Source organism: Pseudomonas cavernicola (genome assembly GCF_003596405.1).
Classification (GTDB): Bacteria; Pseudomonadota; Gammaproteobacteria; order Pseudomonadales; family Pseudomonadaceae; genus Aquipseudomonas; species Aquipseudomonas cavernicola.
In genome coordinates, this window is sequence record NZ_QYUR01000006.1 from 855,763 (window position 1) to 912,967 (window position 57,205).

General features: G+C 61.0%; 54 protein-coding genes and 3 pseudogenes (2 of these 57 running past the window's edge). 30 read left to right on the plus strand and 27 right to left on the minus strand.

The features are described 5' to 3' along the window. Positions 1-13: the 3' portion of an NAD(P)/FAD-dependent oxidoreductase gene (locus tag D3879_RS20135; protein WP_119956011.1), read on the plus strand. It extends 1,112 nt beyond the left edge of the window; 13 of the gene's 1,125 nt are visible here — the last part of the coding sequence; its start codon lies off the left edge, out of view; it ends in the stop codon at positions 11-13. 84 nt (positions 14-97) lie between these two features. Next, the gene (locus D3879_RS20140; protein ID WP_119956012.1) at positions 98-733 is read left to right on the plus strand and encodes a helix-turn-helix transcriptional regulator; all 636 of its coding nucleotides are present in this window, start codon (positions 98-100) and stop codon (positions 731-733) included. A gap of 108 nt (positions 734-841) precedes the next feature. Here the strand turns inward: D3879_RS20140 and D3879_RS20145 are convergent, their stop codons facing one another. From D3879_RS20145 to D3879_RS20175, 6 genes and pseudogenes are all read right to left on the minus strand, one after another. Next, positions 842-1,618: an ABC transporter substrate-binding protein gene (locus D3879_RS20145; protein ID WP_119956013.1), complete on the minus strand. Its 777-nt coding sequence runs from the start codon at positions 1,616-1,618 to the stop codon at positions 842-844. Positions 1,619-2,035: 417 nt separating this feature from the next. Beyond that, a complete protein-coding gene (gene moaE, locus D3879_RS20150) occupies positions 2,036-2,491 on the minus strand; it encodes a molybdopterin synthase catalytic subunit MoaE (RefSeq protein WP_119956014.1) in 456 nt (151 codons plus the stop codon). Position 2,492: 1 nt separating this feature from the next. Next, on the minus strand, positions 2,493-2,741 hold the full coding sequence (gene moaD / locus D3879_RS20155) for a molybdopterin converting factor subunit 1 (protein ID WP_119956367.1): 249 nt from the start codon (positions 2,739-2,741) through the stop codon (positions 2,493-2,495). Beyond that, on the minus strand, positions 2,741-3,229 hold the full coding sequence (gene moaC, locus D3879_RS20160) for a cyclic pyranopterin monophosphate synthase MoaC (RefSeq protein WP_119956015.1): 489 nt from the start codon (positions 3,227-3,229) through the stop codon (positions 2,741-2,743). The genes moaD and moaC overlap by 1 nt, the downstream gene beginning before the upstream one ends. Positions 3,230-3,409: 180 nt before the next feature. Beyond that, on the minus strand, positions 3,410-4,801 hold the full coding sequence (locus tag D3879_RS20165) for a PhoH family protein (protein ID WP_119956016.1): 1,392 nt from the start codon (positions 4,799-4,801) through the stop codon (positions 3,410-3,412). Positions 4,802-5,074: 273 nt separating this feature from the next. Continuing rightward, positions 5,075-5,452, minus strand: a pseudogene (locus D3879_RS20175) (cation diffusion facilitator family transporter); the annotation flags it as partial. 222 nt (positions 5,453-5,674) lie between these two features. On the opposite strand from D3879_RS20175, the gene yaaA reads away from it, so the two are divergent. The 5 genes from yaaA (at position 5,675) to D3879_RS20200 (ending at position 12,666) form a co-directional block, all read left to right on the plus strand. Then, complete coding sequence (gene yaaA, locus D3879_RS20180; protein ID WP_119956017.1) at positions 5,675-6,454, plus strand: peroxide stress protein YaaA; 780 nt, start codon at positions 5,675-5,677, stop codon at positions 6,452-6,454. 778 nt (positions 6,455-7,232) lie between these two features. Next, positions 7,233-8,543: a GDP-mannose 6-dehydrogenase gene (algD, locus tag D3879_RS20185; RefSeq protein WP_119956018.1), complete on the plus strand. Its 1,311-nt coding sequence runs from the start codon at positions 7,233-7,235 to the stop codon at positions 8,541-8,543. 162 nt (positions 8,544-8,705) lie between these two features. Next, complete coding sequence (gene alg8 / locus D3879_RS20190; protein WP_119956019.1) at positions 8,706-10,187, plus strand: mannuronan synthase; 1,482 nt, start codon at positions 8,706-8,708, stop codon at positions 10,185-10,187. A gap of 45 nt (positions 10,188-10,232) precedes the next feature. Continuing rightward, positions 10,233-11,402: an alginate biosynthesis protein Alg44 gene (locus D3879_RS20195; protein WP_119956020.1), complete on the plus strand. Its 1,170-nt coding sequence runs from the start codon at positions 10,233-10,235 to the stop codon at positions 11,400-11,402. A 13-nt stretch (positions 11,403-11,415) separates the two neighbouring features. Beyond that, positions 11,416-12,666 (plus strand): alginate biosynthesis protein AlgK, encoded by a 1,251-nt coding sequence (locus D3879_RS20200; protein ID WP_338014899.1) that lies wholly within the window; start codon positions 11,416-11,418, stop codon positions 12,664-12,666. Between the two features lie 14 nt (positions 12,667-12,680). Here D3879_RS20200 and D3879_RS27545 read toward each other — a convergent pair whose 3' ends face one another. Further along, the gene (locus D3879_RS27545; RefSeq protein WP_274381397.1) at positions 12,681-12,809 is read right to left on the minus strand and encodes a hypothetical protein; all 129 of its coding nucleotides are present in this window, start codon (positions 12,807-12,809) and stop codon (positions 12,681-12,683) included. Between the two features lie 9 nt (positions 12,810-12,818). Here D3879_RS27545 and D3879_RS20205 point away from each other — a divergent pair. The 11 genes and pseudogenes from D3879_RS20205 to D3879_RS20260 all read left to right on the plus strand — a co-directional run bounded on the left by D3879_RS20205 (position 12,819) and on the right by D3879_RS20260 (position 25,960). Beyond that, positions 12,819-14,303: pseudogene (locus D3879_RS20205) on the plus strand (alginate export family protein). A 42-nt stretch (positions 14,304-14,345) separates the two neighbouring features. After that, positions 14,346-15,956: a mannuronan 5-epimerase AlgG gene (gene algG / locus D3879_RS20210; protein ID WP_119956021.1), complete on the plus strand. Its 1,611-nt coding sequence runs from the start codon at positions 14,346-14,348 to the stop codon at positions 15,954-15,956. Positions 15,957-15,970: 14 nt separating this feature from the next. Beyond that, positions 15,971-17,410 (plus strand): alginate O-acetyltransferase, encoded by a 1,440-nt coding sequence (locus tag D3879_RS20215; protein ID WP_119956022.1) that lies wholly within the window; start codon positions 15,971-15,973, stop codon positions 17,408-17,410. A gap of 14 nt (positions 17,411-17,424) precedes the next feature. After that, a complete protein-coding gene (locus tag D3879_RS20220) occupies positions 17,425-18,540 on the plus strand; it encodes a mannuronate-specific alginate lyase (protein ID WP_119956023.1) in 1,116 nt (371 codons plus the stop codon). A gap of 383 nt (positions 18,541-18,923) precedes the next feature. Further along, entirely contained in the window at positions 18,924-20,462 is a 1,539-nt protein-coding gene (locus D3879_RS20230) for an MBOAT family O-acyltransferase (protein ID WP_119956025.1), read from the plus strand. A gap of 12 nt (positions 20,463-20,474) precedes the next feature. Beyond that, complete coding sequence (locus tag D3879_RS20235; protein WP_119956026.1) at positions 20,475-21,653, plus strand: alginate O-acetyltransferase; 1,179 nt, start codon at positions 20,475-20,477, stop codon at positions 21,651-21,653. Positions 21,654-21,674: 21 nt separating this feature from the next. After that, the gene (locus D3879_RS20240) at positions 21,675-22,337 is read left to right on the plus strand and encodes an alginate O-acetyltransferase AlgF (protein WP_119956027.1); all 663 of its coding nucleotides are present in this window, start codon (positions 21,675-21,677) and stop codon (positions 22,335-22,337) included. 134 nt (positions 22,338-22,471) lie between these two features. Then, entirely contained in the window at positions 22,472-23,917 is a 1,446-nt protein-coding gene (locus tag D3879_RS20245) for a mannose-1-phosphate guanylyltransferase/mannose-6-phosphate isomerase (RefSeq protein WP_119956028.1), read from the plus strand. 161 nt (positions 23,918-24,078) lie between these two features. Continuing rightward, positions 24,079-24,543, plus strand: a complete 465-nt coding sequence (locus tag D3879_RS20250; protein ID WP_119956029.1) for a multidrug transporter — start codon at positions 24,079-24,081, stop codon at positions 24,541-24,543. A 145-nt stretch (positions 24,544-24,688) separates the two neighbouring features. After that, positions 24,689-25,519: an SDR family oxidoreductase gene (locus D3879_RS20255; RefSeq protein ID WP_119956030.1), complete on the plus strand. Its 831-nt coding sequence runs from the start codon at positions 24,689-24,691 to the stop codon at positions 25,517-25,519. A 60-nt stretch (positions 25,520-25,579) separates the two neighbouring features. Continuing rightward, positions 25,580-25,960: a thiol-disulfide oxidoreductase DCC family protein gene (locus tag D3879_RS20260; protein WP_119956031.1), complete on the plus strand. Its 381-nt coding sequence runs from the start codon at positions 25,580-25,582 to the stop codon at positions 25,958-25,960. A 29-nt stretch (positions 25,961-25,989) separates the two neighbouring features. Here the strand turns inward: D3879_RS20260 and D3879_RS20265 are convergent, their stop codons facing one another. Then, a complete protein-coding gene (locus D3879_RS20265) occupies positions 25,990-26,886 on the minus strand; it encodes a DMT family transporter (RefSeq protein ID WP_119956032.1) in 897 nt (298 codons plus the stop codon). Positions 26,887-27,033: 147 nt separating this feature from the next. On the opposite strand from D3879_RS20265, the gene D3879_RS20270 reads away from it, so the two are divergent. Then, positions 27,034-27,909 carry a helix-turn-helix domain-containing protein gene (locus D3879_RS20270; protein WP_119956368.1) on the plus strand — a complete coding sequence of 292 codons (876 nt, stop codon included), beginning with the start codon at positions 27,034-27,036 and terminating at the stop codon, positions 27,907-27,909. A 163-nt stretch (positions 27,910-28,072) separates the two neighbouring features. On the opposite strand, the gene D3879_RS20275 is transcribed toward D3879_RS20270, so the two are convergent. The 5 genes from D3879_RS20275 to D3879_RS20295 all read right to left on the minus strand — a co-directional run bounded on the left by D3879_RS20275 (position 28,073) and on the right by D3879_RS20295 (position 31,908). After that, a complete protein-coding gene (locus D3879_RS20275; protein WP_119956033.1) occupies positions 28,073-28,582 on the minus strand; it encodes a DUF3016 domain-containing protein in 510 nt (169 codons plus the stop codon). A 131-nt stretch (positions 28,583-28,713) separates the two neighbouring features. Beyond that, a complete protein-coding gene (locus D3879_RS20280) occupies positions 28,714-29,211 on the minus strand; it encodes a phosphate-starvation-inducible protein PsiE (protein WP_119956034.1) in 498 nt (165 codons plus the stop codon). Between the two features lie 217 nt (positions 29,212-29,428). After that, the gene (locus D3879_RS20285) at positions 29,429-29,896 is read right to left on the minus strand and encodes an aminoacyl-tRNA deacylase (RefSeq protein ID WP_119956035.1); all 468 of its coding nucleotides are present in this window, start codon (positions 29,894-29,896) and stop codon (positions 29,429-29,431) included. Positions 29,897-30,142: 246 nt separating this feature from the next. Continuing rightward, complete coding sequence (locus D3879_RS20290) at positions 30,143-30,772, minus strand: response regulator (RefSeq protein ID WP_119956036.1); 630 nt, start codon at positions 30,770-30,772, stop codon at positions 30,143-30,145. Further along, complete coding sequence (locus D3879_RS20295) at positions 30,769-31,908, minus strand: sensor histidine kinase (RefSeq protein ID WP_158592103.1); 1,140 nt, start codon at positions 31,906-31,908, stop codon at positions 30,769-30,771. Before D3879_RS20295 ends, D3879_RS20290 begins: the two co-directional genes overlap by 4 nt. 132 nt (positions 31,909-32,040) lie before the next feature. Here D3879_RS20295 and D3879_RS20300 point away from each other — a divergent pair, with 132 nt between their 5' ends. Together D3879_RS20300 and D3879_RS20305 are read left to right on the plus strand one after the other, a co-directional pair. Continuing rightward, positions 32,041-32,814: a hypothetical protein gene (locus D3879_RS20300; protein ID WP_119956038.1), complete on the plus strand. Its 774-nt coding sequence runs from the start codon at positions 32,041-32,043 to the stop codon at positions 32,812-32,814. Positions 32,815-32,935: 121 nt separating this feature from the next. Beyond that, positions 32,936-33,205 carry a YebG family protein gene (locus D3879_RS20305; RefSeq protein WP_119956039.1) on the plus strand — a complete coding sequence of 90 codons (270 nt, stop codon included), beginning with the start codon at positions 32,936-32,938 and terminating at the stop codon, positions 33,203-33,205. A gap of 242 nt (positions 33,206-33,447) precedes the next feature. Here the strand turns inward: D3879_RS20305 and D3879_RS20310 are convergent, their stop codons facing one another. The 4 genes and pseudogenes from D3879_RS20310 to D3879_RS20325 form a co-directional block, all read right to left on the minus strand. Beyond that, positions 33,448-34,557 carry a dihydrolipoamide acetyltransferase family protein gene (locus tag D3879_RS20310; protein ID WP_119956040.1) on the minus strand — a complete coding sequence of 370 codons (1,110 nt, stop codon included), beginning with the start codon at positions 34,555-34,557 and terminating at the stop codon, positions 33,448-33,450. Between the two features lie 101 nt (positions 34,558-34,658). Beyond that, positions 34,659-35,660, minus strand: coding sequence for an alpha-ketoacid dehydrogenase subunit beta (locus D3879_RS20315; protein ID WP_119956041.1), 1,002 nt, complete (start codon positions 35,658-35,660; stop codon positions 34,659-34,661). 160 nt (positions 35,661-35,820) lie between these two features. Continuing rightward, positions 35,821-36,894, minus strand: a pseudogene (pdhA, locus tag D3879_RS20320) (pyruvate dehydrogenase (acetyl-transferring) E1 component subunit alpha); the annotation flags it as partial. A gap of 120 nt (positions 36,895-37,014) precedes the next feature. Beyond that, positions 37,015-38,037, minus strand: coding sequence for a Leu/Phe/Val dehydrogenase (locus D3879_RS20325; protein WP_119956043.1), 1,023 nt, complete (start codon positions 38,035-38,037; stop codon positions 37,015-37,017). 354 nt (positions 38,038-38,391) lie between these two features. On the opposite strand from D3879_RS20325, the gene D3879_RS20330 reads away from it, so the two are divergent. Continuing rightward, positions 38,392-39,195, plus strand: a complete 804-nt coding sequence (locus D3879_RS20330; protein ID WP_119956044.1) for a SirB1 family protein — start codon at positions 38,392-38,394, stop codon at positions 39,193-39,195. A 5-nt stretch (positions 39,196-39,200) separates the two neighbouring features. Here D3879_RS20330 and D3879_RS20335 read toward each other — a convergent pair whose 3' ends face one another. From D3879_RS20335 to D3879_RS20375, 9 genes are all read right to left on the minus strand, one after another. Further along, the gene (locus D3879_RS20335; RefSeq protein ID WP_119956045.1) at positions 39,201-41,828 is read right to left on the minus strand and encodes a LuxR C-terminal-related transcriptional regulator; all 2,628 of its coding nucleotides are present in this window, start codon (positions 41,826-41,828) and stop codon (positions 39,201-39,203) included. Positions 41,829-42,652: 824 nt separating this feature from the next. Next, positions 42,653-44,020, minus strand: coding sequence for a DUF1329 domain-containing protein (locus D3879_RS20340; protein ID WP_119956046.1), 1,368 nt, complete (start codon positions 44,018-44,020; stop codon positions 42,653-42,655). A gap of 37 nt (positions 44,021-44,057) precedes the next feature. Beyond that, positions 44,058-45,881, minus strand: a complete 1,824-nt coding sequence (locus D3879_RS20345) for a DUF1302 domain-containing protein (RefSeq protein WP_119956047.1) — start codon at positions 45,879-45,881, stop codon at positions 44,058-44,060. Between the two features lie 604 nt (positions 45,882-46,485). Then, positions 46,486-47,253, minus strand: coding sequence for a crotonase/enoyl-CoA hydratase family protein (locus tag D3879_RS20350; protein WP_119956048.1), 768 nt, complete (start codon positions 47,251-47,253; stop codon positions 46,486-46,488). A gap of 199 nt (positions 47,254-47,452) precedes the next feature. Next, a complete protein-coding gene (locus tag D3879_RS20355; RefSeq protein ID WP_119956049.1) occupies positions 47,453-48,364 on the minus strand; it encodes an SDR family oxidoreductase in 912 nt (303 codons plus the stop codon). Between the two features lie 173 nt (positions 48,365-48,537). Then, positions 48,538-49,416 carry an alpha/beta fold hydrolase gene (locus D3879_RS20360; RefSeq protein ID WP_119956050.1) on the minus strand — a complete coding sequence of 293 codons (879 nt, stop codon included), beginning with the start codon at positions 49,414-49,416 and terminating at the stop codon, positions 48,538-48,540. Further along, a complete protein-coding gene (locus D3879_RS20365; protein ID WP_420800945.1) occupies positions 49,413-50,177 on the minus strand; it encodes a class II aldolase/adducin family protein in 765 nt (254 codons plus the stop codon). Before D3879_RS20365 ends, D3879_RS20360 begins: the two co-directional genes overlap by 4 nt. Before the next feature lie 157 nt (positions 50,178-50,334). Beyond that, positions 50,335-50,802, minus strand: coding sequence for a cupin domain-containing protein (locus tag D3879_RS20370; RefSeq protein ID WP_119956052.1), 468 nt, complete (start codon positions 50,800-50,802; stop codon positions 50,335-50,337). Continuing rightward, positions 50,802-51,254, minus strand: coding sequence for a flavodoxin (locus D3879_RS20375; RefSeq protein ID WP_119956053.1), 453 nt, complete (start codon positions 51,252-51,254; stop codon positions 50,802-50,804). Before D3879_RS20375 ends, D3879_RS20370 begins: the two co-directional genes overlap by 1 nt. 357 nt (positions 51,255-51,611) lie before the next feature. Here D3879_RS20375 and D3879_RS20380 point away from each other — a divergent pair, with 357 nt between their 5' ends. The 8 genes from D3879_RS20380 (at position 51,612) to D3879_RS20415 (ending at position 56,229) form a co-directional block, all read left to right on the plus strand. After that, a complete protein-coding gene (locus D3879_RS20380; protein ID WP_119956054.1) occupies positions 51,612-52,220 on the plus strand; it encodes a PilZ domain-containing protein in 609 nt (202 codons plus the stop codon). 134 nt (positions 52,221-52,354) lie between these two features. Further along, a complete protein-coding gene (locus tag D3879_RS20385; protein ID WP_119956055.1) occupies positions 52,355-52,924 on the plus strand; it encodes an antibiotic biosynthesis monooxygenase in 570 nt (189 codons plus the stop codon). Between the two features lie 116 nt (positions 52,925-53,040). Beyond that, the gene (gene folM, locus D3879_RS20390; protein WP_119956056.1) at positions 53,041-53,748 is read left to right on the plus strand and encodes a dihydromonapterin reductase; all 708 of its coding nucleotides are present in this window, start codon (positions 53,041-53,043) and stop codon (positions 53,746-53,748) included. A gap of 22 nt (positions 53,749-53,770) precedes the next feature. Further along, positions 53,771-54,331 (plus strand): GTP cyclohydrolase I FolE, encoded by a 561-nt coding sequence (folE, locus tag D3879_RS20395; RefSeq protein ID WP_119956057.1) that lies wholly within the window; start codon positions 53,771-53,773, stop codon positions 54,329-54,331. A 2-nt stretch (positions 54,332-54,333) separates the two neighbouring features. Next, entirely contained in the window at positions 54,334-54,705 is a 372-nt protein-coding gene (gene folX / locus D3879_RS20400) for a dihydroneopterin triphosphate 2'-epimerase (RefSeq protein WP_119956058.1), read from the plus strand. Positions 54,706-54,816: 111 nt separating this feature from the next. Further along, positions 54,817-55,110 carry a DUF1244 domain-containing protein gene (locus tag D3879_RS20405; protein ID WP_119956059.1) on the plus strand — a complete coding sequence of 98 codons (294 nt, stop codon included), beginning with the start codon at positions 54,817-54,819 and terminating at the stop codon, positions 55,108-55,110. After that, the gene (locus tag D3879_RS20410; protein WP_119956060.1) at positions 55,107-55,448 is read left to right on the plus strand and encodes a HopJ type III effector protein; all 342 of its coding nucleotides are present in this window, start codon (positions 55,107-55,109) and stop codon (positions 55,446-55,448) included. The genes D3879_RS20405 and D3879_RS20410 overlap by 4 nt, the downstream gene beginning before the upstream one ends. Before the next feature lie 193 nt (positions 55,449-55,641). Further along, positions 55,642-56,229 (plus strand): putative glycolipid-binding domain-containing protein, encoded by a 588-nt coding sequence (locus D3879_RS20415; RefSeq protein ID WP_119956061.1) that lies wholly within the window; start codon positions 55,642-55,644, stop codon positions 56,227-56,229. A gap of 254 nt (positions 56,230-56,483) precedes the next feature. Here the strand turns inward: D3879_RS20415 and trxB are convergent, their stop codons facing one another. Next, positions 56,484-57,205, minus strand: the 3' portion of a protein-coding gene (gene trxB / locus D3879_RS20420) for a thioredoxin-disulfide reductase (RefSeq protein WP_119956062.1). It continues 226 nt past the right edge of the window; 722 of the gene's 948 nt are visible here — the last part of the coding sequence; its start codon lies off the right edge, out of view — the gene reads right to left on this strand; it ends in the stop codon at positions 56,484-56,486.

Genomic DNA, 57,205 nt, shown 5'->3' on the forward strand with positions numbered 1-57,205 from the left:
GCGCTTGAAATGACGCGCACAGCGCTTTGCGGCACACTCACAGCTTCCTCCGCACCTTATGCGCGTCCGCCACAGTAACCTGGAGCCCTAACCCCGCATGAAGCCAGTGCACCGCCAAGACCCCGCCCTGGATAACTTCAGGGCGATTGCCGACGCCATCGCCACCTTGTTCTACCCGCATGCCGAGGTGGTGCTGCACGACTTGCGCAGCCAACGGGTGGACTACATCGCCAACAATATCTCCAAGCGCGAAATCGGCGACGACGCAGCGCTGGAGGATTTGCTCAGCAAAGAGGTCAGCGAGCGCAATATCGGCCCCTACGAGAAGCTCAACTGGGACGGCCAGAAGATTCGCTCGGTCAGCAGTGTGCTGCGCGATGCCCAAGGCGCTCCGTTGGCAGTGCTCTGCATCAACCTCAATATCTCCCTGTTCGAGAGCGCCAAGGCCGCGCTGGATCTGTTCCTCTCAGCCAACAAGCTGATCCCGCAGCCGGACGCCCTGTTCCGTGACGACTGGCAGGAGCGGATCAATACCTTCCTGCACAACTGGCTACGCCAGCGCCAACTCGGCCTGAACCTGCTCACCCGCGAGCACAAGCGCGAACTGGTCGAAGCCCTGTACGGCGAAGGGGCATTCCGTGGCAAGAGTGCCGCCAACTACGTGGCGAATGTCCTGAATATGGGCCGTGCCACGGTCTACAAGCATTTGAAAGAGATCAAAGGCGAAGGTTGAACGAAGCGCTGTCGGCGCCAATCGCAAGACCTAAGGAGTCGCAAGGCGACTCCTTGTTGGGCATCGCTGCGCTCAGCGCCAACCTACCTGGCGGTACATTCCAGGGGCTTATTTGCCGTAAATATCGAAGTCGAAGTACTTGCTCTGGATCGCCTGATATTTACCATTGGCGCGGATCGCCTTGATCGCGTCATTCAGCTTGTTCAGCAGCGCGGTATCGCCTTTTCGCACAGCGATACCGGCACCCTCGCCGAAATAATGCGGATCGGTGAAATCCGGGCCGACGAAGGCGAAGCCCTTGCCACTGTCGGTCTTCAGGAATCCCTCATTCAACGGGATGGCATCCGCCAACACACCGTCAAGACGCCCGGACAACAGATCCAGATAGATCTCGTTCTGCGTGCTGTAGCGCACCACCACTACGCCCTTGGGCTGCAGTACTTCGGTCGCGAAACGGTCGGTGGTGGTCGAACGTTGCACTGCGATGCGCTTGCCCTTGAGGCTCTGGAAGTCGGCATCGACTTCAGTGCCGGCCTTCATTGCCAGGCGCGCCGGGCTGTAGTAGTACTTGTTGGTGAAATCCACCGACTTGCGGCGCTCATCGGTGATGGTCATCGACGACAGAATCGCATCGACCTTGCGCACCTTGAGGGACGGAATCAAACCATCGAATTCCTGCTCGACCCACTGACACTTGACCTGCATCTGCTCACACAGCGCATTGCCAATATCAGGATCAAAGCCCGCGATCTCCCCCGCCGGCGTCTTATAGGCGAACGGTGGATAGGCCGCCTCGATGCCCAACCGCAAGGGTTTATCGGCAGCGAACAGGCTGCAAGCCATCAGGCTGAGGGCGATGCCGCCCAGTAGTGCGATTTTTCTCATGTTTGCGACTCCCGCTGTACGTAGACGTATAGGACTACTCGCTGCAGGCACGGGCCTAGCAGTTAAGTTCGGTTTGGGTATTAAGTTGCAAGGCAGAAGAAAGGGCACCAGCAGTGGGCAGGCGCTCAAACAGATTGGCTGATGACTGATAGTGAGGGCTCATGGGGCGCCACCATATTGTACTTGTAAGTCCATACTGGACTTATTAGTACATATCGTCAACAGTCCAAAGCCTTCCCGCAATCCGCCGCGGGACCGTGAGCAATAGCGCTAGACATTGAGGCGTGGTCAAGCGAGGTAGCGCCAGGACTGGCGCCGCTTGCCGTCACGCAGGAGCGGCGCTGCAAGGCGCCGAATTAAACATCGACAGAGCCAGCGGACAGCCGCCCTAGGAGGCCGCCGGATAAGGCTGCCGCCCTAATCTTTCTGCCAACGCTCAGCAGCTTGCTGATCGCTGCACCGCCCCTCGACCCAGCGCGGGCCATCGGCGGTGTCTTCCTTCTTCCAGAACGGTGCGCGGGTTTTCAGGTAGTCCATGATAAAGGCGCAGGCGTCGAATGCCGCCTGGCGGTGAGCGCTGGCGGTGCCGACAAAGACAATCGGCTCGCCCGGCTCCAGCCGGCCGATGCGGTGCAGCACTTCAATCTTCAGCAACGGCCAACGCTGCTCGGCTTCACTGGCGATCTTGGCCAAGGCTTTTTCGGTCATGCCGGGGAAGTGTTCGAGGAACATCCCGGCCACCTCGCGCCCCTCGTTAAAGTCGCGCACATAACCGACAAAACTGACCACCGCGCCGACACCGACATGCGCCGCGTGCAGCGCATTCAGCTCAGTCCCGGGGTCGAAGGCGCTTTCCTGTACGCGAATACCCATGCTAACCACCCGTGACCGTGGGGAAAAACGCCACCTCATCGCCATCCGCCAGAGGCTCATCGAGGCTGCACAGTTCCTGATTGCGCGCGCACATCAGGTTTTGCTCGGCCAACACCTCCCACACGCCACCGCGGGCCAGCAGGTGCTGACGCAGGGCGTCGAGGGTAGCGAACGTCTTGTCACCGCTCAGTTGCTCGGCGTCGATACCCAACGTCTCACGATAGCGGGCGAAATATTGCACGCGAATCATCATTCGTCCCCGGCCTTAGGCTCTTCCACCTTGAAAGCGCCACTCTTGCCGCCGAGCTTTTCCAGCAGGCGCACGCTTTCGATGACCATGCCGCGATCCACCGCTTTACACATGTCGTAAATAGTCAGTGCCGCGACGCTGGCCGCGGTCAGCGCCTCCATCTCTACCCCGGTCTGCCCGGCCAGCTTGCAACGAGCAAGGATTCGCACCGCATCCGTGCCCTCTGCCGCCAGTTCGACTTTGACGCTGGTCAGCATCAACGGGTGGCAGAGCGGAATCAGATCCGAGGTTTTCTTCGCGGCTTGAATGCCGGCGATGCGCGCCACGGCAAACACATCGCCTTTGGGATGACCACCGTCCTGGATCAATTGCAGGGTTTCCGGGCGCATGCGCACCAGGGCTTCGGCGACGGCTTCACGGGACGTAACCGCTTTTTCGGTAACGTCGACCATATTGGCGCGGCCTTGGGAGTCGAGATGAGTTAACACTGCCTTACTCCTGATGAGGAGTGGCAATTGTAAACCCGCGAGTCAGATTCCGGCACGCCTGAATAGCAACCTATCAGGGGCAATCAAAATCTTCAGACTTACTTCCATCATTCCCGCGCAGGCGCGAACCCAATAAAAAGCCGAGCGGTACGCGACCGCTCGGCTGCTGGTGGAACTGACTTACATATTGGCTTCGGCGTACTCCGCCAGCACCGAGCGTGGCACCCCTTGCAGAGTGATGTGCACCCCATGGGGGAAATCTTTGAAGCGTTCGGTGAGGTAGGTCAGGCCCGAGCTGGGCGCAGACAGATATGGCGTATCGATCTGCGCCAGGTTACCCAGACAAACCACCTTCGAGCCGGTTCCTGCGCGGGTGATGATGGTTTTCATCTGGTGTGGGGTGAGGTTCTGGCACTCGTCGATCAGGATCAAGCTCTGCTGGAAGCTACGACCGCGAATGTAGTTCAGCGATTTGAACTGCAACGGCACCTTGCTGAGGATGTAATCGACGCTGCCATGGGTGCTCTCATCATCCATGTGCAGGGCTTCCAGGTTATCGGTGATGGCGCCGAGCCAGGGCTCCATCTTCTCTGCCTCGGTGCCCGGCAGAAAGCCGATCTCCTGATCCAGACCCTGCACACTGCGGGTGGCGATGATCCGTCGGTAGCGTTTGCTGACCATGGTCTGCTCGATCGCCGCGGCCAGCGCCAGAATGGTTTTGCCCGAACCGGCAGCGCCAGACAGGTTGACCAGATGGATGTCCGGATCGAGCAAAGCAAACAGCGCCAGGCTCTGGTACACATCCCGCGGACGCAAGCCCCAGGCCTCCTGATGCAGCAACGGCTCCTGATGCAGATCGAGAATCAGCAGCTCGTCGGCCTTGATGCCCTTGATCCAACCGACAAAGCCCTGCTCATCGACGATGAACTCGTTGATATGCACCGCCGGCAGGTTGTCGGTGAGCTGCACGCGGTGCCAGGTGCGACCATGATCCTGACGGGTTTCCACCTTACTCACGCGGTCCCAGAACGAGCCACTGAGGGTGTGATAGCCGCGCGGCAGCAGTGAGATATCGTCGACCAGTTGGTCGGTGTGATAGTCCTCGGACTCGATACCGCAGGCGCGCGCCTTCAGACGCATGTTGATGTCCTTGGTCACCAGCACCACGGACAAACCGGGCTTACGCGATTTCAGATCCACCAGTTGATTGATGATTTTGTTGTCGTTGAGGTCTTCCGGGAGCCAGGTGATGGGCTCGGCCCGGCGGCTCATGAGGATCGACAAAAAGCCACACGAGCCACTCTTCTCGCGCTGAATGGGGACCCCATACTCCACTTGTTCCGGCGTGGCTTCACCGAGAATTTTATCAATCAGGCGAATAGCCTGACGGCACTCGGCGGCGACTCCCTGTTTGCCAGTTTTCAGCTTATCCAGTTCCTCCAATACGGTCATCGGGATGGCAACGTGGTGTTCCTGAAAGTTGAGCAACGCGTTGGGATCGTGGATCAGGACGTTCGTATCGAGGGCATAGAGGATTGGAGCGGTAGGGCTGGAGCGTCCGTTGTCATCCATACTCGGTCACCTTCTTATAGGAGCCAAGCGACGGAATGCCGGAACGGCGCTCCGCCGCGGAGAGGCCGCCGGCTTCTCGGGCCGCAGCGCGAGAAGATGCAAACAAGGTATGGGCCGATGGCCGCCACCTGTGTTGCAGGGTTCGACGGTCTGTCTTTTAAATACTCCAAAAAACGTGACAGCAAAAAGTAAATTTTGCGTTTTCAGGGTTTATTTTTCGGCACGACAAAAAGCGCTTGGCGCCACCCTAGTAGCTCGTTAAAGTCGGAAGTCCTATCGCCTCACAGTAGGCGCTTGTGCGCGGCAACGATTCACCTCCACGACGTCAACCTGCACCAGCTCGGTAAAGCCCGCCAGACGTGCCTCGTAGCGATCTGCCGAGGCATCGCCATGGGTCACCAGACTCAAGATACCGGCGTATTGCACCTGACCGACTCGCCACAGGTGCAGATCGGCTACTTCAGTGTCCACTTCCCGCACCAAGGCGCTGCGCACACGCTCGACTAGCGGGCTGTCCATTTCGCGATCGAGCAGCACCTTACCGGTTTCGAGCAGCAGGCCTTTGGCCCAGACACCGATGATCAGCGCCCCGACCAGCCCCATCGACGGGTCCAGCCAGCTCCAGCCAAACAGCTTGCCGCCGAGCAGCGCGAATGATTGCAAGCGCTCATCGGGTTCCTTAATAAATGAGTGACCAGGGCAAACTACAACCATGTCGCCGCCCCACGGCCAACCCGCAAGCGTAGGCTGGGTAGAGCCGTTTTTGGCGAAACCCAGCCTACGAACTACAACCCCAGGTCAACCCATAGGCGTTATAGCTAGAGCCTGAGCAGCGCACCGCCTAGAATCACCGCAGCCTTTAGGAGACGATTCATGCTGATGGTGATATCCCCCGCCAAAACCCTCGACTACACCAGCCCACCGACCACTGCCCGCTACACCCAACCCGAGTACCTCGATCACGCCCAGGAACTGGTCAGCCAACTACGCGAACTCAGCCCGGCACAGATTGGCGAGCTGATGCACCTCTCGGACAAGCTCTCCGGGCTGAATGCCGCCCGTTACGGCAGCTGGACGCCGCTGTTCACTCCCGAGAACGCCAAGCAGGCGCTGCTGGCCTTCAAGGGCGATGTGTATACCGGCATGCACGCGGAAGACTTCGTCGAGGCCGATTTCGACTTCGCTCAGGAGCACCTGCGCATGCTCTCGGGCCTGTACGGCGTATTGCGGCCGCTGGATCTGATGCAGCCCTATCGCCTGGAAATGGGCACCAAACTGGCCAACCGCCGTGGCAAGGATCTCTACGCGTTCTGGGGCGAACGCATCAGCGGCTGGCTGAATGAAGCCTTGGCTGCTCAAGGCGACGATATCCTGCTCAACCTGGCCTCCAACGAATACTTCAGCGCGGTGAAACGCCAAGCGCTCAACGCGCGGATCATCAATACCGAGTTCAAGGATCTGAAAAACGGCCAGTACAAGATCATCAGCTTCTACGCCAAGAAAGCCCGCGGCATGATGGCGCGCTACGTGATCAAGGAGCGCCTGAGCAACCCAGAAGGGTTGAAGGACTTCAATTATCAGGGCTATCGCTTCTCGGCAGAAAACTCCAAGCAAGACAGCCTGGTCTTCCTGCGCGACACGCCAGAAGACTGATCCTCTCAAGCACTCGCCGTCCTGGCGGGTGCTGTCCATTTCACCCGACTAATCAGTCACATCCCCTGCGGTTGCAGCCAGTTTTACCTATGAAATCAAGGTGGACTTCGTGCACCGGAAAAAATTCATCTCGCCGCAAAACTTCCGACATATTTCCGCAGACACACCTGGAACTTTTAAAAGCGCCATCAATATGAAATTACTTTTAAAGCCTGAAGTTATCGACGGCAGAGATTTTTATCTCTGATGGCACTTTAGCCAACTTCAAGTAATGGCAAAAAGTCATCCATCCTCGAAACTCAGCAAACACTGAGCCCTCCGCTAGAAGTGCCATCAATATGCGACCACTGAAATCAACCACTGAACTCTAGTGCCGTAGGAAAAGTCTGACGAACGGTAGGAACTATCATTTGAAAACACTGCTCATAACCCCGTAGCGAACTTCACAAGCCTGGCACCTTAGTGCAAAAGACACTTTTATAGGTGATCGCTAATTCCATCTGGAATTAATCAAAAAGCCATTTTTTATTAAGGAGATAACACCGACCAAGTAGACCTCCAGCAGCCTAATCAAGGCTCTGCGCCCGGTACTGGAGCACAGCGCCACATTTCAGGGCAACCCTTTAAACAACATGCCCAACTTCAGCGCCACCACTATGGCGCGCGGAACTTATTGTGCCTGCGTTCGGCTAATTACTCATTACGTCGAGCGTCTGAAAGGAGGTGATCAGTATGACCACCATATTTAGCGGCGTGATAAATGAACAAGGTGAATACAATGCGTATAAGCATTTTTGGTTTAGGCTACGTCGGTGCAGTATGTGCCGGTTGCCTGTCTGCACGGGGTCACGAAGTGGTTGGGGTGGACATTTCCGCCGCCAAGATCGACCTGATCAACAAGGGTAAATCGCCCATTGTCGAACCTGGTCTTGAACAACTCCTGGAACAAGGTATCAAGTCGGGGCGCCTGCGCGGCACTACCGATTTTGCCGCCGCTATTCGGGATACGGATTTGTCGATGCTGTGCGTCGGCACCCCGAGTAAGAAGAATGGCGATCTGGAACTCAATTACATCGAATCGGTCTGCCGCGAGATCGGTCTTGTCCTGCGCGACAAAACCACCCGGCACACTGTCGTGGTCCGCAGCACGGTGCTGCCAGGCACGGTAAAAAACATCGTTATCCCGATCCTCGAAGATTGCTCTGGCAAGAAAGCCGGGGTCGATTTCGGCGTGGCGGTCAACCCGGAATTCCTCCGTGAAAGCACCGCGATCAAGGACTACGACCAGCCGCCGATGACGGTGATTGGTGAGCTGGACAAACAGTCCGGCGATACCCTGGAAGAAATTTATCGCGAACTCGACGCGCCGATCATCCGCAAGGACATCGAAGTCGCCGAGATGATCAAGTACACCTGCAACGTCTGGCATGCGGCCAAAGTGACCTTCGCCAACGAGATCGGCAACATCGCCAAGGCAGTCGGTGTGGATGGTCGCGAGGTGATGGACGTGGTCTGCCAGGACAAGACCCTGAACCTGTCGCAGTACTACATGCGCCCTGGTTTTGCGTTCGGCGGTTCCTGCCTGCCCAAGGACGTGCGCGCCCTCACCTACCGCGCCAGCCAGTTGGATGTCGAGCATCCGATGCTCGGCTCGATCATGCGCAGCAACGTGGCGCAGGTGCAGAACGCTTTCGACATCATCGCCAGCCATGACAAACGCAAAGTCGCCCTGCTCGGCCTGAGCTTCAAAGCCGGCACCGACGACCTGCGCGAAAGTCCCCTGGTTGAACTGGCGGAGATGCTGATCGGCAAGGGTTTCGACCTGAGCATTTACGACAGTAACGTCGAATATGCGCGGGTTTATGGGGCTAACAAAGACTACATAGAGTCGAAGATCCCCCATGTTTCATCCCTGTTGAATAGCGACTTCGACCAAGTCGTCAATGGCTCCGACATCATCGTATTGGGTAACCGAGACGAGAAGTTCAGAGCCCTGGCGCAGCACGCACCAGACGGCAAGAAAGTCGTCGACTTGGTGGGCTTCATGCCTCACGCCACCCGTGGCGGCACTGAGGGCATTTGCTGGTAGCCATTTGTTTTGCTGGCGTTCGGGCACGCGCCGCAACGGGCCAATTGAACGCCAGTAGAACCTTACCCCTGCCATAACCACTGCGGCCACTTTGCCGGGTGCGTGCGACCAAAATCGCGCGCATCCGCCGAAGGCGTGCCCGAAATAGAGATGGATGTAGAGATGGATAGGCTCAAGCAGGGTTTCGCTGACGCCGCCGGCTGGCTGTTTTACCTCAGTTTGCTAATGGGGATTGCCCTGGCGTTGCCCAGAACAGTCTTCGACCCGGAGTCGAAGGACTTCCTATTGCTGATCGGTGCGGTCGGCATTTGGCGCTATTCGATGGGCGCCATGCACTTCCTGCGCGGCATGTTGTTTCTCTACGTGGTGTTCCCGCACTACCGACGCAAGGCAAAAAAGCTCGGCAAGGACGCCGACCCCTCGCACGTGTTTTTGATGGTGACCAGCTTTCGCATCGACGCTCTGACCACCGCCATGGTTTACCAGTCGGTGATCCGCGAAGCCATCGAATGCGGCTACCCGACCACCGTGGTCTGCTCGATCGTCGAGCTGTCCGATGAGTTCCTGGTCAAGAGCCTGTGGGAGAAATACAACCCGCCGGCACACGTGGCCCTGGACTTCGTGCGGATTGCCGGCACCGGCAAGCGCGATGGCCTCGCCCATGGCTTCCGCGCCATCTCCCGGCACCTGCCGGACCAGGATGCGGTAGTTGCGGTGATCGACGGCGACAGCGTGCTGGAACCCGGCGTGGTCAAGGCCACGGTGCCCTACTTCAAGCTGTTCCCGAACGTCGGTGGGTTGACCACCAACGAGTTCTGCGAGGTGCGCGGCGGCTACATCATGAGCGAGTGGCACAAGCTGCGCTTCGCTCAGCGCCACCTCAACATGTGCTCGATGGGCCTGTCGAAACGCGTGCTGACCCTGACCGGGCGGATGTCGGTGTTTCGCGCACCGGTGATCACCAATCCGGAATTCATCGCCGACGTCGAAAGCGACTCGCTGGATCACTGGCGTCTGGGCCGCTTCAAGTTCCTCACCGGTGATGACAAGTCCAGCTGGTACAGCCTGATGCGCCTGGGCTACGACACCTTTTACGTGCCGGACGCGGCGATCAACACGGTCGAGCACCCGCCGGAAAAGAGCTTCCTCAAGGCCAGCCGCAAACTGATGTTCCGCTGGTACGGCAACAACCTTCGGCAGAACTCCCGGGCCATGAAGCTGGGAACCAAACGTCTGGGGCTGTTCACCAGCCTGGTGCTGTTCGACCAACGCGTGTCGATGTGGACCTGCCTGCTCGGCCTGGCCGTGGCGATCATCGCCAGCATCAAGTACAGCATCGCCTTCCTGCTGATCTATCTGCTGTGGATCGGCACCACGCGGCTGATCCTGACGCTTTTGTTGTCCGTCAGCGGGCACCACATCGGCCCGGCTTATCCGCTGATTCTTTATTACAACCAGATCGTCGGCGCGCTGGTGAAGATCTACGTGTTCTTCCGCCTCGACCAACAATCCTGGACCCGTCAGCCCACCAAGCTAAACCGCGATCTCGCCAGCTTTCAGCGCTGGTTCAACACCTGGTCGTCCCGAACCATGACCTTCTCTGCCGCCAGCGTGTTTATTGCCGCGCTGTTGCTAGTGGTCTGACCGGACATGAATGGAATTAGTGAGCATTTGAGTAGGAATATCACCATGAATACAGCCGTCAACGTCAATGTGGTGCATGAGTCGGAAGCCCAGCGCCAGCACGCCCGGGTCAAGCTCCCGGCGAAGGTCCGCTTCTTCGGGAAAAGCCGCGAAGTGGTCGAACAAGCCCTGCTGGATCTTTCCGCCGGCGGCTTTGCCTACAGCGCCAGCAAGATCCCGGTGCAGGTCGGTGATTACCACAAAGGCAAATTGCTGTTTGTGATCGACAACCTAAGCCTGGCCATCGACGTGGAATTCCAGGTGCGTTCGGTCGACTTCGACAGCGGCCGCGTCGGTTGCCAGTTCCACAATATGCAACCGCGCGAGATCGCCACCCTACGCCACCTGATCACCGCACACCTGAGTGGCGAATTGGTCAGCGTCGGCGAACTGCTGACCACCCTGCAGCGGGAGAACTTCACCAAAGCGCGCAAAGAAAAAGCCGGCGCGTCCGGCATGAGCGCCATCGGCCGCCTGCGCGCAGTGAGCTTCAGCCTGGGGCTGTTCCTGGTCGGGTTGGCCGCCTTCGGCTTTATCTTCAAGTCGGTCTACGGCCTGTACTTCGTCACTCATGCACAGTCCGGCCTGGTTCGCGTGCCCGGCATGCAGGTCACCATGCCCCGTGAAGGTACGGTACAGAGCCTGGTCGGTACCAATAGCCAGGTTGCCAAAGGCGCGCCGATCGCAACCTTCAGCGCCTCCATGCTGGAGATGCTCAAAGGTCACCTGGGCGAAGAGCAGCTCAACCCGGCCAACGTCGAAACCCTGTTTGGCAAGCAGATGAAAGGCACCCTGACCAGCCCCTGCGACTGCACCGTGGCGCGCCAACTGGTGGCCGACGGGCAGTACGCCAGCAAGGGCGAGGTGATCTTCCAATTGGTGCCGCAAGGCAGCCAGGCCAGCATCGAAGCGCGCTTCCCCTACAACAAGTTCAATGAAGTCAAACCCGGAGCCCGCGTCAGCTTCCTGGTTGCCGGTGAAGCCGAGTCCCGGCGCGGCAAGATCGTCAGCAGCAGCTTGAACGATAGCGACAACCTGTCCTCGGACATCCGCGTGCAGATCCAGCCGGATGAGCCGCTGGACAGCGCCCTCGCCGGCCACCCGGTGGAAGTCAGCAGTGATCGCGGCCCCTCGCTCGATTGGCTGATCGACAAAGCCCTGGCGGCTGGACTCTAAGGGAGGCATGCCCGTGGCTAACACTCAACCGCAACTACTGCTGCTCGTCGCGGCGCTGAGCCTGGCGGGCTGCGCCGGCCTGCCAGATCAGCGCTTGGCCAATGAAGCGCTGAAGAACGGTGATGCCGCGACCGCCGAGCAGAACTACCGGCAGCTCGCCGAACTGGGTTACGCCGATGCCCAAGTCGGCCTGGCCGATATCCAGCTCGAGAGCGGTGACCCCGAACTGCTGCGCCAAGCCGAAGCAACTTACCGGCAGGCGGCGGATCACTCACCGCGCGCCGCGGCACGGTTGGGCAAACTGCTGGCGGTGAAACCGAATGCCACTGAAACCGAGCGCCAGGAAGCCGGACAACTGCTCGAGCAGGCCTTCGCCGGCGGCGAACAAGGCGCCTTGCTGCCGCTGGCGATGCTCTACCTGCAATACCCGCAGAGCTTCCCCAAGGTGAATGCGCAGCAACGCATCAGCCAATGGCGTGCAGCCGGTTATCCGCAGGCCGAGCTGGCGCAGCTGCTGCTCTATCGCACCCAGGGCAACTACGACCAGCACCTGGATGACGTGGAGCGCATCTGCAAGCAGGCGCTGAGCACCGCGGATGTCTGCTACGTCGAGCTGGCCACCGTGTACCAAAAACGCGGCCAGAACGAACAGCAAGCGGCGTTGCTGGAACAGCTGCAAAGCGCCTACCAGCACGGTGCGGTACCGGCGCAGCGGGTGGAGAGCGTCGCGCAAGTGCTGGCCGACCAGGAGCTGGGCAAACCGGACGAAAAAACCGCACAGCGCCTGCTCGAACAGATCGCCCCGAGCTACCCCGCTGCCTGGGTCAGCCTGGCTCGCCTGCTTTACGACTATCCGGCCCTGGGTGACGTCGACAAGCTGCTCGAGTACCTCGAGCACGGTCGCGACGCCGCGCAACCGCGCGCGGAACTGCTGTTGGGCAAGCTCTACTACGAAGGCAAGCTGCTCCCGCAGGACCCGCAAAAAGCCGAGCAGCACCTGCTCAAGGCCGCGCCCAGCGAAATCAGCGCCAACTACTACCTCGGCCAACTGTACCGCCGCGGCTACCTCGGCCAGATCGACCCGGAGCAGGCACTGCAGCACCTGCTCGCCGCCGCCCGTGGCGGCCAGAACAGCGCCGACCTTCGCCCTCGCGCGATGTTCTCGCAGGGGCCGTGGGCATTCAGCCCGACAGGTAAAACGCCTACGTCTTCAGCGCTCGCCGTGCTCAAGGCACACCGCAGGCCGCCGGGACTGGCCGCATAACAGGGGGGGATCGATCAGCAATTGCCGGGCCAAAGCTGCACGAAGCACAGGCCAGCGCTTGCTGCGGTGAAGAACAGCAACTGCGCGGCGCGGCCAGCAGGAGCCGCCAACAACTGCAAGCCATGCAAAGCCCAACCGGTCATGGAACCGCTATGAAATTGAATCACTGGATGAGCGCCGGATTCGCGAGCGCGACCTACTGTCGGCCAAACTCGGCTGGGCGGCGCAATGGGGCCCGAGACGAACTTCGGCCTGGACGTGAAAATCACCGCCCAATCCGAAGCCGACCGTGATCTCGGCACCCGTAGCGGTGGCGACGTCAACGGTTCGGTTCCGACTGCGGGGCCCCCTGGGTCTACGGCAAAACGCGGCGACTGGAGCGCCTATGCATGGGCCAGGCGGTGACCGCGACCGGACATCGCAATCGAAAACCGACCCAGAGCACTGACCCCTGCAAAACTTTTGCCGACTCGACAGCGAGTCCAGCAGCAGCCCGCGCGACGCCGCCAGCCCGGACAAGAGCTACCTGGCCTTGCGGGAATTCTGGATCGGCCTTTCCGGCTTCACCGCCCCTACCCCGGCGAAGAAAGTTGCGCCTCGGTCCGCCAAGCGCCTGCGCAACGAAGACGGCATGTGGCCGTGACACCCAATATCGAAGCGCTGAACTGGACTTTCGACAGCCTCCCTAACTGCGTGCAAATCGGCGTGCGAACGCTTCAGCGAATAACCGCACCGACCTCGACGAACTGGCCCCGAAAGAACAAGGACCGCCTGCACGTCTTCGGCGACGTGGCCACGCAATGGACGCCCGCCACTGGGTCGGCCTGAATGCCCACCATAGCCAAATGCCGACGGCAACCTGCCCAGCCCGCGCGAAGCAGTCGACGAAGTTGGACAAGACCAGCACCGGCGAACTCACCTGGTGGCCTGCAAGCGCACAGCGACGCTTACAACTACCGCAACGCGAACCGCGCTCAACTACTTTGGCCAGCGGCCACTGGCTAAGCGGTGACCGCGACGTTCTGAGCACACCATCCGTTGGTTAATGCAGAACTTCGCCAGCGGCTTCACGAAGCAGCGATGTGAATGCCTGGGGCACCGACCTCGGCCTGCGCTGGAACCTCGACGAGAGCTGGAAAGTCGGCGGCGCCTATGCCCGTGGCAGTGGTGGCGGCGATGACGGCGGCGAGAACTTCGAGCAGACCGGCCTGGAAAGCAACCGTTCCAACTACACCGGCACCCGCTCGCGGGTACACCGCTTCGGCGAGGCCTTCCGCGGTGAGCTGAGCAACCTGCAGGCCGCCACCCTATTCGGCTCCTGGCAGCTGCGTGAAGACTACGACGCCAGCCTGGTCTACCACCGCTTCTGGCGGGTCGACGATCAGCAAGCGATCGGCACCAGCGGCATCAACGCGGCGCTGGTCGATGGCGAGAAAGACCTCGGTCAGGAAGTCGACCTGGTCGTCACCAAGTACTTCCAGCAAGGCCTGCTGCCCGCTTCCATGAGCCAGGCGATCGACGAACCTTCGGCGCTGGTGCGCTTACGTGGCGGTGTATTCCTGCCCGGCGATGCCTATGGCAAGCAGGCCGACTCGAAGATGCACCGTGCCCTTATCGACGTGATCTGGCGTTTCTGATGCTCAGGTCGAACCCCGCATGGCGAATGGAGAACTGCTGACATGAACAGTCACCCGCCCTCACTGCGCAGCTTCAGCCTGCCGCTGCTGGCCAGCGCCCTGCTGATCGCCAGCCACTGCACGCTGGCCAGCACGCAAGACCTGGTGGCCAATGCGCACACTGCCGCAAGCCTGCAGGCGCCGGCGACCAAGGAGCTACGCCAGGCGAAGAGTTACACCGTGACCAGCGCACCGATCAAACCGCTGTACCTGCCGAAGCCGACGCTGCCGGATCTGCGCGGCTACACCGCCGAAGCGGTGAATGCCAAGCTCGAGCGCAAGGTCGAAGGCCAGGTGAAAGTGCGGCGCATGCTGCAACAGGACGCACTGAAGGAGTTTCTCGGCGGCAACAATCGCATGGCCGAGTGGGTCAGCCGGCAACGCGGTATGCCGCAGGCGATCTTTATCGAAGGCGGCTACGTCAACCTGCACGACCTGGCCAGGCAGCTGCCGAAACAGTACTTCAGCGAAACCGCGCCGGGGGTCTACCTGGCCCGGCTACCCATTGTGGTGGCGCACGGCGCGACCCTGCATGTCGATAAACAAACCCAGGAATTGCGCCTGTCCCAGGAGCGCGGTGCTTTTATCGTCAACGACGGCAAGCTGTTCATCACCGACAGCAAAGTCACCGGCTGGCGCGAGGCCGACAACGGCCCGGCGACGTTCCGCAAGCCCGACGAGTTCCGCCCGTTCCTGCTGTCCTGGGGCGGCACCGAGACCTATATCGTCAACAGCAAGCTCGCAAGCTTTGGCTACAACACCAGTAAATCCTACGGCGTGAGTATTTCGCAGTACACGCCGAACATGGCCAAGCAGATGCAACGGCCGCAACCGAGCGGTTGGCTGATCAACTCCGAGTTCGTCGACATGTGGTACGGCTTCTACTGCTACGAAGCCCAGGACGTGGTGATCAAGGGCAATACCTACCGCGACAACCTCATCTATGGCATCGACCCGCACGACCGTTCGCAGCGCCTGATCATTGCCGACAACACCGTACATGGGACCAAGAAAAAGCACGGCATCATCATTTCCCGTGAGGTCGACAACAGCTGGATTTTCAACAACCGCGTCTACGACAACAAACTCTCCGGCATCGTGATCGACCGTAACAGCGTGAACAATCTGGTGGCCTACAACGAGGTGTACCAGAACCACTCCGACGGCATCACCCTCTACGAAAGCTCCAACAACCTGATCTGGGGCAACAACGTCATTGGCAACCAACGCCACGGCATTCGCCTGCGCAACAGCGTGAACATCCGCCTGTACGAAAACCTCTCCGCCGGCAATCGCCTGGTCGGGGTCTACGGCCACATCAAAGACCTCAGCGACACCGACCGCGATATCGAACTCGACCCCTTCGACACCAAGGTCTCGATGATCGTGGTCGGCGGCCAGCTGACCGGTAACGGCTCCAGCCCGCTATCGATCGATTCGCCCTTGAGCGTGGAACTGTACCGGGTGGCCTTGCTCGCCCCGCGCAAAACCTCCGGCATCAGCTTCGCCGGGATTCTCGGCGACAAGCAGGACGAAATTCTTGACCTGATGGTGCGCCAGCAAAAAGCGGTGCTGATCGACCCCGTTGAAAGCCAGGCCGAACTTCAGGACTGAGGAGCATGAATTCCATGTACACAAAAAAAACCAAATGGTTGACGCCCTCGGCGCTTACCGCTGCGCTCTTGAGCGCCGCCAGCGGCGTGCACGCCGAAACGCCGTCAACTGCACCGCAGTACCAGGTCAAAGCCGCCAACCAACTGTGCCCGGCCGCCGCCGACAACAGCCTCTACAACACCAAGTACCTGGGCTTCTTCACCCATCTGGTGCAGGCCCAGGGCGATTGGTTGTTTCGTACCAGCTATGACCTGCGCACCGATTTTGGCACCACGCCAGAGGGTTACCAGCGACTCAAGCAACTGCGCGACGCCCTCAAGCGCAAAGGTATCGAGCTGATGGTGGTGTACCAGCCGACCCGCGGCCTGGTGAACCGGGAAAAACTCACTGAGGCCGAGCGCGCTGGATTCGACTACGACCTGGCGAAGCAGAACTACCTGGCGGCCATCGAACAACTGCGCAAAACCGGGATCTGGACCCCGGACTTCAGCCCGCTGTTCGATGAGCAAGAGCAGCACGCCTATTACTTCAAGGGCGACCACCACTGGACCCCTTACGGCGCAGAACGCTCGGCGAAAATCACCGCGGAGATGCTCAAGCAAATCCCCGGCTTCGGCGAGATTCCCAAGCAGGAATACGCCAGCAAACGCGTCGGTCTGCTGGCCAAATTCGGCACCTTCCACAAAGCCGCTGGGCAGCTCTGCGGCAGCAGCTACGCCACCGAATACGTCGACCGTTTCGAAACTGAAGCCGTGGGCGACGGCGCTAGCGGCGGCGATCTGTTCGGCGATGAATCGCAGCCGCAAGTGGCCCTGGTTGGCACCAGTAACAGTGGCCCGGCCTACAATTTCGCCGGCTTTCTCCAGCAATACAGCGGCGCCGAAGTGCTCAACAACGCGGTCAGCGGTGGCGGCTTCGACAGCTCGTTGCTGCAATACCTGAGCAGCAAGGAATTCCACGAGCACCCGCCGAAAATCATCGTCTGGGAGTTCGCCACCCACTACGACATCGCGCAAAAAAGCTTCTACCGCCAAGCCATGCCACTGGTGGACAACGGCTGCGCAGGGCGTAAAGCCGTGCTGCAGAACAGCGTGACGCTGCACCCGGGCGGCAACGAGGTACTGGTCAATGGCAAGAATCAACTACTCGACCTGCGCGGCAGCAACTATCAGGTCGACCTGACCTTCAGCGACCCCTCGGTCAAGCAGATGAGCGCGACCCTCTGGTACCTCAACGGCCGCCGGGAAAACCTCAAACTCGATCAGAGCGATGCCACCGATACCGGCGGCCGCTACGTCTTCCAACTGCGCAACGACCCCGGCTGGGCGGAACTCAATCTGCTCGCCGTGGAAATCCATAGCCCCGAACAGATGCCGGAAAAGCTCAGCGTCCAAGCGACGCTCTGCCAGCGCCCGACAGCCGGAGCTAGCAATCTTACGGCCAAGGCCGAGTGAGGCGCGGACTCGTGATGAACAAGTACCCGATAAACCGGTTTTTCTATCCCGGCCTGCTGAGTGCCCTGCTGTTTGCCGGCAGCGCCAGCGCGAGTGGCCTGGTGCCGCCACCGGGTTATTACGCGCCAGTGGAAAACCCCAAAAAAGGCGCGGCGCAAACCTGCAAGGCAGCCCCCACGCCGTACACGGCGAAGCTGGTGTTTCGCAGCAAATACGAAGGCTCGGACAAGGCCCGCGCCACGCTGAATGCCGAATCCGAGAAAGCCTTTCGCGACGCCACCGCGAGCATCACCGAGCTGGAAAAAGGCGTGAGCAAACAGGTCATGCAGTACATGCGCGACGGCCAGCCGCAGGAGCTGCAATGCACGCTGCAATGGCTGAGCAGCTGGGCCGAGGCCGATGCGTTGCTCTCCACCGACTTCAACCACACCGGCAAGTCGATGCGTAAATGGGCGCTTGGCAGTATGTCCTCGGCCTACCTGCGCTTGAAATTCTCCGAATCACAGCCGTTGGCGCCCTATGCACAGCAGTCACAACTGATCGAAGCCTGGTTCGGCAAGCTGGCCGATCAGGTGGTGAAAGACTGGAGCTACCTGCCACTGCAGCAGATCAACAACCACTCCTACTGGGCCGCCTGGTCAGTGATGGCGACCGCCGTGGCGACCAACCGCCGCGACCTGTTCGACTGGTCGGTGACGCAATTCCGGGTCAGCGCCAATCAGGTCGATGCCGAGGGTTACCTGCCCAATGAACTCAAGCGCCAGAAACGCGCCCTCGCCTATCACAACTACGCCCTGCCGCCGCTGGCGATGATCGCCAGCTTCGCCCAGGCCAACGCCCTGGATCTGCGCGAGGAAAACCGCGAGGCCTTGCGTCGTCTGGCAGAGCGGGTGATGGCCGGGGTCGATGACGCCGATGACTTCGCGGCCAAAGCCGAGAAAACCCAGGACATGACGGACCTGAAGAACGACAGCAAATTCAGCTGGCTCGAACCCTATTGCGCGCTCTACCGCTGCACGCCGGAAACCTTGAAATGGAAGCAGTCGATGCAGCCGTTCAAGACCTTCCGCCTCGGTGGTGACGTGACCCGGGTGTACGACCCTGAGCATGAAAAAGGTAAAGGGTCGTAGCGGGTTCGACATCTGGAGGTGATCGTTCCCACGCTCCAGCGCGGGAATGCAGCCCGTGACGCTCCGCGTCACATGCCGAACTCGACGCAGAGCGTCGAAGGAGGCGTTCTCACGCAGAGCGTGGGAACGATCTGAATTTGGGATGGGGCTGAGATTCCCCCTCTCCCTAACCCTCTCCCCAAGGGGCGAGGGGACTAAGAGCAAAAGCTCGATAGCTGCAGCAACGTAAATCAGCTCCCTCTCCCCGAGGGGGAGAGGGCTGGGGAGAGGGGCCGAACAGCCCACGCAATCACCCTAGGTAACACCGCAATACAACCCACCCGATATCCGGGGGTTTGGGGGGGCTTTGGCCCTTAACTGTTGGTAAAGATGGAGAAAAACGGATGGTTTTTTCATCCAACGTGTTCCTGTTCATGTTCCTGCCGATCTTCCTCGGCTTGTACTACTTGAGCGGGCAACGTTATCGCAACCTGCTGCTGCTGATCGCCAGCTATGTGTTCTATGCCTGGTGGCGGGTGGACTTCCTCGCGCTGTTCGCCGGGGTCACTCTGTGGAACTACTGGATCGGCCTGAAAGTCGGCGCCGCCGGCGTGCGCAGCAAACCGGCACAGCGCTGGCTGTTGCTCGGCGTGGCGGTCGACCTGGGCATCCTCGGCTACTTCAAGTACGCCAACTTCGGCGTCGATAGCCTGAATGCGATCATGGCGTCGTTCGGCCTTGAGCCGTTCATCCTCACCCATGTGCTGCTGCCGATCGGCATCTCCTTCTACATCTTCGAGTCGATCAGCTACATCATCGACGTCTACCGCGGCGACACCCCGGCCACCCGCAACCTGATCGACTTCGCCGCCTTCGTGGCGATCTTCCCGCACCTGATCGCCGGCCCGGTGTTGCGCTTTCGCGACCTCGCCGATCAGTTCAACCACCGCAGCCACAGCCTGGATAAGTTCTCCGAAGGCGCCACGCGCTTCATGCAGGGCTTTATCAAGAAGGTGTTCATCGCCGACACCCTGGCGCCGCTGGCCGATCACTGCTTCGCCCTCAGCAACCCGAGCACCGGCGACGCCTGGCTCGGTGCGCTGGCGTACACCGCGCAGCTGTACTTCGACTTCTCCGGCTACAGCGACATGGCCATCGGCCTGGGCCTGATGATGGGTTTTCGCTTTATGGAGAACTTCAAGCAGCCCTATATCAGCCAGTCGATCACCGAGTTCTGGCGCCGTTGGCACATCAGCCTCTCGACCTGGCTGCGCGACTACCTGTACATCACCCTCGGCGGCAACCGTGGCGGCACCTTCGCCACCTACCGCAACCTGTTCCTGACCATGCTGCTCGGCGGCCTGTGGCACGGCGCCAACTTCACCTACATCATCTGGGGCGCCTGGCACGGCATGTGGCTGGCGATCGAGCGGGCGCTGGGCATCGACGCCGCGCCACGCCGCTTCAACCCGATCAAATGGGTCTTCACCTTCCTGCTGGTGGTGCTCGGCTGGGTGATCTTCCGCGCCGAGAACCTGCACGTGGCCGGACGGATGTTCCAGGCGATGTTCAGCCTCAATGACTGGCAGCTCTCCGAGTTGAACCGCGCCAGCCTGACCCAACTGCAAGTCGCCACCATGATCGTGGCTTACCTCACGCTGGCCTTCTTCGGCCTGCGCGACTTCTATCGCCAGCCGCTGGATCAGGGCGCGCCAAAGGCCGCAGCGGACAGCTCCGCCAGCGACCAGCCAAGCCTGAATACCGGCGCAACACTCGTCGCAGCAAAGCTGAACCCGAGCCCGTCCGGGGCGCTGCTGCAATCGGCCAGTGCCATCGACTGGCCACGTTATTTGATGCGCAGCTTGGTGCTGCTGCTGTTCTGCGCCTCGATTCTGAAGCTCTCGGCGCAGAGCTATTCGCCCTTCCTGTACTTCCAGTTCTGAGCGAGGACGACCATGACCCGATCTCTGCGCATCCTTTACATCGCCCTGTTCCTCGGCCTGCTGCTGGGCCTGGGCGCCTGGTCCACGAGCAGCTTCCTGGGCTTCAACGTGCCGCCCAATACCACGCGGCTGAACGGCCACTGGGCCAAGGCCGTGGAAAGCCGTTATGACGAGCAATTCCCGATTAAACGGTTGGGCACCAACCTCTGGGCCGCACTGGACTTCACCCTGTTCGGGGAGGGCCGTCCAGGGGTGGTACTCGGGCGTGACAACTGGCTGTTCAGCGACGAAGAGTTCAAGCCCGTCGCCGACAGCGAGCAGCACATGCAGGAAAACTGGCAACTGATCCAGGGCGTGCGTGACCGCTTGGCCCGGCAGAACGTTCAGTTGGTGCTGGCGATCATTCCGGCCAAGGCACGCCTGTATCCCGAGTTCATCGGCGAGACGCCGCCGGCGGTGCTGCATCGGGGCCTGTATGACCAGTTCCACAGCGGCGCCAAGCGCGCCGGCATCTTCGCTCCCGACCTGCTCGGCGCGCTGACGCGTGAGAAGCGTGCCGGCCAAGTGTTCCTGCGCACCGACACGCACTGGACTCCGCGCGGCGCCGAAGTCGTGGCGCAGAGCCTGGGCCAGGCCATCCTGCGCCACACACCGCTCAGCGGTGAGCCGCAAGCCTTCACCACCGAAACCACGCAAACCGAGCCGTACAGCGGCGACCTGACGCACTTTCTGCCGCTCGATCCGCTGTTCGCCGAACTGCTGCCGCCGCCCGACCAGCTGCAACTGCGCAACACCGAGGCGCGCCAGGCCGACCAGGCCGCCACCGGCGATGCCCTGTTCAGCGAACAGCAGGTGCCGGTGGCCCTGGTGGGCACCAGCTACAGCGCCAACCAGCGCTGGAATTTCCTCGGCGCGCTGCGCCAGGCCCTCAATAGCGAAGTCGTGAACTACGCCGAGGATGGTCACGGGCCAATTCTGCCGATGCTCAAGTACCTGCAAACCGACGAATTCAACGACTCGCCGCCGCAGCTGGTGATCTGGGAATTCCCCGAGCGCTATCTGCCGATGCCGGCCGACCTGAGCGAGTTCGATCCGAGCTGGATCACGCAGCTCAAAGCGTCCGGCGCTGCAGATGAACGTCTGGCCAGCACGGCCACTGAATCCGATACACCTACCCAGGCAATGCCCTAATCCCACATGGAGTACATAACGATGAAGCAATCCATCACCCATGCCATCGGCAAAAGCCGGATCAGCAAAACCTGCGCCTTCCTCGCTGTCGGCCTGCTTGCCTTGCAAGCCCAGGCCGACGAAGCCGCGCTCTACGGACCCAGCGCGCCCAAGGGCTCAGCCTTCGTGCGGATCTATAACGCCGGCAATCAGGAAGTCAGCGCCAACGTCGGCAATACCCAGCTCAGTGATGTCGGCCCACTCGGCAGCAGCGACTTCAGCTTCCTGCCCAACGGCGACTACAGCGCCCAGGTCGGCGCGCAAACCCTGCCGGTCAAGCTCGGCGCCGACCGCTACTACACCCTGGTCAACCTGCCGGGCGGCCAACCCAAGCTGGTGGAAGAGCCGCCGTTCAAGAACAAACAGAAAGCCCTGCTACGGGTGCAGAACCTCAGTGACAGCGAGCTGACCCTGAAGACTGCCGATGGCAAGACCCCAGTGGTGGAAAACGTTGCCCCGCAAGGCCGCGGTGAGCGCGAGATCAACCCGGTCAAGGTCAACCTGGCGCTATTCAGCGGCACTAAAAAAGTCAGCGACCTCAAGCCCGTCGCCCTGGCTCGCGGCGAGGCCGTCTGCCTCTACGTCACCGGCTCGGCCGGCAAGCTGTCGCCGGTCTGGGTCAAGCGCCCAACTGCGACTCAGTGACACCACGGCGAGCATTCAAAGCTGCGTGGGAGCGACAGGCAACTGCTCCCGGCAGCGCTTGCAGGAATAACCAATGCCCTGCCAAACACTAGAAACACAGCGAAAAACCTAACGAACTACTCAGGAGAAACAGCATGATTCCCGTCATTTTGTCAGGTGGTAGCGGCTCACGACTCTGGCCACTTTCGCGTAAGCAGTTCCCCAAACAGTTCCTCGCCCTCACCGGCGAACACACCTTGTTCCAACAAACCCTTGAACGCTTGACGTTCGAGGGCATGCAACCGCCGATGATCGTCTGCAACAAGGATCACCGTTTTATCGTTCAGGAACAGTTGAGCGCCCGCAAGATCAAAACCCAGGCCATCCTGCTCGAACCCTTTGGTCGCAACACCGCGCCCGCCGTCGCCATCGCCGCGATGAAGCTGCTCAATGAGGGCCGCGACGAACTGCTGCTGGTGCTCCCGGCGGACCATGTGATCGAAGACCAAAAAGCCTTCCAACGCGCCCTGGCACTGGCCACCATCGCCGCGGAAAGTGGCGAAATGGTGCTGTTCGGCGTACCCGCTAGCAAACCGGAAACCGGCTACGGCTACATCAAGTCCAGCCCCGACGCGCTGCTGCCGGAAGGGGTGAGCCGCGTCGCCCAGTTCGTCGAGAAGCCGAATGAGCAACGCGCCGCCGAGTTCGTCAAATCCGGCAACTACTTCTGGAACAGCGGCATGTTCCTGTTCCGCGCCAGCCGTTTCCTCGATGAGCTGAAAAAGCACGATGCGGACATTTACGACACCTGCCTGCTGGCACTGGAACGTAGCAAGCACGAGGGCGACAACATCGAAATCGACGCAGCCACCTTCGAGTGCTGCCCGGATAACTCGATCGACTACGCCGTCATGGAGAAAACCCAACGCGCTTGCGTGGTTCCGCTCGCGGCGGGCTGGAGCGATGTCGGTTGCTGGTCGTCGCTCTGGGACGTGCATGAGAAAGACAGCGACGGCAACGTGACCAAAGGTGATGTGGTGGTGCGCGACAGCCACAACTGCCTGGTACACGGCAACGGCAAGCTGGTCTCGGTGATCGGCCTGGAGAACATCGTGGTCGTAGAAACCAAAGACGCCATGATGATCGCCCACAAAGACCGCGTGCAGGAGGTCAAACAGCTGGTCAACACCCTCAACGAACAAGGCCGCAGCGAAACCCAGAACCATTGCGAGGTATATCGCCCCTGGGGTTCCTATGACTCGGTGGACATGGGCGGACGCTTCCAGGTCAAACACATCTCGGTCAAACCCGGCGCGCAGCTCTCGCTGCAAATGCACCACCATCGCGCCGAGCACTGGATCGTGGTCTCCGGCACCGCACAAGTCACCTGTGACGAGAACACCTTCCTGCTCACCGAAAACCAATCCACCTACATCCCCATCGCCTCGGTGCACCGCCTGGCCAACCCCGGCAAAATCCCGTTGGAAATCATCGAAGTGCAATCCGGCAGCTACCTCGGTGAAGACGACATCGAACGTTTCGAAGACGTCTACGGCCGCACCGAAGCCCACGAAGCTCCACTCAAAACCGCTACCCGCTAAATAGGCTCGACTGCCCTCTCCCCAGCCCTTTGGGGAGAGTGGCATGCCGGCAGCCCTAACCTCCCCTATCGGTTACCCCGATCCCATGTTGTAGGATGGAGTCTCCCCTCACGGCGAGGCCCACACATGCCCTACCGCAGCACTCCAACAGGAGCCGAGCCATGCTGATCGGCGCCCTGCTCGTCCTCACCTGGCTGATTCTGCTGGTCCGCTACCCGGCTAAAGCCCTGCCGGTATCCCTCGCCGCCTTGTTCGGCTTGGCCCTGGTCGCCGTCTGGGTGTTCTGGCTGGATCAACGCGAAGAACGCCAACTGGCCCACCTTGAGCTGCGCCTGAACTACGCGCCCGGCGAATGCCCGGCCGACCGACCGCTAGCCCTCAACTTGAAGAATGGCAGCGACAAGCCGTTGCTGGAATTGCGCTGGAAAGTCAGCGCTTATGCCCCGGGAGACAGCGTAAATCTGGTGCAAAGCTTCTACGATTCCCCCCGCTACCGCGGCCCCGGCGAACTGCTCCCCGGCGAAAGCTGGCAGGATTGCCTACCACTCCCACCCCTGCGCCCCGGCTACCGCGCGGCGACTGTGGAGTTCCGTGCCGAGCGCCTGCAAGGTAGCTTTGCCGATTAACCCCCTCGCTCTCCGGGAGACGACTGCAAGGACGCAGGAGTTAGGGCGACGCAGGACGCCAAAGCCGAGGGCCGGGGTGAGGGAAACACCGAAATCACCTTAACTCGCTACCCGTAGCCACCAACCCCACCCAAAGGACCACCGCATGACCCAGCCCACCGCCCTCATCACCGGTTGCTCAAGCGGCATCGGCCGCGCCCTGGCGGAGACCTTCAAAGGCGCCGGCTACCAAGTCTGGGCTACCGCCCGCAAAGCCGACGACCTCGCGGCCCTCAGCGCCGCTGGCTTTATCGCGGTACAACTGGACGTCAACGACTCCGCCGCCGCCGAACAGCTCGCCAACCGTCTGAACCATGAAACCGGCGGCCTCGACGTGCTGATCAACAACGCCGGTTTCGGCGCCATGGGCCCATTGCTGGATGGCGGCGTCGACGCTCTGCGCCGGCAGTTTGAAACCAACGTCTTCGCCATCATCGGCGTGACCCGCGCGCTGTTCCCACTGCTGCGCCGCAGCAAAGGGCTGGTGGTGAATATCGGCAGCGTCTCGGGCGTATTGGTTACGCCGTTTGCCGGCGCCTACTGCGCCTCGAAAGCCGCCGTGCATGCACTGTCCGACGCCCTGCGCCTGGAACTCGCGCCCTTCGGCATCGGCCTAATGGAAGTACAACCCGGTGCCATCGCCTCCAGCTTTGGCGCCAACGCCAGCCGTGAAGCCGAACAGGTTATTGCCGAAGGCTCACCCTGGTGGCCGATTCGCGAAGGCATCCGCGCCCGCGCCAAAGCCTCGCAAGACCACCCCACCCCCGCCACCGATTTCGCCCGCGACCTGCTCGCCGCCGTCCAAAGCGCCTCCCCGCCACGCCTGCTGCGCCTGGGTAATGGCAGCCGCGCCCTGCCTTTGCTGGCGTGCTTGATGCCTAAGGCGCTGCTGGAGAAGGTGCTGAAAAAACGTTTTGGCCTGAATCGAGCGCTTTGACTCGGCCAAGGCCGCTAGACTGCCAGAAAGGTTGGCAAGCTCTTAGTTATGGGACGTTAAATGAGTGACCCAGTAAAACCCAAGGTGTACTACAACAGTGCCTGCCCCGTGTGCAGAGCCGGCATCAACTCACAAAGAAGCCGCATGGAGTCGTGTGGCATCACCGACATCGAGTGGGTGGATGTGCATAACAACCCGGAGGCGGTTAAAGAAGTCGGCGCTTCTTTAGAGGAAGTTCGCGAGCGCCTCTACCTCAAGGACGAAGCTGGGAATATCAATATAGGCACCGAAGCCTTTGCCGAGCTCTGGGCAAAAACCCCGAAGCAGCGTTGGCTGGGCTTCATGGTTCGCCTGCCGATCATTCGCCCCACCGTAGCCTTTGCCTATAACGTCTTCGCCAGGCTGCTCTATCGCTGGAATCGTAAGCTTAAGCATTGGTAGATTTGGTACCGGACTCAGGGCATCCGCTGTTAGCGAGCGACCGCCACCACCGGCAGCGGTTTGGGCTTACGGAACACCAGCACATTCCCCAACATCACCAATACCAGCCCTACCAGGGCGGGTATGGTCCACTGGTAGTCCTCGACAAAGGCCGAGATATTCAGCGCGACAACCGGAAACAGCACGGTGCAGTAGGCCGCGCGCTCTGGGCCCATGCGACCGACCAAGGTCAGGTACGCGGTAAAGCCGATGACGGAACCGGGAATTGCCAGATAGAGCAGCGAGCCGACATAGCGGCTGCTGTCATCAAAGGTGAACGGCGTACCGCTGAGCAGGCAATAACCCGTGAGCATAAGCGCGCCATACAGCATGCCCCAGGCGTTGGAGGTCAACGGTTTGAGGCCCGCCTTCTGCTGCAGGCTGGAGAGCATGTTGCCGGCAGAGAAACACAGCGTGCCAAACAGCGCCAAGCCCAGGCCGATCAGGGTTTCCTGGCTGGCTTGATGGTCGGCCAGTTCGGGCCAGAACAGCAGCGCCAAGCCCGCCAAGCCCAGGGCGCCGCCCGCCAGCACATTGGCGGCAACCTTATGGGCAAAGAAAATCCGCGCATTCAGCGCATTCCACAGCGTCGCGGTAGAGAACACCACGGCGATCAGCCCGCTGGGAATCCACTGGCTGGCGGTGTAGAAGCACATGAAATTGATGCAGAACAGGCACAGTCCCTGCGCCAAGCACAGTAATTGCGCGCGGCCATCGAGCTTCTGCAAGCGACGGCTGAGTAGCAAGACGGCGAACAGCACCGCAGCCGCCAGGCCAAATCTATAAGCAATCGACAGAGGGATGGCGACCGCGCCCATCTGCAGCTTGATGGCGATCCAGGTGGTGCCCCAGATCAGGACGGTGAGCAGATACAGCGTGATGTTCATTCGCAACTCCTACGACAATGCCGAGGAGTCTGGGCCGTGCAAGCGATGACTCGCTTGCACAAACTTGCGCTTATTTGTCGCGCCGGGCTGGCAGCGGCGCTCGCGCGCGTTAGCATGTGCCAACTAAAGCCGGCGCAGGTTCAGGCCATGTCGCAACTCGCACAAATCCAGGTATTCCAATCGCTGAGCAACTCGCCGCATGCCCGCCTCGAGCATTGCGCCGAACTCGGCGACGGCCTGATCGCGGCGCTCTGGAGCAACCACCACGACGCCCGCGAATACCAGGGGCCAAGCCACCACACCCTGTCCTGCTACCTGGCTGGCGGCACCGGCACCTTTCGCCGCGACAGCCCGAGTAGCAAGGGCGCGCCGGACAAACTATGCGTGCTGCCCGCCGGCCATGAGTCGGCCTGGGTGATCAATGGCGAAATCCGCCTCGCCCACCTCTACATCAGCCCCGAGCGCTTCGCCCTTGGCGCCCTCAGCCTGCTTGACCGCGAGCCGCGTGAGTTGCAGCTGCGCGAGAGCACCTTCCTCGACGACCCGCAACAGGCCATGCGCTTTCGCCAGTTGACCTCTCTGAACTGGGATGAGCCCGGCGAGCGCCTGCTGACCAGCAGCCTGGCCCACGAAATGCTCAGCCACGTCCTGCTTAACCAGGTCGGCCTGCGCGAGGGCCTGCGTCTGAAGGGCGGTTTGGCACCGCGCCTGCGCCGACAATTGATCGACTATATCGAAGCGCACCTGGCTGACCCCATCAGCCTGGGCGAACTGGCGAGTTTCGCCGCGCTTTCCGAATACCACTTCGCGCGCATGTTCCGCGAAAGCTTCGGCGTTCCGCCACATCGCTACCTGCTGGCCCGGCGCCTGGCGCGTGCGCAACGGCTGCTCAAAGACAGCGCCCTGCCCCTCGGTGAAATCGCCCTGGCCTGCGGCTTTGCCAGCGCCAGCCACTTCAGCAATCGCTTTCGCGCGGCCTTGGGCGCAACACCCGGCAACTACCGCGCGGCCCTTGGCAGCTAGGAAGCGCTGGACCTTTCGTCACCCCGTGCAAACCAAGGCTAATGTAGGGTGGATCAACCGCACAGCGGTTAATCCACCACAACCGGACAGTATCGCCGTGAACGGTGGAAGCCCCTTTGGGGATTCCACCCTACGATCCAGGGAGAGGATTGAGGAGAGCAACCTAGTTCTGCGTGTGAGCCTGTGGGCCAAAATTACGCCGGAACCAGTCATCCAGCATGGCCTTCTCATAGCGCAGGCGATCACTGCTGAAATAACGATTACCACGCTGCAGGTAGGACTGATCGATCACCACCGCCTCGCGATTGGCAATCACCTTGCCGCCCTGTTCGAGGGCATAGTGCAGTTTGATTCGCGGCCAGGTGACTTCGCGCATGAAGCGCACATCGCTGTAATCGATCCGCCAAGGTTCGTAACGCCCCGCCAGGTCGATATCCAGCACTTGTACTTGCAGACGCTGGTCTGCTTGCAAGTAGCGCTGGCCAAGTTTCTCGATAAAGGACTGCAACTCTTTCAGCACCGACTCATCGGCGCCGCGACCGTAGGCCCGGGAGAACCGCGCGTCGCTGTAGTCTTCCGGGTGGCTGAAGCTGACCTCGGTACTCGAAGCCTGTGCTGCCGGGGCAACCGCGAGCAGCAGGGCACCGAGGGTCAGGAGACTCAACAGGCGCATCGCACACCTCCTGACGGTGATTATTTGTACTCACCGCCAGAATCAGTTTACGCCCACCGCCACGACTGAAAAGCTGCTTCTAGCCGCCAGCCTCAGCAGCCCGCCAGGGCCATCCATGCCCGGGAGCAAGCTTAATCGGCCTCTGGCTCGCCGTCACTCGCCTGGCCGGATTGGCTGCGCTTTTGCCCGGATTTTTCCGCCGACACCGAGGGGAATTGCGACGAGGCATAGCGCACCACCAGAATCGCCAAGGCCAAGAGCAGAATTGCCCCGGACACGTACACCACGCCCATGTCCGGGCTGTGATGGTGCGACACATCGGAAATCAGCAGCCGCGTCAGTGCGGTGATCGCCACATAAATCAGGAAGCGCACCGGCATATGGTTGGTCTTGAAGTAGATCCCGACCATAGCGCCGAGCTCCAGGTAGATGAACAGCAACAGGATGTCATCGACCGTGATATGGCCCTTCTCCACCATCCCCAAAAACGCCACCACCGCCGCCCACGCCGTAATACCACCGATGGCGAACAACGCCAGGTAGTGGAAGCTCTCGACCAGCAGATTGCCTAGCGATTCCGCCAGATCATGCACGCTATGCCGCAGGTTTTCTGCCCAGTTAATTTTCAAGAATCCGCTTCCTTGAGTGGTTTGAGGCCAGAGGGTGCAGCCTCAAGGTGACGATTGAGCTATGCAGAAAGAAGGCCAGCTAGAGCGGGTGAGAAGGTTTATCCAGGGAAAAAGACACGGTCTGGCGTGCGCAGAAGAACACACGGCCGGACGTCACCCGCCAGCCGCGAGAAAAACCGGGCAGCGCCGTAAGCGCCAGCGCCACCCTGCGCCCGGCTTATTCGCTGATCGATCCGCGTTGGGCGGTTGGCATGAGCTGGAGAAATTGTTCCGTGCTCATATGGACCAGACTTTCATGATCGCCCGACTCGAAATACACATCCTTGATGCCCACCAGGGACTGATCGATCAGGGTTTCCATCTCGAAGGCGCTGCCCACCGGCGGAATCGCGCCGTACTCGCAGTCGCTGAAACGGGAGTTGAACTCGTTCTCCCGGGCCAGCCGCCAGTGGCGTTTGGTGAGTTTGTGCACCTTGCTGAGATCGACCTGCCGAGTCGACGGCACCACCGCCATCAGCCAGTGCCCCTGGAAGTCATCGAGGATCACCGACTTGGCCATCAGATTTGGCGGTACGCCAGCGCGCCGTGCCGCTTCGCGGGTGGTCATGGAAGGATCGTGCTGCAGCATGTCGTAGCGGGAATGGTTCTGTGACAAGTAACTTTGCAAACGGGTGGCCATGGTCATGATGCACCTCCTGCCGTTGGCCTGCGAATCGACGCCGGCCTCATCGTCTTGCTGAAACCGCGCGGGCCGGTGCGGGTAGCTCCGGCGCATGTCGCAACAGATGTGTTGCGCGTTGTCAGGGGGTACTCCCTGCCCCGTCTCGAGCAGTAAGTGAGGCTCCACTGCTCGCACTGAAAGTCTAGTGCATGGGTTTGCGGCCGCTGCACCGCAGGGCGGACGGATTGCCTCCGGCCTCCAACGTGCAGATCAGATGAGGCCGAGGTCGATGGCCTTGAGCACGGCACGGGTGCGGTCGCGCACACCGAGTTTGGCCAGCACGTTGGAGACGTGATTCTTCACCGTGCCTTCGGCGAGGTTGAGGGCGTTGGCGATTTCCTTGTTGGAGTAGCCGCCGGAGAGCAGGCGCAAAATCTCCGTCTCGCGCTCACTCAAGGGCTCCGTCAGGGCATCGCTGCCACGACCGGCCAGGGCATTCTCCAAGCGCTGGGTAAGCACCGGCTGGACCAAGGTGCCGCCGCCGTGCACGACCTCGATCGCTTCCACCAGCCGAGCCAGGGACACATCCTTGAGCAGATAGCCACGCGCGCCGGCCAGCAGGCCCTGGAGCACCAGCTCGTGGTCGTCGAAGGTAGTGAGGATAATGGTCGGCGGCAGCTCGCTCCGCTGTGCCAGCGCGCGGATCACCTCCAGCCCGGAGAGACCTGGCATACGGATATCCATCAACACCACTTCCGGCTGCGCCGTCGGAATCTCGGCGATGGCCGCCGCACCATCGGCGGCCTCGCCCACCACCAACACCTTGTCGGATAAGCCCAGCAAGGTCTTGATGCCTTCGCGCACCAAGTTCTGATCATCGACCAGGAATACCCGGATCATGCGCCGCGCTCCGGCAGTTCCAGCCGCACGGCGAAACCGTCGCCGGGGGCGCTGTCGACGCTGAAGCGTCCACCGAGGGCCTGGACCCGTTCCTTGAGCCCACGCAGGCCGTTGCCGGCCTGCAGCAGAGCAGTGCCCCGGCCGTTATCGCGGGCTTCCAGATACAGGCACTCGCCCTCCTGGTACAGACGGATCAGCAGTTCGCTGGCGTCGGCGTGGCGCAGGGTATTGGTGATCGCTTCCTGCGCGGCACGCAGCAGGGTTTCGGCGCGGGCAGCGTCATCGACGCGAAAGTCCACCGACATCTCCAGACGTACCGCCAGGTTCGGCACCCCGGCGAGCAGCTCGGCCAGGGCGGCGCGTAGATCGAGGGCGCTGCTCTCGCGCAGCTCGCTGACCGCCGCACGCACATCGGCGAGCAGCAACTTGGCGACCTGCTGCGCCTTCTCCACCTGGATCTTGCCGGTGCCTTCGCAGAGATGACTGGCGATTTGCAGTTGGATGGACAGCGCGGTCAGGTGATGACCCAGGGTGTCGTGCAGGTCGCGGGCGATGCTCAGGCGCTCGCTCTGGCGCGCGGTATCGGAAAGCAGGTGCTGGGTGGCGCGCAGTTCGCCGTTCAGCCGCGTCAGTTCCTCACGCCCGCGTTGCTCACGCCGCGCCTGATCGGCGGTGAACACCGCGAACAACATCAAGCTGGTGTACAGCAGCGACTTGAATAGCGGATTGGGCTCCTGCCAGACCAGCGCGGACAGCCCCAGCAGCCCGAGCAGAAAGCCAACCACGGCGACGAGGCAGACCCGCAGGCTGAAAAAGGCAGGCAGTTGGGACACGGTGACGATAAAGAGTACGGAGATCACCGGGTTGCCCACCTGCAGCATCAGGCTCAGGGCCACTACCGCCTGCACGGCAAGGGCCGCCAGGCAACGCGAGCGGTGCTGTCGGGCGCTCTGCCGGTTGGTGGCAAGCAGAAAAGCCCCGAGGTACAGCGCCAGCAACGCCAGCGTCAGCCACCGCCCACTGCCACCCTCGGCGCCGAGGTTCCAGGCCAGCCAGCCGCTCAAGGCCCAGGCCAGCACTCCAGCGGCCTGAAGCAAGCGATCGGTAGTGAAGTGTTTGGCGGTTGAGGTTGGCATGCGGCCAGTATGGCACGCACCCGGACAGCCGCCCCATAGGCCGGAAGTCATGCCACAGGTCATGACTTCCGGCACTGGGTTGGCGTGGCCGCCGTGCCTACTCTGGCATCACCCCGACCCGGAGTACTCGCCATGAACCTGTTCTATCAATGCCTGTTGATCCTCCACATCCTCGCCGGTAGCTGCGGCCTACTGGTGTTCTGGCTGCCTGTCGCCTACCGCAAAGGCGGCCTCGATCACAAACGCTACGGCCGAGTTTTCGCCCGGGCCATGTATGCCGTGGGCGGCAGCGGCTTGGCAATGGCCTGCCTACTGCTGCTCGATCCGCAAGGTTTTGGCCTCGCCGACCAGGCGATTGCGCCGGAGCAACTGGCGCAGCGGCTGCTGGATGTCCGCCTGCGTGGTTATTTCCTGGGGCTGCTGGCTGTGCTGCTGATCGCCTATGTGCGCCATGGCGTGCTGGTGCTGAGCGCGCGCGAGGACCGCGCGAGCCTGCGCGTGCCCCTCCACGTAGCACTGAATGCGCTGGTCATGCTCATGTCGTTGATCGCGGCATTCCTCGGTTATCGCTTCCAGCATCTGCTGCTGATGATTTTCTCTGCCGTGGGCTTCCTCAGCTGCCTGGGTAACCTGCGTTATAGCTTCAAGGCCACGATCAGCCGCATGGAATGGTTGGTCGAACACCTGCGCAACCTGATCGCCACCGGTATCGCCGCGCATACCGCGTTCCTGGTGTTCGGCGTCAGCGGCTTGCTCAGCGACCTGGTGCCGACAAGTTTGTACTTCCTGCCCTGGATCGTGCCGACCCTGATCGGCACACCGGCTATCGTGATGCTCTCGTACCACTACCGGCGCAAGTTCGAGCCCCGGAGCACAGGCAAGATCGTCGAAGCGAAGGGGCTATAGGACTGGTATGGCCAAGCGATGGCCACCCGGTGCACTATTCAGGCTCGCTTGACTGCTTTATACTGTATAAATAAACAGTAAATTGAATGACCAATTAGCGTGAAGGCATATGGGGTGATGAATGGCCGTCGAAGTGGTGTACCGCAGCAGCCGAGATTTGGAGCGTTTGTTCATGGATAAAGCCGAAGCTGACCGTCATGACAAAATGCTCGAACTGGCCGAGCTAGTGACGCAAGTGTTGCAAAAAGCCGTACCGTCACTGACCGAGCAACAAGGTGAAGAAATCGGGATTTATATGGCCAAGAACCGCGAGGTATTTGCCAAGGCCTTCAAGAGCCAGCCGGACGCCTTGAACGAGCTGATCAACCCTGCTGAAGAACCTACCGACTGACATCCGCCGTTCTACCGCTGCCTGACCTGCGTCAGATGCCTGCCTAAGGAAAGCCCCTCGGCTCACGCGCGAGGGGCTTTTTTGTGCTTGATCCCGTGGAAGACTGGTAGGGTGGGCTTTAGCCCACCGATGCAGGGCGCGTGGTGGGCTGAAGCCCACCCTACTCTTATCGGCTTAACTGATCGGCATTAGGCCTAGGTCAGGCTTTTTTAGGCTTGAGCAGCTCGTTAGCCATCGGGTTTTTAGCCATCAGGTTTTTCCAACGCCTCGACCATTGCCCGCATAAACCGCGCCGCTTCCCCACCGGTTACCGCGCGGTGATCGAAGGTCAGCGACAGCGGCAGGATCGGGTGTACCAGCACTTTGCCATTCACCGCCACCGGCTCTTCTCGAATACCACCAGCGCCAATAATCGCCACTTGTGGCGGCACCACCACCGGATTGGCATAGCGCCCGAACAAGGTCCCGAAGTTGGACAGAGTGATGGTCGCCCCCATCATTTCCTGGGGCGGAATCGAGCGCGCCTTGACGTCCGCACGCAGACGCATCACGCCCGCCTTGAGATCTTCCGCAGTGCGCGAGCCGACGTTGCGCAGTACCGGAACGAACAGGCCGTCCTGTGTATCCACGGCGATACCGAGATCGAGTTGCTGATGCTGCTTGATCGACAGCGACTGGCCATCGAACCAGGAGTTGAGCACCGGCTCGACCTCACAGGCCGCAGCGATGGCTTTGCCCAGGCGGATCAACGGATCACGGGCTTTGCCCCACTGGTGCAGGTCGGCGTCGCCATAGATAGTCACCGGCACCACAGCGGCGTGAGACTTGGCCATGTTGATCGCCATGCTGCGGCGCACGCCACGCAGCTTCTCGCCGCCAAATTTGTCACGGGCAGTTTGCGCCGCCGCTTCGACATCGGCGCGGGTGATCATGCCATCGGCACCGGATCCGCTCAGACTGCTGAGCTCCACACCCAACTGCTTGGCCAACTGGCGCACGCCGGGGGTCGCACGAGGTGCCAGATGCTCGCGGGTGGACGGCGCGGCGCCGACAAAGAAGCTGTCTGCCTGAGCGCTACCACCTCCTTCCAGGCGGCCGACCACGGTGCCGGCATCGTCTTCCCCCTCGTAAGCCAACAACGGCTCGCCAACATGGAGGATGTCGCCATCGCTGCCAAAGCATTTGGCAATCACGCCGTCATAGGGTGCGGGAATATCGACGATGGCCTTGGCGGTTTCCACCGACACTAAGAGTTGGTCGACCTTGACCGTTTCGCCAGCCTTGACGTGCCATTCGACGATCTCGGCTTCCTGCAGGCCTTCGCCCAGATCGGGCAATTTGAAGTATTTCATTGTTGTTCTCCCGTTTCCCTTTCCCCGTAGGAGCGGGCCATGCCCGCAACCGCTCCAGAGCAAGCATCGCGGGTATGGCCCGCTCCTACATGATCAGCGCTTCAGCTGTAACTCAGCAGCGTGTCGCAGGCCGCGAGGATGTCGTCGACGCCAGGGATATACAGCTGCTCGAGGCGATACAGCGGCGGCGGAATATCCGGTGCGGTGACACGTTGGATCGGCGCCTGCAAATCCAGAAAGACCCGCTCGTACAGGCTGGCGGCAATCTCCGCACCCACCCCGCAGGAACGCGGCGCCTCGTGGACGATCACGCAGCGCCCGGTTTTGCGTACCGAGGCCTCCAAGGTATCCAGATCGAGCGGCTTGATGCAGGCGACGTCGATCACTTCGGCGGACACGCCCTGCTCGCTCAATGCCGCGGCGGCTTGCAGGGTTTCGTGGACGCTGGCGCCCCAACTGATCAGGGTGATGTCGCTGCCTTCGCGCAGGGTGAAGCAGGTGTCCAGCGGCAGGCGTATACCATCGTCGACCAGGGGTTGCGGGTTCATCCGATAGAGCCGTGTCGGCTCGAGAAAGATCACCGGATCGGGATCGTCGATCGCCGCCAGCAGCAAGCCATAAGCCCGCGCCGGTGAAGACGGAATCACCACGCGCAGCCCCGGAATATGCGCAAACAAGGCTTCGGTGCTTTCGCTGTGGTGCTCCGGCGCACGGATACCGGCGCCCATCGGGCTGCGCAGCACCAGCGGGCAACTCAAGCGGCCACGGGTGCGGTTACGCAAGCGGCTGGCGTGGGACACCAATTGATCCATGGCCGCGTAGATGAAGCCGAGAAACTGGATTTCCACCACTGGCTTCAGGCCTTGTGCGGCCATGCCAACGGCCAGGCCACCGATCATGGTTTCCGCCAGCGGCGTGTCGATCACCCGCTTGAAGCCGAAGCTGTCACGCAGGCCCTGGGTGGCACGAAAAACGCCGCCGTTAACGCCGACATCTTCGCCGAACACTACGACATTTTCGTCTTCGCGCATGGCACGATGCAGCGCCAGGTTGACGGCTTCGAGCAGGGTCAGTTTTTCATTCGCAGCTTTTGTCTCACCCATGGCGCACACCTCCGGCACTGCCGACCGCAGGCCGCACCTGCTGCCCTTCTCCCGCCTGCGGGAGGCGGCCCCCGCTCCCGGCGGGGTTGTCGCATTTCCCACGTCCTTGTGGGTCAAGGTCGCGCACAGCGCCGGATGAGGGAGAGGCGCTTTGCGCTTCGCGGCGGGCTGCACGCTCCAGCAGCCACTCGCGCTGCTCGGCCAAGGGCGCCGGCCATTTGGCGTAGACGTAATCCAGCACCGCTTCGACCGGCTGGATGCCAGCGGACTCGAAGGCGTCCACCGACTTCTGCACCAGGGCCTGGCACTCGGCGATCAGCGCTTGCTCGCGCTCTTCGTCCCACACACCAAGGCCTGCGAGGAAGGCCTGCAGACGTTTGACCGGCTCCTCCAGCCAGGCCAGCTTGACCTCTTCGGCCGGGCGGTAACGGGTCGCATCATCGGCGGTGGTGTGATCGCCGAGGCGGTAGCTCAGGCATTCGATCAACACCGGGCCTTTGCCATGGCGCGCACGTTCCAAGGCGACCTGGATTCGGTCGTAGACGGCGAATATGTCGTTGCCATCCACCTGTTCGCCGTGGAAGCCGGCGCCGATGGCTTTCTGCGCCAGGGTCGGCGCGCCGCACTGGATGCGCCGCGGCACCGAGATCGCCCATTGGTTGTTGTTGACCACGAACACCACCGGCAACTGCCAGGTGCCGGCGACGTTGAGCGCTTCGAGGAAGTCGCCTTTGCTGGTGGCGCCATCACCGCAGGTGGTCACGGCGACCCGGTGTTCGCCGCGGATCTTGAACGCGCTGGCTACCCCGCAGGCATGCAGCGCCTGGGTAGCGATCGGCACGCAGATCGGAAAGTCCTGCGCCGCCGCCGGGTCGACGAAGGCGCTGCCGCGCTCGTCGCCGCCCCAGTAGAGGAGGATTTCTTCCATGCGCACACCGCGCATCAGCTGCACGGCGGTGTCGCGGTAATACGGCACCAGCACGTCTTCCGGCTGCATCAGGCTGCCGATGGCGACACCAATCGCTTCCTGACCAAGGGTCGGCGCATAGGTGCCGATGCGGCCGGTGCGTTGCAGGGCGACGGCCTTCAGGTCGAACAGGCGGGTCAGCACCATCTGCCGGTAGAGTTTGGTCAGCAGATTGAAGTCATCGGCCCACGCCGGTAGCGCACCAAGCACGCGGCCTTCAGGGTCGAGATAGCGGGTATACGGGAGGTCGATCTTGCTAGGGGTCATTGCACTCATCCTCAACACCTTGTGGGTGCGTTACGGGCTTCCCGGCGCTTGTGGCGTCAGGTCTACCTTTCCCCTCGCCCTCCGGCAGAGGGGTTGGGGTGAGGGAAGCAGCGGGTCATATTAGCCGCCATACAGCAGGTGCTCGGCCAACGCATCGGCGACGCGCGCAGGGGAGCGTTTGTCGGCCTGGGCATGGGCGTAAATCTCGGTCAAGCGTAAGTCTATTTGCGAAAGATGCGCCGTAATGGCTGGCAAGCTTTCACCACGATGCTTGAGTGCCACATAAATCAGCCCGCCGGAGTTAATGACGTAATCCGGCGCATACAGAATCCCCCGCGCCTCCATCTCATCGGCAATCTCGATGCTCGCCAACTGGTTATTCGCCGCCCCGGCCACCGCCGAGCAGCGCAGCTGACCCACCGTCTGTGCATTCAATATGCCTCCCAGGCCGCACGGCGCGAGGATGTCACACGGCGTGCCAAGCAGCGCTTCGCTGGCCACCGGATGTGCACCGAGTTGCTCCACCGCCAACTGCACCCGGCCGGCATCCAGATCGCTGACCAATAGCTCGACACCGGCAGCATGCAACTGCTCGGCGAGCGCATAGCCAACATTGCCGAGACCTTGGATGGCGACGCGCAAGCCTTCCAGATCATCGCTACCGAGGCGCGCCTGTGCCGTCGCACGAATACCGGCGAACACCCCCATGGCGGTATGCGGCGAGGGATCACCGGCACTGGTGGTACTGGTGACGTGGCTGGTGTATTGGGCGATGCAGTCCATGTCGGCACTCGAAGTACCGCTGTCGACTGCCGTGATATAGCGGCCGTTGAGCGTTTCGATAAAACGACCGAAGGCTTCAAACAAGGCGCCACGATTATCCAAATTCGGCGGCCGGATGATCACCGCCTTGCCGCCGCCTTGCGCAAGCCCGGCCAACGCGGCTTTGTAACTCATGCCTTGGGCCAGGCGGACGGCGTCACGAATTGCGCTGTTTTCATCGGGATAAGCCAGGTAACGGCAGCCGCCGAGGGCCGGGCCGAGACGAGTGTTGTGAATCGCGATAATGGCCTTGAGGCCCGTGACGGGATCCTGAGCCAAGTGCAGCGCCTCGAGTCGGGCGGCTTCCATGATGGCAAACATGCTGTGGCTCCCTTGCCTGTAGTTAAAAGGAGTATAGGACGCGCCCTTGTATTGGTGACCTAACGGGCAGGCATAAGCACGTTGCAAGCCTGCGCCGGGCAGCATAAGGCCGACTTACCCAGCCAGCCTTGTACCGTCAGCCTTCGTGCTAATGGATAGGCACTAAGAGCGGGGAGCGCTCGGCGCAGTGGAGCGCCGACACCTTCAGCAGTGCGTCGGTTTTTCCGGTAAACGGCAATCCGCGCGAGCACAATCGACGTGAAAAGGACCACTACAAAAAGCCAATAGGAGCGGCTGAGTACTAGACGTAGGTTAGACGACCCGCTACAAACCAAGAGCGAATTGGAGAAGTTGATGACCCCGCGCCAAGCCTGCCTTGCCTGTCTCGAGCGTGAGCCGCCTGCGATCTTTGAAGCGGCATTGTGGATTGCTGCCGAGCACGATTCGGCGCTGCAACCGGAGCGCTGGCTGCGTGACATCGCCGGCTTGCAACAGCAAGTGGCGGCAGGTTTGCCGGTGCTGCCCAGCCATGAGCTAGCACAGCTACTGCTGCGCCGGCTGAATGAGCTGGATTTCCATGAAGACAATGAAAGCCCGCTGCGCCCACAGGCGGCCCTGCTCCACCGTGTGCTGCAACGGCGCCGCGGCCAACCGTTGTCGCTGGCTCTGGTTGCCCTCGAACTGGCTCGGCGTTTGGATATTCCCCTGGTGGGCGTGAACTTTCCTGGGCATTTCTTACTACGGGTACCAGGCGCCGATCATCTGCTCGATCCCTGCGGCGGCCGCCGCCTTTACACTCAGGACTGCCGCGAATTGCTGGCTCACCAACTGGGGCCTGCGGCGCAACTTTCCGCCGAACACCTGCAAAGCTGCGATGCCCGCAGCCTGCTGCAGCGGCTTTCACGCAATCTGCGTCATCTGCATCTTCAGGATCAGGACTATTTGGCGGCGCTGAAAGATGCCGAACGAGTGCTCGAACTGGGGCCACCCTCCGCCAGCGACCACCTGGCCCGCGCCGAGCTGTATCAGCATCTGGACTGCCCACAAGCCGAACGTTTCGATCTAGAGCATGCCCTACTGCTAACCGACGACCCGGCGCAGCGCTTAGCGCTGACGCAAAGGCTGCGGCAACTCAGCCAAACGCCGGCGCTGCATTAACCACCCTAACTCAACAGACCCAGGACCTTTGCCTGTGCCACGGCTTGGGTGCGTCTGGCGACCCCCAGCTTGGTATTGATCCGCCGCGCATGGGTTTTCACCGTGTGCAACGAGATGAACAGTTGCTCGGCGATTTCCTGATTCGAACAGCCTTGGCTAATCAAGCGCAACACGGCCAGCTCGCGCGCGCTGAGCACAGAGCGATCATCCTTCTCCGACATCAGCTCCGGCTCAAGCTCGCTGCGTTGCGCGAATAAACGCTCGCGCAAACTAGCGCCTTTGTGCGCTGGCAGAATCTTTTCCAACCACTGCGGCTGACGACGTTGCAGTTCTTGCAGCGGCTTCAGGAAGGTTTGTCGTTGCGACTCAGCCAAGGCCTGGCGCAACTCATGCTCGGCCTCATCTTGCCTGCCACTGACAAACAGCGCCTCAGCCAGGCTGAAACGGCATTCACAAGCAAAACCCAGGTGACCGGCCTGAACACACTCGTTCAACAGGGTGCGTAGCGCATTTATGGCCAGCTCAAAGTGCCCTTGTGCGAGATCGGTCAATGCCAGCAAGCGGCGCAAACGCGGCAGCAGATCGAAAAAGCCTGAAGGCGCCTGCAGATCTTTGCTTTGGTAATGCTGCTGCATGCGTTCGAAGGTCTCACGGGCCTTGCCGCTCTCGCCCTGGCGCAACCAGAGCACCCCGCGGGCCAGTTGCAACATGCTGCGATAGTGCACCTCGGGTACGTGCCGCCACTGCATCAAGCGCTCAGCCTCACTCAGCCACTGAAACGCCGCAGACAGATTACCCTCGCACGCAGCCAGCTCGGAAAGGCCCAGATAACCGAAGATGGTGTAAGCGTCCTCACAGGCTTCGGCCTCGACCAAACCTCTCTGGAACGCTTCACGCGCGTCCTCCTCCAGGCCCTGAGCGGTCAATAAATCACCGCGCTGCAACAATAAACGCCCGAGCATCGGACCAGTCGGTGGCAAATGCAGCAGAGACAGTTCGATCAAGTCCAATGCGGCTTGCGTCTCACCGGTCATTTTCAGCAAACGGACGCGATCCACCGTCAACAAGGCTTCGAACGCTACGCTGCGGTTCAACCGCGCCAGCTTCAAACCTTTATCGCTGTAGTGCTGCGCCTCATCCAGTTTGATCTCGACCATGGCCTGCTGGGCAAGCATCTGGTAGCAGATTACCTTGGCCGTCCAGGATGCCTCGGGCAACTCTTCAAGCGCTTCCAGGCATTGCTGGCGAACATTTTTTTGCCCTCGCTGCCTGGCCAGAGTGGCATTCAGAGCCTGTCCCTCAGCCAGCAGCATGCGCTGGCGCCGGGCATTCGCCTGCGGCAAGAAGCGCCCCAAATTGGCAATGCAGACCTCGGCCTCATCCAGCTGGGCGCAGAGAATCAACGCCCATCCCTGCAGTACATTCAAACGTGGGGTACTGGAGAACAGCCACTGCGGCAACTCGGTGCGCCACTGCAGAAATTGCGAAACACTCTGCCCAACCAGCAACTGTTCCTGGCCATAACGCTGCAAGTAGTTGGCGGCCACCTCCAGTTGCCCAGCCAACAGCGCATGCTCGACCGCCTCACGAATATCGCCCTGTCCAGCAAACCATTGGCAAGCACGGACATGCACCTGGGCGGGTGGCGGTGCTTCCGGTAGACGCCGCAACATGTGCGCCAAGGGTCGCCATAAACAGAACCATTCACCGCAGCTATCCAGCGGACGAATAAACAATTGCCGCTCGCGCAACTCCCGCAGGAGTTCACTACCGCCAGCGTCCAACACATGCTCACACAATGCTGGCGAGAAACGTGGCAGCTGTGCCAAGGCAAACAGAGCGCCCTTGAGTTCATCGCCAAGCCCCGCCAGAACCTCGCGCGCAATGTACTCGCGCAGGAACGGCGTGCCCGCAATCAAACGCTCGCGCAAAGCCTGCTCATTCCCATTCAGCAATAGCAGGCACACCCCAGCTAGCCAGCCCTCACTCTGCAGCAGCAACTCATCGAAGCTGTCCTGTGACAGATCAAGCTTCTGCAGCGCCACCAACTGCGCTAACTCGGTAGCCGTGAGCGCCAACTCGCGCGCATCCAGCTCCAACAGATCGCCTTGCAAGAGCAAGCGCGGCAGATTCCAGGCCGGCTGTCGGCGACTACTGACCCACCAACGCAACGAACCAGGCCCCTGTTCAAGCAGTCTATCGAGGCACGCATCGAGTTCGGCGCAGGACTCGCGCGGGTAGTCATCGAGCATGATCCAGAGTGGCTGATCAATCGCACTCAACAGACCGAGCAGCTCGCTGTAGACCTCACCTTCGCCCGGCGACTTATGCAGCGCGGCCGCCAAACGGCTGAGCAGCTCTTTGGGGGTTAATGGCCGGCCACCCAGTTCCAACCAGAGCAAAGTCGTATCGGCGGGTAGCTGCCGCGCGCATTCATTGAGCAGCACGGTCTTGCCAAAACCCGCCGGAGAGCAGAGCAGCCGCAACCGGCAATCACTGGCCAACAGCAGCTGCGCCAGCCGCGGGCGCGCAACATGTGCCGCCGGTAAGCGTGGCGGGAGGGCTTGGCGATTGGTCTGCGAATTCAAGCTCGTCACACTGCTGAGCGCGCTGTGGCTGGGATGCCCAGACATTGCATCGGTTCTCATTTTTATCGAGGTTAAAGCGTTTTAACAAACGCGGGGCAGTTTAGCGTTCCACCGTAACATCTCTCAAATCCAGCCGCGATCGGGTAGGAGGCGGGGTCACCCCCGCCGTCCTCCCACACCACCGTACGTACGGTTCCGTATACGGCGGTTCCTGCCTACTGACAAACTGCATCAGCGAGCTTGGTTTCGTGCGATGTGTCGCCCGCGTAGTCTAAGCACCCGGACAGGCTCTCGGGACTTCCGGTCCCTACCTCCTGATTGTCCAGGCCTCCGTATCAGGGAGCTTGTGCCTGCGACCCGCTCAGAGAGCACACCTGACTATCCGCTCATGGCAGGTTCAGCCCTTCATTGCTCCGGTTCCGAGCAACTACTACGGCCTCGGCTGACTTCTGCTCGCCCATCCCGTCACCTCACGATGCCGGTAGCACATGGCAGGCGAACAGATCTCCCAGGGTAATTCGCGTGACCTTCCTGCTTATGCCTGTCGGATCTACGTCGTAGCGTTCCGTGCAAGTATCGGGCTTTGGCAATTATGGCTACCTCACCCCGCTACGCCGCCTAATCCGCTTCCTGTTCGTCAGGCCAGCAGTTTGCCTTCGGCTTCCTTCAGATTCGCAGTCGCCCGCGACACCCTTGCCTTCAGCTAACACTTCCCCTTGCCGGGTGTGTAGAGGACTTCCACCTCCAAGTCATCCAGCTCACCACCACAGTGAGCCAGACAGCGCCAGTCACGGCGCTACGCGCCATGCCTGGCGCACCATAAAAAAGGCGGCCTCTAAGGCCGCCTAAGTAAGGAGCTACATCAGCAATCAGCGGACGCCGGCATTCCGCAAAGCCGCCGGGGTGTAGTCTTTGACTGAGGCTTTAGTGCCGTACTCGATAGACTTTTTCTCTTCGTTCATCAGCGCCCCGACCACATAGCGGCCAGCGATGATGTCGTAGAGCGTTTCACCTGCGTAATACGGTGTTTGCGCCTGGTAAGCCTGCATCAACTGGGACTCACCCACTCGCCACAACTGACCACGACCGTCGTACAGCTCCGATTCGGCAATTTGCCAGCTGTCCTCATCGAGAAAGAAGCGGCGCTTGCCGTAGATATTGCGTTCGCCAGACTTCAGCGTCGCTTCAACTTCCCAAACACGGTGCAACTCGTAGCGGGTCAAATCCTGGTTGATGTGACCCGCCTTGATGATGTCCTCGTATTTGACCGAAGGCGAACTCAAGCGGTAGTTGTTGTACGGAATGTACATCTCACGCTTGCCCACCAGCTTCCAGTCATAGCGATCAGGCGCGCCGTTGAACATGTCCAGGTTGTCCGAAGTCCGCAGACCGTCGGAGGCGGTACCCGGGCCGTCGTAGGAAACCTGAGGAGCACGACGCACGCGACGCTGACCGGCGTTGTAGATCCACGCCATTCGCGGCTCAGCCACCTGATCCAGGGAGTCGTGCACCAGCAGTACGTTACCCGCCAAACGCGCTGGCGCAGTTACCCGCTGTTTGAAGAACAACAGCGCATTGGCGGCCTTGGACGCATCCAAATCGGGCATGTCGCCTGGAACCGCAACCTCATCTTCGAGGTTCACCAAGGTATAGCTGCCGTTGACCTGAGGAGTTGCCTGCACGGCGGAGCGCCGCAGGTTGCCACCGCGATAACGGGTGACATGGTTCCAGATCACTTCCAGCCCGTTCTGCGGGATCGGAAAGGCGTAGTAACGGCTTTCGGCGAAGTTCGCCAAACCATTACCACCCTCTAGCAACGTGGTTTTCAGCGCACTGGTCTTGGCAGCGTCGTACACCTTCTGGGGCAATGCAACCGAACGGTGCGTGGTGAATACCGGGATCCGATAGGTTTCCGGATAGCGGGTAAACATCGCCAATTGACCGGCCGACAGCTTGTCTTTGTATTGCGCGGCGTTCTTCGCGGTGATGGTGAACAGTGGCTTCTCGCTGGCGAACGGATCACCCAGGAAACCAGCCGCACTCACGGCGCCCGCAGTCGTGGACAAACCGCCGGTCCACTCAGGGATGCTGCCATCGGCATTACCGGCTTTCTGAGCGCCAACAGGTGTCAGCGTGGTGCCCAGCTTTGCCGCTTCATCCGGGGAAACCGCAGCCATAACGCTGCTGGCCAGCAGAGATAGGGCTAGGGCGCTGATCAGGTTTATTGTTGTCTTCATTTGCATATCAATCCTCACTATTTCCCTGCATACCGACTTAGAAGTTCACGCCGAGGCTGAGCGCCACGAAATCGCGATCGGTGGTGGTGTTGAAGTCACCACCGAAGAAGTCGGTGTAACTCAGGTTGGCCGTGTACATGTTTGCGTATTCGGCGTTAAGACCAAGGCTCACCGCTTTGGAGCCTTCGTTGAAGTTCGGCCCATAACCGTCGACGTCATGCGACCAGGCGACGTTTGGGCTCAAGTTGACCCCGGCGAACACGTTGTTGTAATCGAGGTTGGCGCGCAGGCGGTAACCCCAGGAGCTGCTGGTGAAGAAGCCGTGGGTGTTACATTCGTTCGGATTGTTCAGGTTGGCCCCACGGCAGACCGCCGGGTTCGACAGCTGGCCGGAGCCAAACAGCGAGTCGCGGCCGAAGCGTAGCTCGCCGACGTCGTTGCTGATCCCGCTGATATGGTTGTAACCGGCCTCGCCCACCAGGGTCAGGCGGCTAGCGCCGAGCACCTGGTCAACGAACTGAGTCGCGGTGATCTGCGCCTGGGTGACCGGTTTACGGTCATAGCCGGAGATCTCGGAACCTAATGCTGACGATGCATGCCCCGACCGGAATATCGGTGAACTGGCGATAGCGGCGAGATTCGCCGGCCCCACGGGCGCAACCGCCGCGGCCGTGGTCAGGTCAACACCGTTAATCTGCAACGGCATATTCGGCCGGTAGCTGAGCTCGCCGGACAGCGCGGTACCACCGATATTGCTCGCGAAACTCAGGCCATATAGGCGGATATCCTCGGGATATTCGATAAAGTAGTTAGCCGTCACCGGCGAGCCATTGCGGGTACGGGTGTTACTGACGATGGGCGAGCGGCTGTGGTAGTTCAGCGTGTAGGCGCCGAACTCGGTGTCATTCAACTCCTCGGCGACCCAGCGCAGCGCGACACCGAATTGGCCGGAGTCGCGGGCATCACGATCACCCGCACGCGGGATATAAAAGTTGTTGCCAGTAGCCGGGCCGGTGTTATTCGACTGGCCGGGCGGCAGGTCATTGCCGGCTACCACCAGGCGATCCGTGCAACCGTCGGCCACTACGTCGGAGGTGGAGAAGAAGGTGCCGCAGTTGTCGGCAACGGTCTGATCCCACTCCAGCTGGTAGAAGGCTTCAGCCGACAGCGTGTCGGTCAGGCCCTGCTGCACGTAGAGCATATTGACCGGAATCAGGCCTTCCTTGATCTCCGCACCGGGGCGACGGAAGGCGGCGGCATCGATCGGGTTGATCGAGTTGATGCTGTTGCCGATAAAGGTACTCTCGCCCCAGCTGACCACCTGCTTGCCGGCACGCACACTGCCGGGCAACTCGCCAAGGCTGTAGTTGTGGTAGACGAAGGCATCGAGGATTTGCGCGCCGGAGGCCTGCGCGGCCTCTTTACGGTTGTGATCGTCGATGTCGTAGAACAACCGGTTCTCGTCCTTCAGCTCGAAGTCGTACCAGTATTTGCCACGCACGAATACCCCGGTATCGCCGTACTTCAGCTCCAGATCGTGGATGCCCTTGAAGATTTTCAAGAAGGTTTCGCCTTTCTTGAAGTTCTTGCGGCCATCGTCGGAGGTCCGAGCCGAGGCGTGGCCGGTGTCGTTCGCGCGACCCGCGGCAGCGGCGGCGGGGGTGCTGCCAGTCGGGAAGATAAAGTCGCGGTCCGCACCGCGCACCGACCAACTGGCGCCCACCGACAGCGACGAGTCGAACTGCCCTTCGATTTCCCCAATATTGAAACTCACCGCATAGGCCGGGGCCGCAGTCCCCAGTGCGACGGCAATAGCCAAAATTTTTGGCTGGAAGATTCCGGGCCTTTTTCTTGTTGTCATAGGGCTCTCCTAATTGGGTCGAAACACGGGGAGAACCCTAACCAGCTAACGCCCACCGGTTAAGCGCACGAAGGATGGATTTAGCCTGTCATCCTTTAGTATGAATGCCCGCCACAGGGCTGACTTAGAGGCCCGCTGATCGGAACACGAAGGAGCTACGCCACGACCGACGGGAACTTTACCGATCACTCTCGATGCGAGCAGAACCCGACCTTCTTGAGACACGTAATGCGCCCAGCAAAAATGTGGGTGCAACGACCTCAGAAAAGGTTGCGCGGGTGATGTGCTTATTAAGAAAGGTTGGTATGACTGGGGCAAGCGAGGCCACTCAAGACTTGAGGGGAGCAAGCTTGGAGGACTGACCAACAAGGTGCCGCCATGCGACAGCCCTATGCACGGTTTCATGCGGGTGAGCCCGGCCTTGCAGGACGGTTGTTGGGCATCGCCTTCAGCTCAGCACCAACCCACGGGTTTGTGTAGCCTCCCAGGCAAACGGTGGTCCGTAGGTTGGCGCCGAACGCAGTGATGCCCAACGGGGAGTCGCCCCGCGACTCCTTATTCTTGGAATCCAGCAACACAGCCAAGATCGCGTTTATACCGACAATCAAAACGTACCGTGCCGCCCCCGGCCCGCGCTAAAGCGTTTGGCGCCCGCTAGCGTCTCTCCGCTTTCAATCACTGCCATGCCGCCGCGAAACTCGCTATCAAGCGCTTGCGTAACAGACAAATCCCACTGCGCGTAAGCGCTGGCGCGGTCGGCCAACATGCAGCGCTGCGGGAAGGCTGCAATCTCATGCGCCAATTGCTCGGCCGCAGCGCGCGCCGAGCCTTTGGCCACCACGCGATTGGCCAGCCCCATCGCCAACGCCTCGTCGGCGTGCACCGGGCGACCAGTCAGAATCAAGTCCAACGCCCGGCCCTGGCCAATGATCCGCGGCAGCCGCACCGTACCGCCGTCGATCAACGGCACGCCGAAACGCCGGCAGAACACGCCGCACACCGCGTCTTCCGCCAACACACGCAGATCCGCCAACAGCGCCAGTTCCAAGCCGCCGGCCACCGCATACCCTTCGATGGCCGCAATCAGCGGTTTGCGCAGCTGCATCCGGCTTGGCCCCATCGGCCCATCGCCGTCGACTTCCAGGCGATTGGCACGCTCAGCACCTGCAGCCACCGCCGCCAGATCGGCACCGGCGCAAAAGGTGCCGCCAGCGCCGGTCAATACCGCGACGCGCGCCGCATCGTCTTGCTCAAATGCACGCAGGGCTGCGGCCAGCGCCTCGGCCGTCGGTCGATCCACAGCATTGCGCACCGCTGGGCGGTCGATGATCAGCGTGGTGACCGGGCCATTCTTTTCAACGATGACACTCATGGCGCAACTCCTGGCAGACATGAAAAAGGAGCGCTGGAAGATGGTTCCCACGCTCCAGCGTGAGCCCCCTAGCAGGACGCTCTGCTTCCCTTCATAGAGCAGACGCGGAGCGTCTAAGGCTGCATTCCCACGCGGAGCGTGGGAACGATCAACTTTATTCCGGACAGTAGTGCGCGAAGGCGGGAACCCAGAAAATGCCTCAACCGGTGTATTTCTGCAGGTTAGCCAGCATCGCTTGCATTGCCTGCATCCCATCCGCCGGGTGGCTGGCGCCTTCGAAGTCGCAGATCTGCTGCCACTGGGCTGCCACGTCTTCCGCGTCGAACCCGACTTTCGGATCGAAACCGGCGCCGTTGCTGCGCTCCCAGCGCACCTTGCCGATCCAGCCACCACCCACTTCGAACAGGCCGGCAGTTTCCTGGCAGTTTTCGCTACCGAGGTAGACCACCAACGGGCTGACCAGCTCCGGCTTGAGTTGCTCGAAGACTTGCTGCGGGATCAGGCCTTCGGTCATGCGGGTGCCGCCAGTCGGGGCGATGGCGTTGACGAAGATATTATTCTTGCGGCCTTCGATGGCCAGGGTGCGGGTCAGGCCGTACAGGCCGAGCTTGGCCATGCCGTAGTTGGATTGACCGAAGTTGCCGTAGATGCCGGACGTCGACGACGTGAAGATCACCCGGCCGTAGTTCTGCTCGCGCAGGTGCGGCCAGGCCGCGCGGGTCACCTTGTAGGCGCCTTCGACGTGCACCTGGTAAACCAGCTCCCAGTCGGCGTCTTCCATCTTGTGGAAGGTCTTGTCGCGCAGGATGCCGGCGTTATTCACCACCACATCGATGCGACCGAAGGTGTCCAACGCGTTCTGCACGATCTTCTCGCCGTCGGTCACCGAGTCGTGGTTGGCCACCGCGGTGCCGCCCGCTTCACGGATTTCCGCGACTACGCGGTCGGCGGCCGAGGCATTGGCGCCCTCGCCATGGGTGCTGCCGCCCAAGTCGTTGACCACCACCTTGGCGCCATGTTTGGCGAACAGCAACGCATGGGCGCGGCCAAGACCACCGCCAGCACCAGTGACGATCACTACTTTGTCTTCGAAGCGGACGGCTTCACTCATAAAAGGCTCCTACGGCAGGGTTTGCGATGGGCGAGTGTCGTGCAGGCGCGCAGCGCTCACAATGAAGACGCTCACACCTGAATAGCGCCCGATAAGGTGGCGGGATGATGACCCCGCCCGGGGACATCATCCCGACTCAAGTTGATAGGCGAATCCAGCTTGCACGGCCCCTTTCAGCGGTGCGCCTGACGAAACGCCAGGTAATGCTCCAGCACCTGCTCCGGCGCCTCGGTCTGCGGGTAGTGGCCAATACCTTCCAGCAACACGGTATCTGGCTGCGGAATCAGCTCGCGATAGCGCGCGACCATGTGTGCACCGGAAATCGGATCGACCGCACCGTCAATCACCCGCAGCGGCACGCCGCCTTTTTGCATTGCCGCAACCCAACGCTCACGCTGCACACGGCGCTCCGGGATATAACGGATCAGTCGGTGCATCACGGCTGGGCCATTGTTCGCCGCAATCAGGCGCCAGAAATCGTCCAACTCACTGTCGCTCGGTCGAGTCTCAGGGCCGAAAATTTTCGCGAAGCTGTCGGCCAACTTCTGACGGGAGAACAGCCGGCCGATCAGCGGGCCAAACGGACCGAGCAGCAGCTTCTGCACCAGTACCGGCCGATGGGTTTCCGGAAACAGCCCACCATTGAGGAATACGCAGGACGCCAGCTGCACGCGCCCATCGTGATGCCGCGCGAGCAACTCCTGGGCGACGCTGTCGCCATAGTCATGGGCCAGGACATGCACTGCCCCGTCTATGCCCACATGACTCAGCAGCGCCTGCTGGATATCCGCCTGTTCCAGCAAGCTGTACGCATGCCCACGCGGCTTGGCCGAATCGCCGAAGCCGAGCAGGTCGCAGGCGATCAGCCGATACTTTGCCGTTAGTGGCTTCCAGAGGTAGTGCCAGTCCCAACTGGCGGTCGGAAAACCGTGAATCAGCAGCAGCGGCTCGCCCTGCCCGGCGGTCCAATAACGGATGGCGTGACCGCGGAACTCGAAGCTCTGCCCCTGCGCCCGCCAATCGTGCAAGGCAATGCCGGCCAAGGCCGTCAAGCCGCGTAACCAGGGTTCTGTTGATCCAGTTTGCGCAGCAGCGCCGGCCAGGCCAGTTGCCCACCCATGCCCAGAGCGCTGCGCATCACCCCGGCGATCATGGCTTTTGCACCCGCCAGGATCGGCTGCGGAATATGGATCAGCTCGGCGCCGCCACTCTGCGCCATCACTTGCACCTCACAGGCACGCTGCAGGGTGAACATCATCAGGAAAGCATCGGCGATGCTGCTCGAGCAGGTCATCAGGCCGTGGTTGGGCAGGATCATAAAATTGCTTTCTCCCAGATCCGCCTGCAAGCGCGCCTTCTCCTCGTGGTTCAGCGCCACCCCCTCATAACCGTGATAGGACAGGCTGGAGAGGACGAACAGCGATTGCTGCGACAGCGGCAACAAGCCCTGCTTCTGTGCCGAGACGGCTATGCCAGCGGCGGTATGAGTGTGCAGCACGCACGCTACATCATGGCGGACTTCATGCACCGCACTGTGGATGGTGTAACCGGCCGGGTTGATCTCATAGGGACTGTCCATCAACTTGACGCCGGTGAGATCGACCTTAACCAGGCTGGAGGCGGTGATCTCGTGGAACATCAGACCGAAAGGGTTGATCAGGAAGTCTTCGGTGCCCGGCACCTTGGCGGAGATGTGGGTGAAGATCAGATCATCCCAACCGTGCATGGCCACCAGGCGATAGCAGGCGGCGAGATCGACACGGGCCTGCCACTCAGCGGCAGAGACCTGATCTTTGATGTTAGCGATGGGCAGAACTTGGGCTGTGGTCACGGGATTCACCTCGGCATTTATTATTGTGGCGTGCCAAGGAGTCTAGCGAGGGATGCCGTGGCCGGTAGTTGCCGTGGCAGCCAGCTTAGTGGCCGAGCGAGTCAGACCGTCGCGACTTCAGTTAGCGCAGCAGGCAGACTTAAAGCAGTTCGGGATACGCCTGCATCAGCTCTGGCCGGGCCTGCTGCGCCTCGGCATCGTCGGCAAGCAGACGAAAACCGGCGAAATCAAAGCCCGGTGCCACCGTGCAACCGACCAAGGTGAAGGCGCCCAGCGTACGAGCTGCCTGCCAAGCCTGGGCCGGCACAGCGCGTTGCGGTAACGATCCGTCACCGACCGGGCCAAGGATTTCACGGCGAATGGTTTCAGGCACATCCGCAATCAACAACTCCAGCGGCGCCCCCTCATAGAAATGCCAAAGCTCATCGGCATCGACTCGGTGCCAACGGCCAGCCACCCCCGCCGGGAGCAGGAAGAGAATCGCCGTCGAGCAGAAGCGGCCGCTGGCTAAACGCTGCGCCGACTCGAATACTCGCCGGTAATAACCACCTTCCGGATGCGCCTCAAGGCGCAGCTCACGGATCAGCTCAACGGCGCGCGGGTGCATCAGGCCTTCAACGCAGCGGCGAAGTCGGCCAGCCAAGGCTCGGCGTCGGTTTCCGGGTTGACCGTCTCGCTGGCGTCCAGCCGCAGCATGGCTTGCGCCTCGCGGATACCCAGCTCGGCAAACAGTTCACGGACCTGCTCACCGCCGGCACAGAAGGTGTCGCCATAGCTGGAGTCGCCCAGACCGATCACCGCTCCGGGCAACCCACGCCACGCCGGCAGTTGATCGCGGATCGCGTAATAGAGCGGTTGCAGATTATCGGGCAACTCGCCCATGCCAGTAGTCGAGGTCACCGCCAGAAAGGCTTCAGGAGCGAAGGCCTGCAATTCAGCCAAGCTCGCTCGCGGGTTATGCCAGGCGTCGAAACCCGCCGCCTTGAGTACCTGCTCGGCGTGACGGGCGACTTCCTCGGCGGTACCGAAGACCGAACCGGACAGAATGGCGACTTTCATAAAATAGCTCCCGAAACTGGCTGCAGATGCCGGGCATTATGCCTTATGAGGCTCGCGGCGATCCGCCACCATGAAAACCCGCCGGTCTGCTGCGCGACGAGCACAAAGATGGCAAAGCCATCTGCAGAAGATTATTGATCGTGCCAGTGTTCAATTCGGGCGATTAGCTAATCTATTAGCTAGGGTTACAAAAAGACGTCGGCGTGTAGGTTGAAAGCCAGAGGCCGGGGTACCCATTGGAACTCGAACCAGCCGCACTGAAGACGCCCCCACCGTAACTAATGGGCATTTCTGCTGTCTCACCTGTCTACCTACACTCGTATCGCATCATCGGAGCATCAACAGGAGCATTAATAGATGCAAAACCATCCGCTACTGACTCAGGAAGAGTTGGACTTTATTCAGAGCCTGCTGGGCAATCCTAGCCTGGGGAGTCAGCTGTCCACGCCAAGCCTGCGTGTCGACGGTGGCACACAGACCAAAGACCTGCTAACGCGCCTTGCCGCGCAAGACCAACTCACCATCGAAGCGCATTTCAATGGCGAACGGATTACCTTTCCGCTGCAACTGGTGGAAGACGAATTCCACGCATTGCACCTGGAGTTAGGGGTTCCCAATATCGTCGAACAAGGTTCCGCCGACCGGCCTTGGCGCTTACCCTTAGCAGAACCGATCGGTTTACTTGACGAAAACGGCGCGCAAAGCGGTCTGTGGCTGCATTCCGTATCGCTCAGTGGGATGCTGGTCGAGGTGCGCAACCAGACTCAACCCCCCAAGCGCTTCACCCTCTGGTTACCGCTGCCTGGGCAAGAGCCTATCGAGTTGCGCGGCATACTGGCGCGCACAACCGAGCAACGCTTAATCGCTTACCGCCTGAGTCGGGGTAAAACCCAGCATAGCGAACGCCTGCGGCAGTTCATCTTCCAGCAGCACCGCCGCCTCAACCCCATCACCACTAGCGCCTGATAACCCGCTGGCGCTGGCGTATTTTGTAAAAACCGGAATAATCCCGCCTGTTTATAACTGCCGCCCCGCCACCCTGGGGCCGCTGTGCTGTGCCTGCTCTACCCGAGCGCGCGCAAGGCTCAAGGAGATACACAATGTCTGCTTCCCCAGTCACCCTGATGGTGGCCCGCCGCGTCGCGCGCGAGCGCTATGACGATTTCATGCTTTGGTTGCGCGAAGGCGAGCAACTAGCGACCGATTTTCCCGGCTACCTCGGCTCCGGCGTCCTCGCCCCACCCGCCGATGATGACGAATTCCAGATCGTCTTCCGCTTCGCCGATGAGACCACTCTCGCCAGCTGGGAACATTCCGCCTCGCGGCGGGCCTGGCTGACACGCGGTCAAGGCTTGTTCGCCCAGCCCCATGAACAGCGCGTGCAAGGTATCGACGCCTGGTTCGGTGCGGCCGATCGCCGAGCACCGCGCTGGAAGCAGAGCATGGCGATCTGGCTGGCCTTCTTCCCAGTCTCTCTGGGCTTCAACCTGGCATTTGGCGGCTGGCTCAGCGACCTGCCGCTGGCCTTGCGAACATTCATCAGCACGCTGGCCCTGACGCCGCTGATGACTTACTGGTTCATCCCACTGGCGACGCACTGGCTTGATCCCTGGCTGCATAAGCGCCAAGCCCAGCGCGTGCCAGCACCCGGTCTACCTTCAGCGCACTAGGCGCGAGCGAGCTACGCCCGCAGTTTTTTGTGCACGGCGGCGGACTGCGGTAACGTTGCCCTGTCCGCCGACCCGACTGGTCGGGCTGGCGCCTACTTTTACCCGACGAGCCGCACATGAGCGTTTCCGCCCCAATTCTGATTACTGGCGCCAGCCAGCGGATCGGCCAACACTGCGCCGAACGCCTGCTCGATGATGGCCATGCGGTAATCATCAGCTATCGCATCGAGCGCGAGAGCTTGGTGCATTTGCGTGAACGAGGCGCGTTGACGCTACCTGCGGACTTCTCCACTGAGGCCGGCATCCTGGCCTTTATTCGCACGCTAAAAAACCACACCCAGTGCCTGCGCGCGATTGTGCATAACGCCTCGCAGTGGCTGACGGAAACGCCGGGCAACGAAGCCGCCGCCTTCCAACAGATGTTCAGCGTGCACATGCTCGCACCCTACCTGATCAACCTGCATTGCGCCGAACTCCTCGAGCGCTCGAGCCCGGCCGATATCGTCCACATCAGCGATGACGTGGCGCGTAAAGGCAGTGCCAATCGCCCGGCTTACTGTGCCAGCAAAGCCGGGCTGGATAGCCTGACGCTGTCCTTCGCGGCCAAATTCGCGCCACGGATCAAGGTCAACGGCATCGCCCCGGCTCTCATCCTGTTCAACGAACACGACGACGCGGCGTACCGCGCCAGGGCCCTGGACAAATCCGCGCTGGGCATCGCGCCTGGGCCCGAGGTCATCTACCAGAGCCTGCGTTATCTGCTCGACAACCCCTACGTCACCGGAACCACTCTGACCGTCAACGGCGGCCGCCACCTCAAATGAGGTCCGCCGCGGGAACCTTGTGATGAACCCACAGCTGCCTCACCACTATCGCGAGATCCTCCTCGGCCTCGGCGAAAACCCCGAACGTGAAGGCCTGCTGGACACTCCGCAGCGTGCGGCCAAGGCTATGCAGTACCTGTGTCGTGGTTATGCGCAAAGCCTGGAAGAAATCGTCAACGGCGCGCTGTTCGCCTCGGATAATGACGAGATGGTGATCGTCAAAGACGTCGAGCTGTATTCGCTGTGCGAGCATCATCTGCTGCCCTTCATCGGCAAAGCCCACGTTGCCTACATCCCGACAGGCAAGGTGCTCGGCCTGTCGAAAGTCGCGCGGATCGTCGATATGTATGCGCGGCGCCTGCAGATTCAGGAGAGCCTGACCCGGCAAATCGCCGAGGCGATCCAGGAAGTTACCTGCGCCGCCGGGGTGGCGGTGGTGATCGAGGCACAGCATATGTGCATGATGATGCGCGGGGTAGAGAAACAGAACTCGACAATGGACACCTCGGTGATGCTCGGGGCTTTCCGGAAGTCCTACAACACCCGCCACGAATTCCTGAAACTGATTGGACGGAGTAAATAGTTATGCCGAGACTGGAGCCTGGAATGGCACGGATTCGGGTCAAGGACCTGCGTCTGCGCACCTACATCGGAATCAAAGAAGAAGAGATCAACAACAAGCAGGATGTGCTGATCAACCTGACCATCCTCTACCCCTCGGTCGACGCGGTGCAGGTGAACGATATCGAGCACGCGCTGAACTACCGCACCATTACCAAGGCGATCATCCAGCACGTTGAAGGCCATCGCTTCGCCCTGCTCGAGCGCCTGACCCAGGAAATCCTCGACCTGGTGATGACCCACCCGGCCGTGCGTTATGCCGAAGTGGAAGTGGACAAGCCGCACGCCCTACGCTTTGCCGAGTCGGTGTCGATCACCCTAGCAGGGCATCGCTGAACCGGCCTGCGCACCGCCCGACAGCTCGCTGCCGTCGGGCATTGCTGCTTCAGCCCAGCGCTTCTATCATCGCGCCCATCTGCCACCCGCACGTCCTCGGAGAACCCTGCCATGACCGAGCAAGAACACCTCGAACTCGAAGCCGCCGCCTTCCGCCAACTGGTGCAACACCTGCGTTCGCGCCCAGATGTGCAGAACATCGAGCTGATGAACCTCGCCGGCTTCTGCCGCAACTGCCTGTCCAAGTGGTACAAGGCCGCCGCCGACGACATTGGCCTGCCCGTTACGGCCGAGCAGGCCCGCGAAGAGATCTATGGCATGCCTTATAGCGAGTGGAAGAGCAAATACCAGAAGGAAGCCAGCAGCGAACAACAGGCGGCTTTCGATAAGGGCAGCAAATCATGAGTGCACTCCTCGACTTTCGCGCCAGCCTGCGCAGCGAGCAGCACCTGTTCGCCGCCACTCTGGCTTTTATCGCCGAGCACTACGACTATCAGCCCAGCGCCTTCGTTAACGGCACGCTAGAAAACGCACAGGGACAGAATGAAGGCTCCTGCAAGACCCTCAGCCTGGCACTATTGGAAGGCTTGAGCCTGGAAGAAACCCTGCAAGCCTTCGGCGAACACTACCGCAGCGTACTGGCCACCCCAACCGGCAGTGACCACGGCAACATCCGCGCGCTGATGGAAACCGGCCTGAGCGGTGTGCGCTTCACCCAGCAGTCGCTGAAACGCAAGAGTTAAGCCGAGTGCAGCCAGCCTTCGAGCCACGCAGGCATGGGTAAATAACTGCTCAGCTGTAGGCAAAGGCTGACAGACGTCACAGAAAAATCCACTTATCCTACGGCTATGGAGAACACCAAGGACGGTGTTCCGCACGCTCCGCGCCGTCCCTCTGTTGTACCCGCCCCCTCTTACCTGGCTTGGAGTCGCTTGGATGCAGCAGACCTTGGTATGGAAACCATGGATCAACCCTGGCGTGGAAAACCTGCGTTTGAAGCAAGACGACAGCGGCATACACGCCAGCAGTCATCTGATGCAGAGCGTGCAGGGCCACAGCATTGCGGCCACCTACGTATTGAACTGCGACCCGCGCTGGCGTTTTCGCCATCTGTGGCTGAAGGTCGATAACTTAGGGCAGAAAAGCCTGACCTTGGATCGCGATATCCGTGGCCGCTGGTATCACAATGGCGAACTGCGCCACGACCTACTCGACTGCCAGCACGTGATGCTCTCCGCCTCGCCGTTTACCCATACACCGGCCTTGCAACGTTGCGCCTTGGAAACCGGGCAGAGCGATCAAGTGCAGGTGGCCTATATCGACATGCTGACCCTCAAGGTCGAGGCTCGCACCCAGCGTTACCTGTGCCTGCGCCAGCATGCCGAGCAAACGCTTTACCGCTGCGAATCGGCGGGCAACAAACCCCGCGAGCTGACCGTCGATCGCAATGCGCTGCTGATGAAGGCCAGCGATCAGTACCTGCGCATGAGTTCACGGACGCTGGAGTTGAACCGCTGGGTGTGAGCCCGTGCCCATAAGCAAAAGCCCCGCACTTGGCGGCAATGCTGTTCACTTAAGCATACGTCTTCGCCTTTTATCCCCTCGCCCCTCTGGGGAGAGGGTTAGGGAGAGGGGTGCATGCCAGATGAATTCACTTTTGCCCGCTATTTACCCTCTCCCCCAGCCCCTCTCCCGTAAACGGGAGAGGGGAGCCCAGGCGCACATCGCTTAAGTGAACAGCATTGCGCACGTGGCGGGGCTTTTTATTGCTCTAACTCTTACTGCGCGTCGAGGTAACGCTCCACATCCAGCGCGGCCATGCAGCCGGCGCCAGCGGAGGTGATGGCCTGACGGTAGATATGATCCGCCACGTCGCCAGCGGCAAACACACCCGGCACACTGGTCGCAGTGGCGTTGCCATCGCGACCGCCGTTAACCACCAGATAGCCGTCTTTCAACGCCAACTGGCCTTCGAACAGCGAGGTGTTCGGTGTGTGACCGATGGCAACGAACAAGCCGTCGACCTTGAGCTCATCACTGCTGCCGTCATTGTTTTTCAGACGTACACCGGTAACGCCCATGTTGTCGCCGAGCACCTCGTCTACCGCGGCATTCAGCTTGAGCACGATCCTGCCTTCCGCAACCCGGGCGTGCAGCTTGTCGATCAGGATCTTCTCTGCGCGGAAGGTTTCACGCCGATGCACCAGGGTGACCCTGCTGGCGATATTGGCCAGGTACAGCGCCTCTTCCACGGCGGTGTTACCGCCCCCGACTACCGCCACTTCACGGTTGCGGTAGAAGAAGCCATCACAGGTCGCACAAGCGGAAACGCCCTTGCCCATAAAGGCTTCTTCCGACGGCAGGCCGAGGTAGCGAGCGCTGGCACCGGTGGCGATGATCAGTGCATCGCAGCTATAAGTCGCGCTGTCACCGACCAGGGTGAACGGCTTGCCGGCCAGATCCACTGCATTGATGTGGTCGAACACAATCTCGGTTTCGA

Bases quoted from the DNA above. Each gene is read 5' to 3' on its own strand.
- D3879_RS20240 (WP_119956027.1), top strand. From the start codon at position 21,675: ATGAAGCAATCCATCACCCATGCCATCGGCAAAAGCCGGATCAGCAAA.
- D3879_RS20260 (WP_119956031.1), top strand. From the start codon at position 25,580: ATGAGTGACCCAGTAAAACCCAAGGTGTACTACAACAGTGCCTGCCCC.
- D3879_RS20380 (WP_119956054.1), top strand. From the start codon at position 51,612: ATGCAAAACCATCCGCTACTGACTCAGGAAGAGTTGGACTTTATTCAG.
- D3879_RS20300 (WP_119956038.1), top strand. From the start codon at position 32,041: ATGAACCTGTTCTATCAATGCCTGTTGATCCTCCACATCCTCGCCGGT.
- moaD (WP_119956367.1), bottom strand. From the start codon at position 2,741: ATGATTCGCGTGCAATATTTCGCCCGCTATCGTGAGACGTTGGGTATC.
- D3879_RS20145 (WP_119956013.1), bottom strand. From the start codon at position 1,618: ATGAGAAAAATCGCACTACTGGGCGGCATCGCCCTCAGCCTGATGGCT.
- D3879_RS20345 (WP_119956047.1), bottom strand. From the start codon at position 45,881: ATGACAACAAGAAAAAGGCCCGGAATCTTCCAGCCAAAAATTTTGGCT.
- D3879_RS20415 (WP_119956061.1), top strand. From the start codon at position 55,642: ATGCAGCAGACCTTGGTATGGAAACCATGGATCAACCCTGGCGTGGAA.
- D3879_RS20375 (WP_119956053.1), bottom strand. From the start codon at position 51,254: ATGAAAGTCGCCATTCTGTCCGGTTCGGTCTTCGGTACCGCCGAGGAA.
- D3879_RS20290 (WP_119956036.1), bottom strand. From the start codon at position 30,772: ATGATCCGGGTATTCCTGGTCGATGATCAGAACTTGGTGCGCGAAGGC.
- D3879_RS20140 (WP_119956012.1), top strand. From the start codon at position 98: ATGAAGCCAGTGCACCGCCAAGACCCCGCCCTGGATAACTTCAGGGCG.
- D3879_RS20315 (WP_119956041.1), bottom strand. From the start codon at position 35,660: ATGGGTGAGACAAAAGCTGCGAATGAAAAACTGACCCTGCTCGAAGCC.
- D3879_RS20350 (WP_119956048.1), bottom strand. From the start codon at position 47,253: ATGAGTGTCATCGTTGAAAAGAATGGCCCGGTCACCACGCTGATCATC.
- D3879_RS20235 (WP_119956026.1), top strand. From the start codon at position 20,475: ATGACCCGATCTCTGCGCATCCTTTACATCGCCCTGTTCCTCGGCCTG.
- D3879_RS20410 (WP_119956060.1), top strand. From the start codon at position 55,107: ATGAGTGCACTCCTCGACTTTCGCGCCAGCCTGCGCAGCGAGCAGCAC.
- D3879_RS20245 (WP_119956028.1), top strand. From the start codon at position 22,472: ATGATTCCCGTCATTTTGTCAGGTGGTAGCGGCTCACGACTCTGGCCA.
- D3879_RS20165 (WP_119956016.1), bottom strand. From the start codon at position 4,801: ATGGATGACAACGGACGCTCCAGCCCTACCGCTCCAATCCTCTATGCC.
- D3879_RS20255 (WP_119956030.1), top strand. From the start codon at position 24,689: ATGACCCAGCCCACCGCCCTCATCACCGGTTGCTCAAGCGGCATCGGC.
- D3879_RS27545 (WP_274381397.1), bottom strand. From the start codon at position 12,809: ATGACCGGTTGGGCTTTGCATGGCTTGCAGTTGTTGGCGGCTCCTGCT.
- D3879_RS20220 (WP_119956023.1), top strand. From the start codon at position 17,425: ATGAACAAGTACCCGATAAACCGGTTTTTCTATCCCGGCCTGCTGAGT.
- D3879_RS20250 (WP_119956029.1), top strand. From the start codon at position 24,079: ATGCTGATCGGCGCCCTGCTCGTCCTCACCTGGCTGATTCTGCTGGTC.
- D3879_RS20270 (WP_119956368.1), top strand. From the start codon at position 27,034: ATGTCGCAACTCGCACAAATCCAGGTATTCCAATCGCTGAGCAACTCG.
- D3879_RS20335 (WP_119956045.1), bottom strand. From the start codon at position 41,828: ATGTCTGGGCATCCCAGCCACAGCGCGCTCAGCAGTGTGACGAGCTTG.
- D3879_RS20195 (WP_119956020.1), top strand. From the start codon at position 10,233: ATGAATACAGCCGTCAACGTCAATGTGGTGCATGAGTCGGAAGCCCAG.
- moaE (WP_119956014.1), bottom strand. From the start codon at position 2,491: ATGGGTATTCGCGTACAGGAAAGCGCCTTCGACCCCGGGACTGAGCTG.
- algG (WP_119956021.1), top strand. From the start codon at position 14,346: ATGAACAGTCACCCGCCCTCACTGCGCAGCTTCAGCCTGCCGCTGCTG.
- D3879_RS20285 (WP_119956035.1), bottom strand. From the start codon at position 29,896: ATGACCATGGCCACCCGTTTGCAAAGTTACTTGTCACAGAACCATTCC.
- D3879_RS20325 (WP_119956043.1), bottom strand. From the start codon at position 38,037: ATGTTTGCCATCATGGAAGCCGCCCGACTCGAGGCGCTGCACTTGGCT.
- D3879_RS20355 (WP_119956049.1), bottom strand. From the start codon at position 48,364: ATGAGTGAAGCCGTCCGCTTCGAAGACAAAGTAGTGATCGTCACTGGT.
- D3879_RS20275 (WP_119956033.1), bottom strand. From the start codon at position 28,582: ATGCGCCTGTTGAGTCTCCTGACCCTCGGTGCCCTGCTGCTCGCGGTT.
- D3879_RS20330 (WP_119956044.1), top strand. From the start codon at position 38,392: ATGACCCCGCGCCAAGCCTGCCTTGCCTGTCTCGAGCGTGAGCCGCCT.
- alg8 (WP_119956019.1), top strand. From the start codon at position 8,706: ATGGATAGGCTCAAGCAGGGTTTCGCTGACGCCGCCGGCTGGCTGTTT.
- D3879_RS20370 (WP_119956052.1), bottom strand. From the start codon at position 50,802: ATGCACCCGCGCGCCGTTGAGCTGATCCGTGAGCTGCGCCTTGAGGCG.
- D3879_RS20385 (WP_119956055.1), top strand. From the start codon at position 52,355: ATGTCTGCTTCCCCAGTCACCCTGATGGTGGCCCGCCGCGTCGCGCGC.
- D3879_RS20265 (WP_119956032.1), bottom strand. From the start codon at position 26,886: ATGAACATCACGCTGTATCTGCTCACCGTCCTGATCTGGGGCACCACC.
- algD (WP_119956018.1), top strand. From the start codon at position 7,233: ATGCGTATAAGCATTTTTGGTTTAGGCTACGTCGGTGCAGTATGTGCC.
- D3879_RS20305 (WP_119956039.1), top strand. From the start codon at position 32,936: ATGGCCGTCGAAGTGGTGTACCGCAGCAGCCGAGATTTGGAGCGTTTG.
- D3879_RS20230 (WP_119956025.1), top strand. From the start codon at position 18,924: ATGGTTTTTTCATCCAACGTGTTCCTGTTCATGTTCCTGCCGATCTTC.
- folX (WP_119956058.1), top strand. From the start codon at position 54,334: ATGCCGAGACTGGAGCCTGGAATGGCACGGATTCGGGTCAAGGACCTG.
- D3879_RS20215 (WP_119956022.1), top strand. From the start codon at position 15,971: ATGTACACAAAAAAAACCAAATGGTTGACGCCCTCGGCGCTTACCGCT.
- D3879_RS20295 (WP_158592103.1), bottom strand. From the start codon at position 31,908: ATGCCAACCTCAACCGCCAAACACTTCACTACCGATCGCTTGCTTCAG.
- yaaA (WP_119956017.1), top strand. From the start codon at position 5,675: ATGCTGATGGTGATATCCCCCGCCAAAACCCTCGACTACACCAGCCCA.
- D3879_RS20340 (WP_119956046.1), bottom strand. From the start codon at position 44,020: ATGAAGACAACAATAAACCTGATCAGCGCCCTAGCCCTATCTCTGCTG.
- D3879_RS20405 (WP_119956059.1), top strand. From the start codon at position 54,817: ATGACCGAGCAAGAACACCTCGAACTCGAAGCCGCCGCCTTCCGCCAA.
- folM (WP_119956056.1), top strand. From the start codon at position 53,041: ATGAGCGTTTCCGCCCCAATTCTGATTACTGGCGCCAGCCAGCGGATC.
- D3879_RS20310 (WP_119956040.1), bottom strand. From the start codon at position 34,557: ATGAAATACTTCAAATTGCCCGATCTGGGCGAAGGCCTGCAGGAAGCC.
- folE (WP_119956057.1), top strand. From the start codon at position 53,771: ATGAACCCACAGCTGCCTCACCACTATCGCGAGATCCTCCTCGGCCTC.